This window comes from Streptomyces sp. NPDC047014, from assembly GCF_040644195.1.
Lineage (GTDB): Bacteria > Actinomycetota > Actinomycetes > Streptomycetales > Streptomycetaceae > Streptomyces.
Genome location: NZ_JBEYVX010000022.1, coordinates 1 through 53,486, shown reverse-complemented (window position 1 = coordinate 53,486; position 53,486 = coordinate 1). Strand labels below are relative to the sequence as shown.

Below are 53,486 nucleotides of genomic sequence, written 5' to 3'. Positions count from 1 at the left end.
CTGACGACGGCGGCCACCGCCGCCCCGGGCAACGCACGCCGCAGGGGCGCCCCTTGACGGGACGCCCCTGCGAACTGCTGCTGCTGTCGCGGTCAGTCGGACAGGCGCTGTCCGGTGGAGGTCGAGAAGACGTGGATCTCGCCGGTGCGCGGCACCACGTGCAGGGTGGAGCCCTTCTCCGGCACCTGGCGGCCGCCCACGCGGACCACGAGGTCCTGGGTGCCCTCGGCCTCGGTGGCGGAGGTGGAGCCGTAGACGTAGCCGTCCGCGCCCAGTTCCTCGACCACGTTGACGACGACGGTGAGGCCGCCGCTCTCGGCGAGGTCGAAGTGCTCGGGGCGCACGCCGACGGTGACGGTACGGTCGCCCGCGTCGGCGGCGGCGGACAGCGCCTCGCGGGACACCGGGACGACGCTGTCGCCGAACTTCACGCCGCCGTCGGTGATCGGGACCTCGACCAGGTTCATGGCCGGGGAGCCGATGAAGCCGGCGACGAAGAGGTTGGCGGGGCGGTCGTACATGTTGCGCGGGGTGTCGACCTGCTGGAGCAGACCGTCCTTGAGGACCGCCACGCGGTCGCCCATGGTCATGGCCTCGACCTGGTCGTGGGTGACGTACACGGTGGTGATGCCGAGGCGGCGCTGGAGCGAGGCGATCTGCGTACGGGTGGACACGCGGAGCTTGGCGTCCAGGTTCGACAGCGGCTCGTCCATGAGGAAGACCTGCGGCTGGCGGACGATGGCGCGGCCCATGGCGACGCGCTGGCGCTGGCCGCCGGAGAGGGCCTTGGGCTTGCGGTCGAGGTACGGCTCCAGGTCGAGGATCTGCGCTGCTTCCTCGACCTTCTTGCGGATGGTGGCCTTGTCCACGCCGGCGATCTTGAGCGCGAAGCCCATGTTGTCGGCGACGGTCATGTGGGGGTAGAGCGCGTAGTTCTGGAACACCATGGCGATGTCCCGGTCCTTGGGCGGCAGGTGGGTGACGTCGCGGTCACCGATGCGGATGGCGCCGCCGTTGACGTCCTCCAGGCCGGCGAGCATGCGCAGCGAGGTGGACTTGCCGCAGCCGGAGGGCCCGACGAGGACGAGGAACTCGCCGTCCTCGATCTCCAGCTCCAGCTGGTCGACGGCGGGCTTGTCGCCGCCCGGGTAGAGGCGGGTCGCCTTGTCGAAGGTGACAGAAGCCATGGTGATGAATCCCTTCTACCGGCAGGAACGTGCCGGACGATCCGAGTGGAAGGTCTAGTCCAGAATCGAACTCCGCCCGACGCTACCCTCCGGGCCCGGTCCTGTCAGTACTGCGGGGCGGTGACTTCGGACTCTGTGGGGCTGGGCGGGGGGACGGAACTTCTTCGCGGCCGCACTGGACGGCTGTGTAGAGTGATGACGGCTTCGCTCGCCGTACGCGCGAACGGACCACGCCTCCTTAGCTCAGTCCGGCCAGAGCAACGCACTTGTAATGCGTAGGTCGTCGGTTCGAATCCGACAGGGGGCTCCGGTGGATAGCGGCAGGTCAGAGGCCGCATAGCAATGGGCCCACGGAAGATCATCCCGGGGGCCCATACACATTCCGTACACGCTGCTCTGATCACCCAGAGGGCATGAGCGGCGCATCCCGCAGCGCCAGTGCGACCTTTCGGCCTACGTCGAGCGCGTCAGCCACCTCGTCGAGGCGGTCCGGGAACAGGTGCCCATACACGTTCAGCGTCATGGCCGCGTCCTTATGGCCGAGCATCAGCTGGACGACCTTCACGTCCGCGCCGGCCGCGATGGCCAGCGAGGCGGCCGTGTGCCGCAACTTGTGGGGCGTGATGCCCATGCCCGTCAGGCCGGCCGCCTTCACGGCCGGATCGAAGACGCGGCTCCGGAAGTTGTTGTACCGCAGAGGCCCGCCCTCGGGTGCCGCGAACAGCAGGTCACCCTGCCCTCTGCCACTGGCCAGCGTGCCCAGCTCGTCGGCGAACGACCGGGGGAGCGGCACGGACCGCTTCTCGTGGTTCTTCACCGGCCCCAGGGCCAGCACGCCCTTCACGTCCGTGTAGTTCTGCACGATCCGGATCCGCCGCTTCGGCACCAGCAGCCGGCCCGTCTTGATGGCCGACGCCTCCGCCCAGCGGATCCCGCAGTACCCGAGCGTCAGGATCAGCAGCCGGTACTCGCCTGCCGCCGCGGCCAGGGCCTCGAGCTGGTCATAGGTGAGGTAGACGTGCTCGTCTTCTTCGTCGGGCCGCGGCAGGTCGTGGTCGTGGCAGGGGCTCGTCGAGATCCGCTTCGAGAACACCGCGTGCTTCATCGTCATCGACAGCACCCGGTACGTCTTGATCACGCGCTGGGCGCCGAGGACACGCCCGGACTTCCCCGGCTGCGTACACAGCTCGGTCAGCCACTCAGAGACGTCCTCCCACTGGATGGCCGCGACCTGCCAGTCGCCCCACTTCGGGATCACGTAGTTGTCGAGGATCTCCCGATAGTCATGCTTCGTGGTCCGGCCGATCTTCCGCTTGGACCCGAACCACTCCTCAGCCACGACCTTGACCGCGGCCTTCCCCGACTTCGGGTCCCGGTACGAGCCCTTGTCCAGCCGCGCCGTAATCGCGTGCACCTCGGCCTCGGCCTGCGGCAGCTTCTGGAACGTCAGCGCCTTCGGCTTGCCGTCCGGCCCGTACCAGCGGACCCGCCACCGGCCCGGCGGCTGCCGCTTCGACCCCTCACGCTTCGCGGCCTGCCACTTCTCGAAGGCATCCCGGTAGTCGGCGTGCTTCTCCCGGTCCTCGATCCAGACCCTAGCCATCCGACTCCCCCGGCTCCTTGAGCTGCGCTACCACCTCTCCGAGGTCGCCGGCCGGGAGGAGGGCCTGCACGTCTCGCCATGCCCTGCGATGGCGCGGCGGCCGGGCGTACAGGTCGAAGTCGAGCAAGGCGTCGAGGTTGCCGGGTTCAACGTGAAGGGGTCGCTTGCCGTCGACCCAGTCCCAGGCCGTGTCCGCGCCGACCGCACCCACTCCGGTGATGTCGATGGAGTCGGTCGGACCGTCCACGAGAGGCAGGAGCAGAGCGGAAGGGTTCACCTGCAGGACCGCAGCGAGGGCGACCAGCTCGTCGGTCGTCACGTGGCGCTCGGCCTTCTCCATCCGGATGATGCCGGAGGGTGAGAGGCTCCGACCGCGAGCCTCCAAAGCCGCTGACAGTTGCCGGGTGCTGAGGCCACGCACCTTTCGCAGGCGGGTGAGGTTGTGGGCCACCGTCTCGCCGGTGGGGCCCATCTCGATTGCGCGGCGCCCGTACTGCTGGTCAGTCATGCAGACCACTCTATGCAGCACCGCCGGCCTTGCGTATCGGCTGGTATGGGTTACCATCTCGTTCATGCGTATCAGCTTAGATGCGCATGCGTCAGGATGGCAACACATCAGTCTAAGGAGAATCTGATGGCCTCTATCCGAGGCGTACTGGATGACCTTCTCTCCCCGTCCGAGGTGTGCGCGCAGTACCGCCCGTTCGCCAGCACGCAGGCCCTCGCCGACCTCCGCTACAAGGGCGTCGGGCCGGCCTACATCAAGACCGCCGAGGGCCGCGCCGGGCGGGTTTTCTATCGGCGATCCGCCATCGAGAAGTGGCTGGACGAGCGCACCGTGCAGACCGGGGGCGCCGCAGCATGAGCCAGGACGCAAAGAAGGGCCCGCTGGAGACGGGCCCTTCTCTGAAAGTCCCCGCCGGCAGCGGGTCGACTGCTGCCACGGTACCGCAGGACGGGCCGCGCATCACCCCCGACGAATTCGTCGCCCTGTGGGCCGAAGCCCGCACGGCGTACTTCGCCGACGAGTTCCCGCCCTACGCCTCACATGCCTGGCGGGCCCTCCGGCCCGACGACCCCCGGCGCCTGGCCGCCGCCCTCGACGCCGCCGAGAAGTGGCGCAAGTACGGCGACGAGGAAGCGCTCCTGCAGTGGTTCCGCGCAGCCGCCGGCCGCCCCTTCACCGCCGAGGGCCGGACGGCCGCCGAGCTCGCCGAGCTCCGCAAGGCCAAGCCCCGGCATCAGCTGCAGGCCACCCCCGGCTGGCCGCCCATCCGCATCCCCGGCGGCAACGGCCGCTGCCTCACCTACATCCCCGAGAGGAGGGCAGCGTGAGCGAGCAGACCCTCCCTCAGGCGACCACGCTCAGGGTCATCCCCCGGCCCCGGCCCGAGCGGCACCGCGGACACCTCCGCATGGCCGAACGCTTCGCCGAAGAGCACGCCGACAGCCTCCGGAACGTCCACGGCATCGGCTGGCACTACTGGACCGGATCCCGCTGGTACCTCGACGAGCAGCGCGTCGACATCCAGGCCGCCGTCCGCACCACCAAGCGGGCGCTCTCCGAGTGCATGGAGATGGACAAGGGCGGCGAGCGCGACGACCTGTACGCCGACGTCCGCAAGTCAGAATCCGCGGCCGGCATCGAAGGCATGCTCAAGCTCGCCGGAGCCCTCAAGCCCATCAGCACCGCGGCCCGGCACCTCGACTCCGACCCCTACCTGTTCAACACCCCCGGCCAGACCGTCGACCTCGAGAAGGGCCAGGCATACGAGAACAGCCGGGCCGACCTCATCACCAAGGTCGCTGGCGCCGCCCTCACAGGCGAAGTCAACGACGAGTGGGAAGCGTTCCTCAAGCGCATCCTCCCCGACGAGGACGTCCGCCACTTCGTACAGCGGCTCTTCGGCTACGCCATGCTCGGCAAGCAGACCGAACACGTCATGCCGATCTTCACCGGCACCGGCGCCAACGGCAAAGGCACCATCCGCGACGCCGTCATGGCCGCCTTCGGCGACTACGCCATCGAGGTCGACCCGGCCCTGCTCATGCAGTCCAAGCACGAGCGGCACGGCAGCTTCAAGATGCGGCTCCGGGGCGCGCGGCTGGCGTTCTGCTCCGAGACGGAGAAGGGCCGCAAGTTTGCCGAAGCCACCATGAAGCGGCTCGTCGGCGGCGACCCCATCGAAGCCAACTACATGCACAAGAACCCCATCACCTTCGACCCTTCTCACACCCTGATCATGCTGACCAACCACCTCCCCGAGGTGTCCGGCGACGACCCCGCGGTGTGGCGGCGCATCCTCGTCGTCCCCTTCGACGTCGTCATTCCCGAGGACGAGCGCGACGGCGGCCTACCCGGCCGACTGAAGGCTGCATCCGGCGCCATCCTCTCCTGGGTGTACGAGGGCTGGCAGGCGTACCAGCAGCAGGGCCTGAACCCTCCCCAGGCCGTCCGCGTGCGGACCGAGCAGTACCGCACCGACAGCGACACCCTGGGCCGCTTCCTCGCCGAGCGCACAATGGCCAACTCGCACGGCGTGGTGCGGTCGTCGGAGCTCTTTGAAGCTTGGTCCGGCTGGTGTCACAAAACCGGCATCAAGAGCGACGAGGTGGGCAACGCGGTCACGTTCGCCGCCTCCATGCAGACCCGCGGGTTCGAGAAGAAGGCCCGCAACGTCGGAGCCGTCTGGCTCGGCCTCATGCTCAACGGCGCCGAGGACGACGAAAGCTCCTGACCTGCGGAAGTGGTGGGTTGTGGCGGGTCTCCCGATAACTCCCATGCGCACACGCGTAGGAAGCAGCGGAGAACCCACCACAACCCACCACTCACCACCACCCGGGAGACCACCGAAGCCCCCACCTACCGCCCCTAGGAAGCCCTCATGAACATCAACGACATCGTGGCCGAGCAGATAGAACAGGCGCGCCAGAGAGCGGCAGCAGAGAAGCGCCGCAGGGAAGAACTCGCAGCCGCCCGACGCCGCGGTCTGCGGGCCCGCCACGCCGCCAAGCTCAGCCGCCGGAACAGGAAGCAGCGGTGAGCCGTCCGCGGCGGAAGCCGCCAGGCAACTGCGACGCCTGCGGCGCCATTACCCGCCGCGGCAAGTACCGGCTGTGCGCCGCCGGCTGCGGGGCCCGCCTCCACACCGAACGCTACGGCCCCTGCACCGACGCACACGCCCCCATCTGCCCCCGCTACCAGCCCCACGCCAAAGCCGAGGAGACTCCCGTGACCTACCCCGACCGCCTGCGCGAAGCCAAGTCCGCAGCCCTCCGCGCTGGCGCCGACGCCCTCGCCGCCCAGCAGGACGAGAACCCCTTCGAACCCACCCCTGACGGCCACTACAGCCGCCCCGACGCCCCCTACAGCGAAGTCGAAGCCACCCTGCGCGCCGCAGGCATCCACCTCAACAGCCGCTCCCTCTAACCCCCAGGAGACGACCATGAAGCACCTCGACACCCTCAAGCAGCACGGCGCCCACCAGCTCGTCGCCGCCGCCCGCACAGGCGTCCACACCCTGCCCCAGCAGATCCTCAACGACTACACCACCCTCGAAGCCCACCTCGACGCCCACACCGACAGCCGAGGCGCCCTCGACCGGAGCGCCGTCAAGGAAGCCGACAGGCTCACCGACGCCATCCTCGGCGCCAAGGCATGGGGCAACGCCCCGCAGATCCTCGTCGACCACGTACAGCCCGCCCTCGCCCGCTTCCTCGACGACCTGGCCGCCGACCTCACAACCGCCGGCCGGCACGCCGCACAGCCCGGGGTCACCATCGACATGCTCGACGAGCCCGACCACGTCCGCGCCGCCATCCTCCGCCTGCATGCCTCGTACCCCACCTACGGGCACCTGCGGGCCAGCTGGCGCATCCTCCGCACCGAGGGCGACACCATCGACCCGCTCGGCCTCAACAGCCCCCTCGCCGAAGTCGCCAACATCCCCGACCTCGTCCCCGACTGGGAGCCCGCCTACCACGGCCGGACCCCGTGGCCGTGGCACAGCACCGTCTTCCACGTCCGCATGCAGTGGCTCCTCGACCGCGGCGCCCGCATCTGGCTCCCCACCGCAGCCCAGCAGACCGAGGCATGGCACAAGGCCCACCCCGAAGCCCGCGTCCGCCAGGCCGCCTGAACCCCTCCAAGGAGATCACCATGACCGACCAGCCCGAGCCCGAGACCCCCAGCGGGCCCGAGAGCAACAGCAAGAGGATGAGCCGCCTCATCCGCGAGACACCCCCGCGAGACGGAGCCCAGCTGATGCGCGAGAGCATCGCCCGCTCCATCGCCCGCCGCAAGAACGGAGAGAACAAGTGACCGGACTCCCTCAGCCCGCCATTTTCGACGGCTACGACGCCGGCGCCTACACCCTCCCCGACGAGCTCGTGCACGCCCGCGATACCCACCGCAAGGTCCACGCCCAGCCGTACCCCGAACCGCCCGAGCGGCCCGGAGTCGTCATCGAGCGCCTCATGCAGGAAGTCGTCGCCGCCCTCCACGACGGCACCGACCTCCCCGACCTCAAGCAGATCGAGGCTGCCCGCGTCGTCGAGCAGACCCATCAGGACGCCGTCGACATCATGGCCGGCTGCGAAGTGCTGGCCGCCCAGCGGGTCCGTGCCCAGCTGCAGGAGTGCGGCATGGCCATCATCACCGACCACCTCAAGCCCGCCCACGAGGAGACCTGGACCGGCTTCAAGGCCGCCTGGCGGATCCTGCAGGAGTACGGCAAGACCGAACCCCGCCACCTCCTTGCCGCCCCGCCCAAGGTCCGCAAGGCGTCCGACACCTGCGACCAGCTCGCCGAGCGGTACACCCACATCACCGCCGCCCGGACCGCGCTGACCATCCTCGGCCTCGGCTGCTCCGACGACCCGCGCGGGAAGTACAGCGCCATCCGCAACTACCACGAGCTGTCACCCAGCCGCCTCGCCATGGGCCGACCGCCGTGGCAGGGACTCAGCATCCGCCACTTCCTGGGCTGGCACACGGAGAACGGCGGCCAGCTGTGGATGCCCACACCCGCCGAGCAGAAGGACCAGGTGTGGGCCGAGGCCGAAGCCAACCCGATCAAGCGGGCGGCCGGCTTCTGACCGCCCCACAGACCGGCGTCAAGGTCACCTGCCGGGCCACGTGTTGTAGGCCGCCCGACCAGGAGCCATGGCCAGAGAGCGGGGCTCCTTTCCCCGCAATGACCTGACCAGCGCCACCGCCAGGCCGGCGGTCCGAGTAGCCGACCGCCGGCCTGACTGACACACAGTGACCACGCCCCAGGGGGGAGACCCCTGATGATCATCCCGCCAGGACCGCCGGGGAGGGCTTTCCCTGGGCGCCGTCCCGGATAGGCAAAACCAAGATCACGAAGCATTGCAGTCAGTGAGGAGAGTGGATCATGCCTGGACCCCTACCCAACCCGGCCAAGGGCCGCAGCCGGCACACCCAAGCACGAGCCAGCGAACGCAGCAAGGCCCGGTACGGCGTGATCACGCTGCCGGTCACCTGCGAGGACCCCGTCCCCGACCTTCCGCCGGGCCGCGACTGGAGCCCGGCCGAAGCGGAGATGTGGGAGTCGCTGTGGACGGGCCCGCAGGCCAACGAGTGGGACGACTCGTTCGTCATGGCCGTGGCCATGTACGTCTCGCACACGTTTGCCGTGCTCGGAAGGGAGGCGTCGGCCTGGCACGCCCAGGAGGCGCGGCACTTGGGGGACCGGCTCGGCTTGACTCCGCAGGGCATGGCGGCCTTGGGCTGGCAGCTGCCCCCGGTCGGAGCGGGTGCTCCTGTCGTTCCGCTGCGGGGTGCGTGATGGTGTCGGAGCGGAGGGCGGCCCGGATCGCCGCCTCGCAGCCTCGCCCCGCGGTGTCGGTGGAGCCGAGCGGCGACCTCGATGACTGGATGGACTACGACGAGCGCCCGCCGGACTACTGGGAGCCGGAGCAGGTTCCGTTGTGGCGGGCGATCCGGGCTCGGCGCCGGCGGCGTGAGGCCCGGAAGGTGTGGCTGGCGGAGCAAGGGGCGACCGATGGTGTCTGAGCGGCGCAGGGCCCGGATGCGGGTTCCGGAGAGCGAGGCCGGTGTGCCGGGCTGGCTGTGGGAGTTCGACGGCAGGCAGTGGGGTTGGCACTCCAAGAACCCGCGGTCGTCCGGCGGCCGGGTCGATGGGCACTACGACGCCCGGGTCCGTTGGCACGCCGCGTGCTCGGCCTGGCTCGACGAGCGGGGGCTCGTCACGTGGGAGCACAACGCCGGTTCATGGGAGGACTTCCTCCGGATCGAGCGCGAGGAACCCCACCGGATCCTCCGCAGGCCCCAGCAGGGTGAGACGTGAGCAGTCGCAGCCCGGACGCGCCTCACTCAATCCTGAAGTGCAGGGCGAAGTCCTGCAGGATGTCCTGCGCACTTAGCTCCGGCTGGGTCCGGTCGTGAGCGCGAGCGAGGTGAATGTAGGCAGCGAAAAGAGTGCCTATGGTGGCCGTGAAGCTGGGCGTCACTTCATCCATGGCCGCCTGAGCGACCGCTGCCGGGTGTGCGTTCGCGGGCAGTTCCAGCCGGACGTTGTGCATGCCTTGGAGCAAGTCCGCTATTTGCTCGTCGAAGGCTTCACTGTCGGGGTCCTCGGCCAGAGCCGTGGTCAAGATGGCGATCATCCGGCTTGCAATCTCGCTGCGTTCCATGGCGGCATCCTCCCGGGTGTGATGGCCACATGGAAAGCCTTCGGGGAACCGGGAGACGAATGCGGCCTGGCCGTGCCTGGTGCTGCAGTAAGGACTGCCGCCAACGTAGTGACGGAGCAGCCGAGCGTGGGGCAGGCTCCCGCCATGGACTTTGATGAAGTCGACTTCGCCGCCAACGCTCCGGCAGTGGCCGGAGCGTCCGCCTTTGCCTCAGCCATCTGGGCTGATCAAGACATGCGGGCGGTATGGGCGTACACGGATCCGCTGCTGCGGAAGTGCTGGGTTCAAGCCTGGTTCCACCCGCTTCGCGCTCAGGCCGTAGCGGACGGATACAGGTCCGGCGCGGTCGTGGAGTCGCTGACGTCCGACGAGCCATCGCATCCCCTCTGGGATCCATTCGCTCGTACCCAGATTCGTCAGATGACTGCCTCTTTCGCGGTCGACATGGATACGTGGGGGTTCGGCTCCGCATTCAATCCCGTAGCTCAGGACATGGCCTTGCTGAAGTTCCTGCCCGTCCCGAAGTCGGGGGTAATCGAGGCCGGAGAGCTGCACGCATGCGTGCCGTTCCTGATGCGCTTCGATCCGATTGCGGGTTGGCGTGTTCTGAACTTCGTTAGTGAGCGTGTACCACAGCCGGGCTGGCCTCCCGCCATGCGATGACCGCGCAGCGCTCTCGGGGGCTCTGCGGCTCTGCCGCAGAAGAGTCGCAGAGGCTCCCTGGTATCGGCTTCAGAGCGGAGGCAGGGACACGAGCCGCGTCCAGAGCTGCCAGTGGCCGGCGCTAGTTCTCTGCCAGCCGTCCGGTTCCGGGCCGTGTTCCAGGAAGCGCTCCACCCGCTGCACTGACCACTCGGCGAACATGGCTCGCAGCTCGGCATCCAAATTCGGGCGGATCACGAATCGGGCCTGCACCCCGTCTGCCACTTCAGCAAGAAGGGCGCAGCCGCCGATCTCTGGCTCGTCGTGTCGACCGAAATCTTCCTCCTCGATTGGCCATCCGTAATGCTCAAGCAAGTGCCGTTCCGCAAGTGAGGTCATGGGTAGAAGCTAGACCCCTGACCCCGATCAGCGCCACCTTCTGGTTCCGCCGACCTAGCAACTCACTCGACTCGGTAGCGGAGGGCGAACTCCTGCAAGATCTGCTGCGTCGAGCGCTCTGGGGATCCGGCATCGTGCTCGCGAGCCAGGTCCAGATAGGCAGCCAGGAGGGTACCTACCGTGACCATGAAGCGGGGGTGGAATTCCTGCACCGCGGCTTGTGCCACGTCAGCTGGAGGGGTGTTACTCGGCAGGGTCAGTTCGACGGTGTGCATTCCTTGCAGGAGATCTGAGAGCCGCTCTTCGAAGGCGTCGTCCTCAGGATCTTCGGCTACGCAGACGGTGAGGATTCCGATCATCCGGCTGGCGATTTCGATGAGTTCCATGGCTGCATTCTCCTTCGCGTCAAGACAGCTGGGACGGGGTTCGGGAAACCTGAGAGCCCCGAGTGACTGACCCGGGGCTCTCGGCTGGGCTACTCCGGGCAGTCGACCGGCTCGCCAGGGACGCCGATGTGGCGGGCCGGCTCCGGCTCCGCCATGGCGGGCCGCGGCATCACGGCTACCGGGCGACCACAGCCACACATGGTTACGACACGGGTCAGGCTACGGATCATCTCCGTCCCTTCGTTGGGGATACTGTCATCCCTTAGTCGACCTGACCTGCTCTGAACAGGGCTACTCTCCAAGGTTGTTCGGAGTGTCGCTGCATGGCGCGTAGCTAGCGGGCATGGCGGATCATGAAGTGCCGCTCGCGTCGTTCGGAGCTCACGAGGATCTCATCCCCGATGTGCACCCACGTCTTCCAGTACGCGGCGCCCTTGTGGTTCTCACCCATGCAGGAGCACGTGCAATCGTCGCGCCGGGCCCGCTCGCAGTTGTCGTTGCAGACCTCCTGCTGGGAGAACTGGAGGTAGACGTCCACCTCGCCGAACCTTTCAGCGAGCGCCTCAGTCAAAGGGCGCAGGTGTGCCTGTGCGATCTCCCAGCGCTTGTCGTCCGGGTTCCAGTGAGGCCGAGTCCGGTCGCCCAGAGCGTCCTTCACCCAGTTCCGGATTCCCTGTTTGTAGGGCATCGACATCCAGAGTCGGGTCTCTCCGATGTTCCTGCGAACCCAAGGTCGGCTCACGAAGCGGCACCCTCCCGTTCGAGTCTTGCGGGAGCTGGGCGGCGCAGCCCAGGTCGGGTGGATACCGAGGCGCGACGCGATTGCGACGCCACTTCGGAGTGGTGGGCATCGTAAGCGCGCAGATCGCAAGGAGGGTTGAGCTCTTGGGTTTGGTGCACTCCGGGGACACTCGGTGTGTCGCGGATGTCAGCCTTGGGTGCACATGAGGTCCAGGCCGGCCGTCAGGATCGTCTGCGGGGCCGCTCCGTATGGGGCCCGGGTGAGTCGTTGATCTGATGGGCTAGGAGGTTCGAGCATCGTCGGAAGTTGCTCCTGACACGCCACTGCACGTTACTGCAACCTTCATGTGGCTGAGCTTGTGCCGTCGGGTGGCCGTCGACGTCCCGCCCTCCGAGACACTGACAGGTCCCTCGAGCGGCGCGCCGAGGCGCGTAAACCCGGCAGCGGCCAATTCAACTCGATAGTGCCCAGAGTGTCGATTGCTGTTGTGCCGGCCGGAGCATCCGGCTGAAGCTGATCATCAACGGCTCGGCTAACGTAAAGGAGGCTCGGTGGTGGGGATCGCTGACGCAAGAGTCCTCAATGACTTGAGGCACTTCACTCCCGAGGAAGCTGCTGGATTCCTTCCCGTTTCTTCAAAGACGCTCCGAAAGTGGGTGTACGAGCGTAGAGTGCCGCACCACAAGCTGGGCGGAAACACGTCCTTCAGCGTGGCCGACATCCGCGCGATGTGCGCGCTGGCAGCAGTGGCGCCACTCCCAGCTTTCGCGGAGGCAAGCGAATCCGAAGCGGGCGACGCCGATGAACCTGCGGGACCCCCGGGAACAGTGCCGACATACCTCACCGTGGATGAGGCTGCGGAGATTCTTCGATGCAGCGCCCAGTGGCTGCGTGACGGCGTAAATCACCGGGGGCTTCCTCATGCTCGCTTGGGGCGTCTCATCTTCACCCAGGAGGACATCGCAGAGATCTACAGGATGCATCGAGTGCCGGCACGACCTGCACGTGGACACAGGGCCCGAGGTCGTCGACCGTGAAGTCGAAACGGAAGGTACCCGCTGCAACCGGTCCGCCGCTGATTCCCTCAGGCCCCCTCGGCGAACTTCGACGCTGGTCCCCACAAGAGGTCATTGATCTGCGGGTGGTCCCGTATACCAGCGTCCGCACCCTCAAGGAGAAGTGCTACCTGCGCGAGCTCCACCACCACAACGACGGCGGTCGGATTACCTTTACTCTCGAAGATCTACGGAAGAACGCCGAGCAGGGTTTCGTTCAAACGTACCGCAGACCTTGAGGTGAAGCACCCTTTGCTGAAGCCTCCGGCGGCGATTCCATCGCCGTGTTCCCAGCATCAGGCGTCATGGGTGAGTTCAGGCGCACGAAAAGCCCCGCCGCAGGAGAGTTTCGGCGGGTCTTTTCGTTTCGGGTTTCGTTACACCTGGTGCGTCTTGGCCCAGTCGACGAGCCCGTACCAGGCGGCTGGCGCCAGGGCCACCCGCGGCCCCAGAGGGCGTTTCGAGTCCCGGACGAGGATCCCGTCAACCGGGGTTGCCACCTCGACGCAGTTCCCGGTTTCGGTGTAGCTCGACTTCACCCAGACCAGAGGGTGCTCTCCACCTTTACGCACAGCTCTCTCCTTGCTGTATCGATCGCTTCCAACGACGCGGCAGGGCCGAGGGCGTTGGTTCGCAGGTGATCGTAAGCGGCAGTGAAGACGGCGATGTCGTCCGCGCGCGTGGAAACGACCGACCCGGCCAGCGTCTCCGTGAACACCGCCCGCTGGCTGCCGACCTGGTACATGGTGAAGCCGCCTGCGATGCCTGGGTGCATGGCCACCGCGGCGGGCAGTACCTGCAGCGTGACGGATGGGCGGAGTGCGGCGACGTTCAGCAGGTGCTCCAACTGCTCCAGGAGCACCGCCTCCCCGCCGAGGGGGGATGTGAGCGCGGCTTCTCCGACGATGAACCAGGCCCGCCGGTCCGCCGCGTGTCCGAGGCTGTCGATGCGCCGCATGCGGAGGTCGGCTCGCTCGGCGACTTCCTCTATGGGCAGCGCGGGCGTGGTGGCCTGGATGGCGGAGACGGCGTACTGGTAGGTCTGCAGCATGCCAGGCACCATGAGCGGCTGCCAGGACTGGATGTGCCGTGCGGCGTCCTCCAGGTCGATCAGCCGTTGGATGTGTTCCTCGAGGGAGTCGGCCGGCGCGGCGCGCCACCAGCCGGCCTTTGAGGGGTCTCTGGTGCCGCGGAGAATGTCTGCGGCTTCCTTCCGGGTGGTCATCGGCTCTCTTCCGATGGGCACTTGATGTTCCGTCAACGCTACTCCCGGTGTGTAAGTGATCACAGCTACTCGTTCGGGTTGGGGTGGCCCTGACGCTTCCTGACAGTCAGGGCGGGTGTCAGGCGGCCTGACGCTCATCCCTTAGGCCCGCGGGGTGTCAGGGGGGCTGACACTCGCGTCTGACACCTCCTGACGCCCCCTGACACTCGGCCTGACAGTGTCCGGAATGCCCGGATCGCACCCCTGCTCGCGCTCTGCTCGGGCCGGATCGTGGATCTTCGCGAGCAGGCTCCGAGCAGCCGCCGAGCAGAACCTGACCTGCGGTCGAGCAGGTCGAGCAGAGCGCGAGCAGGGGTGCGATCCGGGCATATCGGGCCGGACAGTGCCCCGGTATGTCCTGGAACGCGGGGTGGACAGCCCCCGGACAGCGCCACCCTCCACCCGGACAGCGGCCGGGGCCTGTCCGGGGTACAGTCCAGGACGTACCGGGGCACTGTCCGGGGGCTGTCCACCCGGCAGGCACCCGGTTTGCACCCGGCGGAACCCCGGCGGGCCGCCGGCTTGAGGCTCTGCCTCCGCCGGGTCTGCGTCGGGGTCTTGCCGGGTGCCTGCCGGGTCGGTGTACACGCGCGAGCGCGCAGGGGCGCGTTGGCCGCGGATGGCTCACGGTCGACGGCTTGAGCCGAGCCGTTGAGCCATCCGCACACCCGCACATGTGCGCACACCGCACACCTCGAATCCCCACGTCGCGGGACGTGTGCGGTACCCGGCACGCTTCGGGGCACACCGAAGCGCCCCGCCTACCGTCCCCGGTGGAGTTCGGGGGCGGGCGCCGGGGCGCCAGGGAGGAACGTCAGCCGGCGGTGATGGCGGCCAGCTGGTCGCGCATCTTCTGCAGGCGGGCCGTGTAGTCGGCCAGCTGCGCGAGCAGGGCATCCGCCTCCGCCACGTCCAGCTCAGCGACGCGGTCTGCCGGGTGGTCGTCGAGCTCGAGGTTGATGACTGCGGCCGCCTCGCCCGGCGTCGGCACTTCGTACTCGACGAGGTGTGCGGTCAGCTGCGGGACGATGGCCTGCTCGTCGGGCGCGGAGCAGTCGGCCGGCGGGACGACCCGGATACGGCCGCTGCGGTGGAAGACGTCCTCGAGAGGGGCGCTGCCGTGGTCAACGGCGCACCAGGCGGGACAGGTGTACGTCTTCATCGGATGTCCTCCGGGTTCACGCGGTGGGCGGCGATCCACTCGTCACGGCGTTCGTTGACGTCGCGAAGCAGGCCGGCGTTCGGGCAGGGCCGGAGGACGGAGCGGCTGTCGCAGTCCTCGCAGCAGAGCGTGCAGTACTGGGGGGCGAACGGGTCGTCGGCGCTGTACGTCCACGCGTGGCCGCGGGAGTCGGCGACGAGGGGGCTGGGGTCGACCCACACGTGCCGCCGGCCGGGAACGTGCGAGCGGACCAGGACGGGCGGGAGGGGCATCACTTGCGATGCCGCCTGCGGAGTCTGCATGCCGGTCATCGCCCGAAGCCCTCGTCGAGGCACGGGCCCGAGCAGAGCGCCCGGAGCTCGTCCAGCTGGAGCGGGTCGGGCGACGGGTTGCCCGCGACGTGCCTCGCCAGGAAGCCGATGCGGTCGAGGGTGGCCGGTCGGGGCATTTGCCATGCGGCCTGCGGTCGAGTCGTCGTCACGCCCGTCACCGACCCTTCGGGTAGGCGCGGTCGATGGCCCGGTACTCGGCCTGTACGCGGTCCCGGCACGGGCCCGGCGGCTCGTACTCAAGGAACTCGACGAGGAGGTTCTCACTCTCCTGCAGCCGCAGAAAGCCGCTCATGGCGAACTGCAGCTCCACGGACTCCCGGATGAACTCGACGGACCAGCTGTCGGGGTGCTCCTCGTATCCGCTGCAGGCGTCATCCAGGGCGACGGCGAGCATGTCTCGGGTCACCGCGACCGGCAGGGTGAGCACAGCCCGGATGTCGTATCCGGGGTCAGTGGCCCCGCTCACCTCCGCTGCGGGCATCGGCTCGGGCATGGGGGGCAGCGGGATCCGGGTTCCGTCGTACAGAGTGTGGATGGACATGGTTCTTCCTCCTGGGGTGGAACCGTGGGGCCGGTCCGGGATGCGACCCCGGGCCGGCCGTTCTCGTCTTGCGGTGATCGCTTTGCGGGTGTCCGCAGAGTGATGGCTCTCAATGCCCCCAAGGGCTTGGGGGGCTTGGGGGTAAAGGCTCGGAGGCCCTGTGAGTATTGGGCGGGCGGCCTACGGGGGATTGGGCTCGGCGGCCTTGGGAGGCTTGGGGGTAGAGGGCTGTCGCCCAATACCCGCACGGGCTGTAGGTCGCTTCCCGTCTGGCCGGGGAGGGGTCGGGTGAGATGTGGAAGACGCTGCGGGAACGTCGCCCCGGAAGCGCCTTGATTTGGATCGCACGCTGGGCGTTGTCACGGTGTGACCCCCGGCGTAACCCGGGCCGTGACACCCCCGGCCGGCAGCCGCCGGACCTGCGTGACCACCGTTACCCCGGCCGTGACCCTTTTGGGATTCGACCTGCCCGTTCTCCCCCTCGAAGGAGAGGGAGGATTTGGGTCGCACGCTGGGCTAACGTGTGGCCTGGTCGCCCACCTGGCCGTCGTGCACGGCACGCTGCAGGAGGCACCGACACAGCCGCGCCCCGTGCCGGTCCCCGGCCCGCTCGGCGGCGGCCAGGCCCTCGAACGCGGCCCGCAGGGACGGAACCTGCGGAACACCCGCCCGACCGATCGCAGCGGCCTCCGTGGGCCGGCGCACTACCGCGGTGCCCATCACGCGCCACCCTCCTGGATCGCCCGCAGCTGCTCCCGCAGCGGCAGGAGCGTGTGCAGGGCGTAGCCCGTGAGGGCCGAGGCCAGGTCCCACAGGCCGGCCGCGTCGAACTCAGGGTGCTCCCCGTCGATCTCGACGACGACCGACACGTCCCGGCTGCCGTGCTCCGCAAACGGGAACTGCTGCAGGTTCGCCTTCAGGAACTCCACCCGGGCGCCCTCCGGGGTGGTCACCGCTGCGGCGTACTCGACGCCGTCGTGGCGGATCCCCGACCGGTGGTTGCCGTCCACGTGGACAGCCACGCACCAGTCCGGCTCGACGAACTCGACGGGACCGTGGTCCAGGGTCTGCACCGTCACGGCGCGGGCGGCGCTCACCGGTGCGAGGAAAGGCGGTTGGCGAGCAGCTGGCGCGTGGACTGCTCGCGCTGGAACTGCGTCAGCCGGCGGTCGAAGTTCAGCGTCATCGACCCGTCCGCGTTCACGACCGCGTTCTCGACGTACACCTCGGGGTCGGGGCTGTCGACCTCGACGACCGTCGCCTCGAAGACCCGCAGCAGGTACCAGACGGGCATCGTCGCGACGTCGTCATGGACCAGGCCGGACCACTTCCCCTCGGGGGCCATTCCGCGGGAGGCGTAGTAGGCCGCGTGCTGCTCCGTGCGCGCCTCCGCCAACCGCTCCGCCAGGCGTCCCAGCTTCACCAGGTGCGAGCGGACCCGCCGGATCTCCGCATGCAGCTCGGCCGCCGTCAGGTAGCCCGTGGACTCCCCGTCGCCCTCCGACGGCACCAGGGCCGCGTGCGGCCGGTCGGAATCCCCGTCGTTCGCGTAGGGCCACTGCTCGATCCGGACGCACAGGAGCTGGATGGTGGTGCCGTCGGCGAGCGTGAAGGGCAGCGACACCTTGTCGCCGTGGTGCTGGAGCTCTCCGGGGAACAGGCCGCGCTCGATGTCGTCGGCGTGGTCGAGGACGCACCAGGACGGGCAGGGGACGGCCATGAAGCCGCCGCCGGCGAGCGGGATGGTGATGGTGCGGTCGTTCGTCTGGGGGGCCGCCGCCGGGGCGTCAGCCTCGGCGGGCTTGACGCGGGCAGCTACGGTGTTGGACATGGTTCGACTCCCTTTGCGGAGGGGTTCGGATCGCAGGCCCCGGACAGGCGTTGACGCGCCTACCGGGGCCGTCCTCGTTTCCGAGGCGATAGTGCCATCTTAGACCCGAGCGTGCCTATCGTGCAACACCCTGCTCGCGTCGCAGTACACATGCGGTACACATCAGGACCCGATATCAATCGATGCCACAAGATTGGGTGCGATGCGAAACCAGCAGGTCAGGGCCCTGCGGTGAGCTGCGGGCAGGTCAAGCGTTCGAGTCTCTTGACCTTGTAATGCGTAGGTCGTCGGTTCGAATCCGACAGGGGGCTCCGGAAAGGCCCAGGACAGATCGCCTCTGACCTGGGCCTTTGTGATTCTACGGCGGCGGCTCGATACGTCCGGCGCGAAGTTTCGGTTATGCGCGGGCCGGCCGCTCCGTCTTCTCTCCATGAGGGCGCCACCGCCTCCTCGACGCCCGGCCGCACGCGACGGTCCGCCGCTGCGCCTGAGCCCGCGTCCCACCGTGTCCCCGGAGAGATCCATGCGCACATCCCGCTCCGCCCGCATCGCGCTCGCCACCACCACCGTCGGAGCCGTCACCGTTGCGGCGATGTCGTTGACGGCCGCTCAGGCCACCGTGGCAGCGAAGCCGTACAAGGGGCTGCCGAGCGGCACCAGCAGGCCACCCGCAGACCGGTGACGTCCACGTCGTCTTCGACGGCGGCGCCCCGCAGCTCGTGAAGTCCTACCGGGCGGACACCAACGGTTTCGAGAGGTTGACCGGTTGAACAGGGGAGCTCCATCAGGCGACGCGACGGCGGCCCCGACGCTGCTGCGCGCCGAACGCCCCACCGGCTGGCCAGGCAGCCGACCAGTGACAAGCCCCGGCCGCCCGCGTTCACCCGCAGCTCGTAGGGGCCCGGAGCGTGGTGTCAGGGCTGCGGGGGAGTGGCGGTGTTGGCGGCCGCGGTGGCGTTGTGTACGCAGTCGCGGAGCAGGGTTCGGCGGCGGGCGTGCACGGCCTCCGGTTCCTGGTTGCTGGCCGCGTAGACGTTGCTGACCGGTGACCAGGCCATGGACATGGCGATGACCACGGCCATGATGTCGAACGGGTCGCCCGCGCGCACCCGGCCGGCCTTCTGGGCCTCGGTGATGGCGCCGAGCTTGTGGTCCTCGTAGTGCTGGTGGGTCTCGACGAGGTGTCCGGCCGGGCGGCGTTCCAGGCGTGTCCAGGTCGCCAGCCGGATGAGGTCGGGGCGGCGCAGGTATTCGTCGTAGAGGCGGACAGCCCAGTCGGCGAGGTCGTCGGCATTGATGGGCACGACGTCGGTGATGCGCTCCAGCGAGCTGAGGAAGATCGCGTCGAAGAGCCGTTCCTTGTCGCCGAAGTAGGCGTAGAGCTGCGCCTTGTTCGTGCGCGCCGCGGCCACGATGCGGTCGATGCGCGCCCCGGCGATGCCGTACCGGGCGAACTCCTCGGTGGCGGCGTCCAGGATGCGCTGGTAGGTCGCGGCGCCTCGCGCGGTCTGGGGTTGTTCCGGCATGCCGGGATGCTACCAAACAGAACAGTTGGTTTGCCTTTGGGGGGTGGTCGCCCTTACGCTCAAACAGACAGAACAGTCTGTTTAAAGGAGTCGCCTCATGCGAACGACCACCGGATGGCAGGCGGCCGGCCCGTCGAGGATGCGCCGCACCTCGCTCCGGCGCCGCGACCTGCGCGCGGACGACATCGCATTGCGGGTGGACTTCTGCGGCGTGTGCCATACCGATCTGCACGCCCTGAGCGATCACGAGCAGCACACGGAAGCGCCCCTGGTTCCCGGCCACGAGTTCACCGGCGTGGTGACCGGGACTGGAAGGGGGGTGACCGCCTTCTCGGTGGGCGACCCGGTCGCGGTCGGCAATATTGTCGACTCCTGCGGTGTGTGCGCCATGTGCGAGGCCGGACAGGAGAACTTCTGTCACTCCTTCCCGACGCTGACCTACGGCGGCACCGACCGGCAGGACGGGTCGACCACCTTGGGCGGGTACTCCCGCGAGTACGTCGTGCGCGAGGCGTTTGCCTATCCGCTTCCCGCCGGCCTCGACCCGGCGGCGGCCGCCCCGCTGATGTGCGCCGGGATCACCGTCTGGGAACCGCTCCGCGCCCTCGGCGTCGGCCCCGGCACCCGTGTCGGGGTCGTCGGACTCGGCGGGCTGGGGCACCTCGCGGTCAAGATGGCCGTCGCCCTCGGCGCCACCACGACCGTCATCAGCCGCACCCGTGACAAGAGCGACGACGCCCGCGAGCTCGGCGCCCATGACCTCATCGCGTCCTCCGACACCCGGCGCATGGGCGCGGCGCGCGACACCTTCGACGTCGTCCTCGACACCGTCTCCGTCCCGCACGATCTCGCCCCCTGTCTGCAACTGGTGGCAATGGACGGCACCCTCAGCCTCCTCGGGTACCTGGGCCCCGTCACGGTCGAGGCCATGCACCTGCTCGTGGGACGCAAGAAGCTCAGCTCCGGGGGCAGTGGAGGCCGCCCGGCGACGGCCGAGATGCTGCGGTTCTGCGCCGACAACGGCATCACGGCCGATGTCGAAGTGCTCCCGTCGTCCCAGGTGGACACGGCTATCGACCGTCTCCGGAGGAACGACGTCCGCTACCGCTTCGTACTGGACCTGTCCGACCTGGACTGACCGGCGGCGGTGAGCGCCGGCCGGCCCCTCCGAAGGGGGATCGTTCACGGGACAGCCCTCAGCGGGGCGGGTGCATGTCCTTCGCAGCATGCAGATGTCCGGCGAAGCCGAGCAGGGGGGCTTCGCGGGCGGGCGCGCCGCCGGTGACCTCGGCGAGCAGGAGGTCGTGGTCGCCGACCCGCCGGCGCTCCAGCACCCGGCAGGACATGTGCGCGAGGGAGCCGTGCAGCAGCGGGGCGCCGCTGAGCGGGTCCCGGGCCCAGGCGATCCCCGCGAACTGGGCGTCTCCTGAGGGGCGCTCGGGGTCCGCGAAGCGCTTCGCGAGGGCGCTCTGGCCCGCGGACAGCACGTTCACGGAGAACGTCCCGGCGCGGAGGACCAGACGGGTGAACACGGACGCGGGGCGCAGGGACACCCCGATGATCAGCGGCTCCCGGGAGACGGCGACGACGGAGCTGGCGGTGGTGCCGTGCCGGGTACCGGGACCGCCGTCGACGGTCAGCACGGTCACCGCGGAGGTGAGGCGGCGCAGCGCCCCGCGGGCCGCGGCCGGGTCCCCGTACCCGTCCGCGGGGGCGGACGGCGGGTCCTTTGGGCCGGTGCGCCGGTGCGGGATGTCTCGGGTGGCCGGCGGCCCGGCCGGGTTCTCGGTGTACATATGCCTTCCAGTGACTGTGTTGCGGCAGGAGAGGAGGCCCCTAGGAAGGGCCGGCCGGAGCTCCCGTACGTCCCCGGAGGGAGGCTGCGACCAGTGCCTGGACGTGCACCTCCACGGTGTCGACGACCGCCGGGGAGAGGTGTTCGGCGGGAGGGAGGAGCAGGCCGAGTTCGGTGCAGGCGAGGATGAGCCCGTCCGCGCCCTCGCCCCGCAGCCGCTTCCGCAGGCCCGCGAAGGCGACCGCCGCCCGGTCGCTGACGGTGCCCCGGCACAGTTCGTCGTAGATGATGTGGTCGATGAGCCGCTGGTCCGCGGCGCCGGGCAGGACCGGCTCGATGCCCCGGGCGGCCAGTGCGCCGTCGAACAGCCCGTCCTGCGCGGTGAACCGGGTGCCGAGGACCGCCGCCCGGGTGATACCGCGCCGGCGGGTGGCCTCGGCCGTGACCTCGACGATGTCGATCAGGGGCAGCTCACAGGCCGTACGGACGGCCCCGGAGACCCGGTGCATGGTGTTGCAGGCTATGGCCACCATGTCCGCGCCGGCCGCCGCCAGCCGCCGGGCGCCCGCGGCGAGCAGCGCGCCGGCTCCTTCCCAGTCCCCGGCCAGCTGGCGACGCTCCACCTCGGCGTAGTCCTGCGACCAGATCACCACGCGGGCCGAGTGCGATCCGCCGAGGGCCTTCCCGATGCCTTCGTTGAGAGCGCGGTAGTAGGTGAGGGTGGAAGGCCAGCTCATCCCTCCGAGCAGGCCGATGACCGCCGGTTCGTCGGCAGGGCTCATGCCGCGGCCCTCCTGAGCCTGGCGAACGCCTCGGGCTCGATCGAGCCGAAGCACCGGTCGTCCCCGCACGGCATGGCATGGCGCCGCAGCTGGTCGCGAAGGTCCTCGACGACGGGCGAGGTGTGGCCGGAGAGATGCCCCGAGCGCAGTTCGAACACGGCGACGGCATCCTGTTGCCGCTGCCGTCCGTCCGGGCGGTCGCCGAGGGAGAGGACTGCCAGCGCCTCGCCGGGCGGCGGGCTCCCCGGCCACGGGGCGTCCGGCGCGAGGAGCACGACCCTGGTGCGGTGCGAGCCGTCCGCGAGGCTGACGGTCAGCGCACCCGGTGCCCCGGGCGGCTCCTCCCAGTCGGCCCGGCAGCCCTTCCAGACGAGCTCGGCGCGCCAGCCGCGCAGGACGCCGAGGACTGCCTCGCGGGCCCGGTCGTCGCCGACGGGCCGCAGATCGAGCTCCTTCTTCACCCGGGCGGGAACTCCGCCCGCGAGCACCCCGCCGGGGAGCGGGGCGGTGACGACGGACCCGGCCGCGACCACGGTCCCCTCCCCGACATGGGCGCCCGGCAGCAGGGTCACGTGGTATCCGAGCCAGACGTCGCGCGCGACGCGGACCGGGGCGTAGGCGGGTTCGGTGCCGTTGAGGGGCCCGTGTCCGAAGTGGTAGCCGTGGGTCCATACCGCCAGGTAGGAGCCCGTGCCGACGCCGTCCCCCAGGGTGATCTCGTGGTTCGCGTTGAGGATGGTGTGCTGGCCGATCGTGACCCGGTCCCCGATGCGCACCCGGGCCGTCGAGGTCGTGGTCCCGCCGTAGCCGACGCGCGCGCCGTCGCCGAAGTAGAAGAGCCGGCCCGCGGTGAACTCCCGGCACAGCACCTGTACATCGGGCGCGATGCGCGAGGCGCCGCCCACGGCGAACCGCTCCGCGACCAGCAGGCGTACGCGGGGGCCGATCTCGGTGCCGGGGCCCAGGTCCAGCGTGTCCGCCCGCAGGTCGCAGCCGGGGCCGATGACTGTGCCGTCGCCGAGTACGACGTCGTCGCCCACGATGGTGGTCCCGGCGCCGATCCGTACGTCCTCACCCACGGTGAGCCGTCCGGCGTGGATGCGTACGCCGGGGCCCGTGCGGCACGAGTCCGGCAGCCGCCCGGGGTCGATGAGCGGCAGGGCGGCGGACTTCTCGGTGGTCGATGTCATGTCAGAGCCAGCTTTCGGGGAGGTCCAGGAGTGCGCGCTGCCGGGCGAAGCGGTCGACGTCGGGGTCGGCACCCGCGCGCCCCGCGCGTGCCGCGGCCACGGTGGTCTCGGGAGGCCGCGCGAGATCGCGCAGGTACGGCCAGCCGTCGGTGAATTCGCGGGCGAACTTCTCGTCGGGCCAGCTGGGGCCGCTGTCGGTCAGGAGCGGGTTGACGCTCAGCGGGCGACCCGGCACGGCACCGGTCAGCCGCCCGGGGGTGGGCGGAGCCTTCGCCGCCCGGCAGACGAAGCCGAGCGCCGCCGTCTCGCGCAGCCGCTCACCGCGGACCGGCGCGGCCGTACGGCCGCGCAGAGCCGCTTCGGTGAGGGCGTCGTCGTCGTAGCAGTGGTCGGGGGAGAGCGCTTCGAGGTATGCCTCGGTGGTCAGGGGGCGGCCCGCGGAGTGGTTGTCGCGCGAGGCGTTGTGGACGTGGCCCAGCAGGACCGGACCGGTTCCGCTCACGCGCAGCAGCTCCGACCGCACGTGCTGCTTGTCGCGGAAGTAGTGGAAGCTGTCGTGGCTCAGGGCCGCCCCGGCGGCGCCGTCCGCGAGGGGGAAGGCCCCGTCGGCGTCGAAGCAGACCAGCCGGGCCGCGGGCGCGCAGAAGGTCCGGGCCAGCCACAGGTGGGAGAAGACCAGGTCGGAGCCGATGGCGGGGCCCGAGCGTTCGGTCCAGGTGCGCAGGAAGTGTCCGGCTCCGCAGCCGATCTCGAAGAGGGTGGCGCCGGTCGGGACGTGCGCATCCAGCAGGGCGAGCCCGCTGAGGTACGTCGGCTGGCACCAGCGGTGCAGGAAATAGGGGGCGAGACCGCCGTAGCCGAGCCCGGCCATGGCCGCGGCGGCTGTCGTGGCACCGGTGGCCACCGCGAGCGCCGCGGCGGGGTCGGCCGGCGGAACGGTGTCGTCCTTGCGGTCGCACAGCAGCAGGGCGAGGGCCCGGTCGAGATGGCCCGCCCGGATGGCGTCGACGGCCTGTGCGCGCAGTGCGTCGCGTCCCGTACGCAGGTACGGGATGCCGTCCGGACAGGGCCACAGCGAGTCGCCGTCGGTGAGGACGTGCGGCTCGGCCCAGCTGAGCGGGCCTCCTGTCGTGGGGCTGCGCAGGAGCGCGCGGAACTGCTCGGCCAGGGGTTCCGGGGGGCGGCGCGTGCTCATACGGAGATCTCCAGCAGGGCGAAGGGGAGCAGCACGCCGGCTCCGTTGGTCAGTACGGGGGCGCCGTCCAGCGTGGCGCGGCGCGTGCTCAGCGGGTCGTGCGGGGCATGCGGGACGCTCGCCGGCGGCTGGTAGTCGTGGAACCGGTGGCGCAGTCCTCGCGCGGTGAGACGGTCCGCGAACGCGGCGCGGGAGTGCACGTTCCAGCCGGGGAGCCAGGTGCCGCCCCCTTCGCCGTCGGCCTGCCGCAGGCGGACCAGCACGTCGACGGGGTGGGGGTTGAACGGGCCGAACAGCAGGGCGCGGCCGCCGGGTTCGACGAGGTCCAGGACGTGGTCCAGCCAGGGATCGGGGGAGTCGAAGTGGCTGTGCAGGGTGAGCAGGGTGACCGCGCTGTACCGCCGGGCGGGCAGGGTCTCGGCCCGGCCCACGTCGCCCACGGCGAAGCCGGCCCCAGGGACGTGGCGTGCCGCGTGCTCCACGAGCGCGGGCAGGGCGTCGATTCCCGCGAGCCGGACGTCCGGATGGCGGTCCGCCAGATGGTGCAGGAAGGCCCCGTTGGCGCAGCCGATGTCGAGCAGGGAGGCTCCGGGACGGTCCAGTACCTCACGCAAGTGGTCGGCGACGAACGGGAAGTAGGGCCGCTGGTGCTCGGCGGGCGGACGCTCCAGGTACCGCAGGTCCAGCGACCGGGTGCCGGTGCCGACGGCCGGCAGGCCGTTGTCGCGCGCGTGCGGGTGGGAGGGAGCGCTCATGCGGCACCGTCCAGCGGTGCGCCGTGTGTACGGTGCGCGCCGGTGGGCGCCGGGTACGTGCGGTGGCCCAGGAGGGCGGAGCCCACCCGCAGATGGGTCGCACCGGCCGCGACGGCTTCCTCCAGGTCGCCGCTCATGCCGGCCGACACGGTCGTGGCCTGCGGATGGTCCGTCCGCAGCCGGTCGGCGAGTGAGGCCAGCCGGGCGAAGGCCGGCCCGGCCGGTCCGGTGAGCGGGGCGACCGCCATGACGCCGGACAGGCGCAGGCCGGGGGCGTCCGCCACCGCTTCGGCGAGGGCTTCGATCCCCTCGGCCGGCACCCCACCGCGGCGCGGGTCCCCGTCGAGGCTCACCTGGAGCAGGCAGGACACCGTGCGACCGGCTTTCTGGGCTCCTCGGGAGAGGGCTGTCACCAGTCCGGGACGGTCCACCGAGTGGACGAGGCCGGCGTAACGGGCCACCGAGGCGGCCTTGTTGCGCTGCAGCGAGCCGACGAAGTGCCATTGCGGCGGCTCGGCGAGATCGGCCAGTTCGGCGGCCTTGGCCGCCGCTTCCCGGTCGTGGTTCTCGCCCATGTGCCCGACGCCGAGCCCGTGCAGGAGGCGGGCGTCCGACGCGGGCCAGGTCTTGGTGACGGCCACCAGGGTGATGTCACGCGGATCGCGGGCGCAGGCGGCCGCCGCTGCCTTGATGCGGGCGGTGACGGCCCTCAGGCCGGCTTCCAGTTCGGCCCGGCGCGGGGCGGCCCGGAGGGCGGTGGGGTGGTCGGCCGTGGTGGTCACGGGTTCGTCCCTTTCGTGCGGAGGGTGGATGCCGGGCGGCTGTGGCGCAGGCGGGAGAGCCTTCGCACCGCTTCGTCGAGCACGGCCTCCTGTTTGCAGAACGTGAACCGGACATAGGGGCGGCCCGCGTCCGGATCGGTGTGGAAGACCTGGTGGGGGATGGCCGCGACGCCGCAGCGGGCGGGCAGGGAGCGGCAGAACTCCAGGCCGTCCCGCTCGCCCAACGGGCGGATGTCGGCGGTCACGAAGTAGGTGCCGCGTGGGGCGTGCGCGAGGAGACCGGCGTCGTTCAGTCCGTCCACGAGCAGGTCGCGGCGGCGCCTGAGCGAGTCGAGCAGCCCGGTGAAGTGCGCGGCGGGCAGCCGCAGGGCGTCCGCGACCGCGTACTGGAAGGGGGTCGCGGAGGCGAACGACAGGTACTGCTTGACCGCGGTGACCGCTTCGACCAGATCGCGGGGGCCGGTGGCCCAGCCGACCTTCCAGCCGGTGAAGGAGAAGGTCTTGCCGGCTGATCCGATGGTCAGGGTTCGCTCCGCCATGCCGGGCAAGGTGGCCAGGGGCTGGTGCGGCGGCCCCTCGTACACCAGGTGTTCGTACACCTCGTCGGAGATGACCAGCAGGTCGTGGGCCACGGCCGTTTCCGCGATCTGCCGCAGGGACGCGGGGGGCAGCACCGACCCGGTCGGATTGTGCGGAGTGTTGACGAGCAGGACCTTCGTCCGCGGGGTCACGGCGCGGCGCAGAGCCGCCGGATCCAGGGTGAAGGCGGGCGCGTCGAGCCGGACGGGCACCAGGGTGGCCCCCGCCAGCGCGACGCAGGCCGCGTAGGCGTCGTAGTACGGCTCCAGGACGACGACTTCGTCCCCGGGGCCGGTCAGCGCCAGCAGGGCGGCCGCCAGCGCCTCGGAGGCGCCGGTGGTCACGACGACCTCCCGGGCGGGGTCCAGGTCGATCCCGTACCAGGTTCGCTGGTGGTCGGCGACGGCGCGCCGCAGCTGCGGCAGTCCGGGAACCGGCGGGTACTGGTGGTGTCCGGCGCGCAGGGCGGCGATCGCGGACTCGACCACGGGCGCGGGCCCCGGGGTGTCCGGAAAGCCCTGGCCGAGGTTGATCGCGCCGTACCGGGCGGCCCGTTCCGACATCTCCGTGAACACGGTGGGGCCGGTGTCCGCGAGCCGGACCCTGCGGGGCCGTACCCGACCCGTCACCGGACGCTCCGGACGGCGTCCGCGACGGCGAGCATCCGGGCTCCCGTGGCGCTGCGGCTCTCATGGGTCTGCGCTTGTACGAGGTGGAAGGCGGCCTCCGCCAGCAGCCGGGCCGGCAGGGAACCGGTAGCGGCGGAGGCGCCGCCGCCGGCCGCGACGCAGGCGGTGGCGGCCCGGCCGGCCAGCTCCAGTGCCGCGGCCCTGACCGCGAGGCGCTCGTCCGCCGCCTCATGGGCCGGTACCTCGTCCATCAGCCGGTAGGCGGTGGCGCGCAGGGCGCCCGCCTCGGCAGCGATGCCCAGGCCCAGTTCGCGGTACTCGGCACCCTGCCCGGAGTCGGTCAGGCAGGCGGTGGCGGCGGCGAGGGTGCCGAACACGCCGGGATTGACGTTCGGACGGCGCTCGGCGTCGAGGCGGCGCCAGTCGGCTCCCGGGTGCAGGGCGATCAGCCGGCCGGGCCCGACGCGGGCGCCGTCCAGCCGCGCCGACACCGTGCCGGTCGCCGTCATGCTCCACAGCCGGTGCGGGCGCACGGCGGTGAGCCCGGCCCGTTCGTCGCAGTCCAGCAGGGCGAACAGGACATCGTCGTCGGCGGTGACCGCGCCCACGAGGACCACGTCGGCGATGGCCCAGCCGGTCAGCCAGGCGAGGCGGCCGTGCAGCCGCCACCCCTGCCCGTCGCGGACGGCGGTGACGGCCGGCGGGCCGGGCCTGCGCAGGTGCGAGGTCGCGACGGCGGCGAGGACCCGGCCGTCCGTCATGGGTGCGAGCCAGCGGTCACGGACCCCGGCGTCGGCGCAGCCCGCCACCTCCCGCAGCGGGTGGTGGTGCTGGGCGAAGACGCACCAGGTCGCGCCGTCCGCCGCGGCGATCGACTCCGAGACCTCACGCTGTACCTGCGCCGCTGTGTGGGGTCCGGCGGGCCGGTACACCGCGGTGCCCAGGGCGCCCGCCGAGCCCAGGGCGCTGAGATGGGAGCGCGGCACGCGTCCCGCGGCGGTCGTGGCGGCGGCGGGGGCCAGCAGCGACCGGGCCAGCTCCCGGGTGCGGACGACCACCGGGTCGGCGGGCGCGTGAGGGGACTGCGGCGCGCTGTGCGGCGCCGTGGGAGCCGCGAGTGCGGAGTCGGTCATCGGGGGTCCGCCGGCCCGGTCGCGGAGGCGTCCAGCCAGGAGATCCCGCCGGCCCTGCGGTAGGCGACGTGGGCGGGCCACTCCCGGTCGTCGTCCCAGACCCCGTGGTTGTCCAGGACCAACAGCGGCTGCTCGCGCGGCTCGTCGAGGAGGGAGAGGTACGGCTCGCCGCGGAACTCCGGGTGGTCGGGCACGACGAGGACGGTGGACGCCTCCCGGAAGGCGCGGGCCAGATCGGTGGCGGCCGTGCCGGGGCCGAGCAGGGCCTCGATCTCCTCGGCGCTGTACATCGGGTCGTGGACGCTGAACTCCGTTCCCAGCCGCCGCAGTTCCTCGGTGATCCGCACGGTGGGGCTGAGCGTGGCCACCTTGATCCCTCCCTTGTAGGCGAGCCCGAGGACCAGCACCGGGCCCCTGGGCGCGATCGCCTCGGCGACCAGGCCGCGCATCCGCATGTCGGTGTCCACCGCCTCGCTGAGCAGGGACAGCCGCGAGGCGTCGGCCGCGCCGCGCAGCAGGTACCGGCTGGACAGCGGGATGCAGTAGCCGCCGGTGCCGAAACTCGGGTGGAAGGTTCCGATGTTCCACTTGGTGCCGGCCAGCCGCAGCACCTCCACCATGTCCACGTGGGAGTAGGCGAGGCTGAGCTGGTTGGCGAGGGTGATCTCCACATGGCGGTAGGCATTCTCCACGCACTTCACGAGCTCGCCTTCTATGTGGCTGGGAGCGCGGTGCAGCGTGTCGCACATCAGCCCGAGGACGTCCCGGGCGGCGTCGGCGGAGCGCGCCGCCACGCCGCAGTAGATCCGGTCGAGGTCGCGCAGCCCGTACCCCTCGGCCAGGAACCAGTCACGCCGCGGGGCGAGGGCGAGCAGCAGGTCGGTGTCGGGTGCGAGGCCGGCGGAGGCGATGATCGGGAGCAGCAGCTCCTCGACCGTGCCGGGGGTCAGCGTCGACTCGACGATCACCAGCGGCGGACGGTCCGGCCGCCGGGCGGCGGTGTCGGCGACGATGGCGGAGAACACCTCGACCAACGCCCCGGAGAAAGGTTCCGCCTCGCGTTCGGTGGGCACGGCGACGAAGTGCACGGCGACGTTCTCGGCCAGGGCGAGGGCCTGGTCCGAGGTCACCCGGGCGGCGGGTCCGGCCGGTCCGGACGCGACGGCGCGGCGCTGCTCGGCCCGGGCGGGATCGATGTCGTACCCGACGACGGCGACGCCCTCGGCACGGAGCGCTTCGACCGTGGACCATCCGATGTGGCCGAGGCCCCAGACGCAGGCCGTGGTGCGTCCGGCCACCAGGTCGGCCCGGTAGTCGGGGTGGGGCGCGGGGACGGCCGGGGCGGCCGGGACGGTGGCCGGTGCGGGCGGGGCCCAAGAGGTCTCGGTGGTCAGTGATGTCACGGCGGTGACTCCCTCGGTGTGAAGGCCGGGTGCTCAGAGGAGCGGGCGGCCGGGGGTGAAGCGATGGCGTACGAGGCGCAGCCCTTCGGCCGCGTCCAGCCCCACAGCGGCCCCCCGCGCCCGGTCGAACAGCTCGACCGCGTCGGTGTCCAGGGCGCGGAACCCCTGCCCGGGGTAGCGGTGGCAGGCCAGGGCCCGCGCCTTGTGCGCGAGGTGACCGGCGGTGGGGACGTAGAGGTTGGGGACGAACTCCGCATGACGCACGGTGCGGTGTTCGTTGGGGCCGAACTGCGCCAGTGCGGCGTGCGGCCAGCGCCGGGACGAGGCGATGACCGCGCGGGCGACGCGGACGTGGTCGCCGTGCGAATCGCCGTCCCAGTGGCTGATGACGGTGTCGGGGTCGGTGTGTGCCACCAGCTCGTCGACGAGCCCGACCGCCCGGTACTCGGGGATGTCCTCGACCTGGTCGTAGCGGCCGTCGCCGAGCCAGTGCAGGCGGTGCCCGAGGACCCCGGCGGCGGCCTCGGCGGCAGCGACGCGCCGGGCGCGGCGTCCGCGGTCCTCGGCGCCGGCCGTCTCGGAGACGGTGAACAGGGCGACCGTCACCTCGGTGCCGTCCTCGGTGAGCCGGGCGATGGTCCCGCCGAGGGCCAGTTCGGCATCGTCGGGGTGGGCGGCGACGATCAGGACGCGGGTCACGTGGAGCCCTTGCGGCCGGTGGCGAGGGCGGCCTCGAAGCTCTCCAGGAAGGCGGTGAACTCCGCGGCGGCCGGGCCTCCCGCCCGGTCCAGCGCTCCGCGCAGGCCCGGGCACCTGTCGGTGAACACCGGGGCGCGCACCCCGGTGAGGTCGGCGCCGTGGACCGGGACCTTGATCCAGGTGGACTGGTACATGCTCGCGCCGTTCAGGCGGGCCCCGCTGAGGTCCGACTGGCTGAAACGGCTGTAGGCGCAGTTGGCGCCCCGCAGGTCGGCCTCTCGCAAGTCGGCGGCGATGTACGCCTGGACCAGGGTGGCGTTCTCCAGTACGGCGCCCCGCAGGCTCATGGCGCGGGGCGGGTCGCCGGTGAGCATGGCCCGGTAGAGGTTGGCGCCGCGCAGGTTGGCTCCGGTGAACCGGACGTCACGGGCCGTCAGGCAGCGGCCGGTGAAACCGGCCAGGTCGGCGCCGGTCAGGTCGCTCTCCACGAGGTGCAGGTTCTCGCCGTGGCCGCCGCGCAGCACGGCGCCGCGCAGGCTGCTGGAGGCCACCGATCCGCCGGTCAGGTGCGCGTCGGTGAGCCGTGCGCCGGGCAGGTCGCAGTGGCTGATCCGGGTGCCGCTGAGGTCTGCGCGGGTCAGGTCGGCACCCGTCAGTACGGTCTCGGCGAGGTCGGCGTCGCGGGCGGAGAGCCCCGCGGCGTCGAGCCGGTCGGCCCGGACTTCGGACAGCCGCAGACCGGGCAGGGCGGCGCCGGCGAGGACCAGCCCGTCCGCGGCGGTGAGGCGCTGCAGGACCAGCCCCTTGCCGCTCGCGCCCCGCAGCGAGGTCTCGTGCAACGAGGACTTGGTGACGGTGAGCTGGTCGACCAGCGCACCGTCGAGGACGGCGCCGTCCAGGAGGCATTCGTTGACGAGTGCGCCCTGGAGGTTCGCGGCCTGTGCGGAGCCGTCCGACAGGTCGCACTGGTAGAAGAAGGAACCCGCCAGGTGGGCGCCGTCCAGGTGGGCGCCGCGCATGCTGCATCCGTGGAACAGGGTGCCGGTGGCGTCCCGCAGCCCGGAGAGGTCGGCGCCGTCGAAGGTGCAGGTCTGCGCGGCCAGTGCGTGCACGTACGCCGAGCGCAGGCTGGCGCCCTGGAGGTTGGTGCGTTCCATCCCGGGGCAGACCATGGAGACCTCCGAGAGGTCGGCCGAGACCAGCCGGGTGCTGTGCAGCACGGCCCGGTTCAAGGTGGCGCGGCGCAGGTCGGCGTCGCTGAGGTCGAAGCCGGTGAGGTCGGCCTCGGTGAGGTCGAGGCCGCGGCCCGTGGTGTCGATCAGGTGCTGGGTGGTCTCCGACAGTTCCTTCAGCAGGGTGGTGCGGTCCGGGCCCGCGGTTTCGGCGAGGCGGGTCACCAGGCCCAGATGCGTGCTGTTGCTCATACGATCGCTCCTGTGTCGTCGTGGTGGTGGATCAGTTCTCTGAGCCAGTCGGCGACGGCCGGCTCCGTGCCGGGTGCGACCGGCTCGTGCTCCATGACCAGTGCCGCGGGTCGGGTGCGGCGCAGGAGGTCGGGGAGCAGGTCCCGAAGGCCCATGAAGCCCTCGGCCCGGGTGCCGCCCCGGTTCGCGGGCTCGTGCCCGTACCGCGGGTAGCGCTCGGCGGTGGTCTCGTAGACGTGCATGCTGCGTACGCGGGACCCGAAGAGGGCGGCGAAGCCGTCGGGTGCCGCGCTGTCCGCGCCGAGGAGGTGTGCGTGCCCGAGGTCCAGGCACAGGCCCAGCTCGCGGTGGGCGGCCAGCGCCCGGTGGTACTGCTCGGGGGTCCGCAGCAGCGGATGGGCCGAGAGGTTCTCGACGAGCACGGCGACTGCGTGCTCACGGGCGAGGGCGGCCACGGCGGAGAGGAACTCCTGGGCCGCCTCCTCGAACCCCGCTCCCTGGTAGGGCGGATAGGGGCTGGGAAAGTGCACGACCACGTGGAGCGCGCCCAGGTCGGCCGCGCAGCGCACGGTGGCCTCGGTCAGCCGCAGGGCCGCGGACGCCTCCCGAGGGTCCGGGCCGGTGGGCGCGAAACGCCGGGGCGGGTCGGCGCCGTCGTACGGGACGGGGGTGTGCAGGGCGGGGCGGATGCCGTGCTCGGCGCAGAACCGCGCGATGCGGGGCAGCGCCTTCGCGGGGTACCCGTAGAACTCGATCACGTCGGGCCGGTAGGCGAGCAGCGCACCGAAGTCGTCCCGGTCGGTGAGGGCGGCGGTGGAGACACCGAGCAGGGTCACCGGCGGCCCTCCGTCCCGGCCGGGGCGGCCGCGGCGAGCCGGGCCGCGGCCGCGCGGTCGGTCTTGCCGGTGCGGCCCAGCGGGAGTTCCGCGACGAAGTGGACGCGCTCGGGAACCTGGTACGGCTGCAGGTGGCGGCGGCCGTGGGCACGCAGTTCCTCCTCGGTGGGGCTGGTGCCCGGGGCGGCGACGAACACCAGATGGACGCGCTCGCCGAGCATCGGGTCCGGGACGCCGACGGCCAGGCAGCCGGCGGTGGCCGGGTGGAGCGCGTACGGGCGCTCCACCTCCAGCGGCGCGAATTTGATGCCGCCGCGGCAGAGAAGCTGCTTCTTGCGGCCGACCAGTTCCACCATGCCGTCGGCGGGGCGGACGACGGCGAGATCGCCGGTGCGCAGCCAGTCGCCGTCCATCGCGGCCCGGGTGGCCGCCGGATCGTCGAGGTAGCCGGTCATCAGAAAGGGTGTACGCAGGCACAGTTCGCCCGTGGAGCCGGGTACGGCCGGCAACGGCGGGCCGTCGCCGGTGGCGATGCGGAACTCCACGCCCGGGCTCGGCCGGCCGATGGTGCCCGCGGCGGCGTCGTACCGGTCGGGGGTGAGGATGAAGTCGGAGGTGGAGGTCTCGCTGAGTCCGTACACGTCGGCGATGCCCGAGCCGGGCAGCGCGGCCCGCAGCCGGTGGCCGAGCCCGGAGGGCAGCGGTTCCCCGCCGGTGATCCAGGTGCCGGGCCCGCCGGATGCCCGCAGCGCCTCGCGGAGCTCCGGCCCCGTGCCGGGGGTGTTCAGCTCGCGGTCGACCATACGCAGCATGCTGGGCACCACCGCGATCCGGTCGGCCCGCTCGGCGGCGAGACGCCGCAGTACGGCCGGTGCGTCGAACCGGGGCAGCAGGTGCAGGGTGCCGCCCGTGGCCAGGGTCAGCAGCGAGGTCCACTGCCCGAAGGTGAAGTGGAGCTGGAGGACCTGCAGGGCCTCCTCGCCGGGCCGGAACGGCAGCACCCGGTCGATGGCGCGCAGCTTGCCGGTCAGGGCCCGGTGGGACAGGACGACCCCCTTGGGCCTTCCGGTGGTTCCGGAGGTGAACGCCACCAGCGCCTGCTCCGACCCGAGTTCCCGGGGGGTGCGGGCGGGCGCCGGGACGATGTCCCGGACACGGACGCCCAAGGGGCCGTCGGCGTCCAGTACGAGGCGGGCGCCGGTGCGTCCGGCGCTCTCCCGCATCATCGTGTCCGGGGTGCCGAGATGGACCGGGACGACGGTGCCCCGGGCCCGCCACACGGCCAGCTGGGCGGCGAGGTCACCGCCGCGGTTGCCCACCCGGACCAGCACGGGCTCGCCCGGGTGGTGCCCGGCCGATGCCAGTTCGGTGCGCAGGGTGTCCGCCTCGGCCGCCAGTTCGGCGTAGGTGAGGGTGCGGGTGGCGTCGGTGAGCGCGGGCCGATGGGCGAAGCGGGCACAGGCGCTCGTCAGAAGGGTGTCGAGCCGTTCGTGGTCAGTGGTCATCGTGGTTCTCCTTCCTGGACCGGTGCCGACAGGTGGGTACGGGTGGACGCGGAGGGACCGGGGCGGGGTACGGGGCCCGGCTCCGGCCGGGCGATGGGATGGCACTGGTGGTCGCGGAGGCGTCCGGTGCCGCGCAGCGCGGTGATCAGCCGGTCCACCCCCAGGACGAGACCTCCCAGCGGCGGCAGCCCGTGTTCCAGGGCGGCCAGGAAGCCCTCGTCGAGAACGGTGGCGCCGAGGCCCCGCTCCGCCCGAGCGGCGGCCTGGGCGCAGAAGCGGCGGCGCTGCTCCACCGGGTCGGTCAGCTCGCTGCACCCCTGGCCGACGTCGAGTCCGCCGATCACCAGGCTCCAGCTCTCGACGAGCGCGGGGTCCCGGCGGTGGGGGCGGGCGAGTATCGCGCCCTCGGCCGGGAAGTCGAAGACGAACGTCGGCCGCTCAAGCAGGGGTTCGGCCAGCTTGCGGTAGAGCAGCAGGGCCAGGGCGCCGGCGCCCGCGCCCTCCGGCGCCTCGATGCCGTACTGCGCGGCGTGGTCGGCCAGTTCCCGGCGTGAGGTCGAGCCGTTCACCACCGTGCCCAGGGCCGCGCCGAGCAGATCGTGGAATCGGTGGCGGGCGAACGACAGCGGCACGGCGTGCGATGCGTCCAGGGCGCTCACCACGGCGGCGACCAGTCGCTCGGCGAGCGCGGCCGCGTCCAGGTAGTCCGTGTGGACGGCGTATGCCTCGCAGACGGTGAACTCCGGGAAGTGCAGGGCGTCGACACCCTCGTTCCGGAAGACCCGGCCGATCTCGAAGACCCGGTCCATTCCGCCGACGATGAGCCGCTTGAGGTACATCTCGGCCGTGGCACGCAGATGCAGCGGCAGACCCCAGGCGTTCATGTGGGCCGAGAACGGGCGGGCCGTCCCGCTGGGCAGCGGGTGCAGCAGCGGGGTATCGGCCTCGGAGAAGCCCCGCTCGTAAAGCCCCTCCCGCAGCGCCCGGAGCGCCGATCCCCGGGCGTGCGCGCGGGCGGTCTCACCGGGATCCAGCAGCATCTGCCGGTAGCGGTGCCGGGGCGTCGCGCCGCGGCGCTCCGCCACCGCGGGGTCCGCCACCGTCCCGGTGGCGGACCTGCCCGGCAGCGGCCGCAGGGCCGTGGCCGCGAGCGTGAACTCCCGCACCACCACCGCCAGGGCGCCGCTGCCGGTGGTGACCAGCTCGCCGTCGACCACCACCAGGTCTCCCAGGTCCGTCGTCCTGCGCCACGCGGCCCGCGGTCCTTCGGTGCCGCGGTCGCCGGCGAGCAGGACCTGGATCTCCTCGGCCCCGTCGCGCAGGGTTGCGAACTCGACGTCCCGGTGGTCACGGCGGCTGATGATCCGGCCGCCCACGGTCACCGCGACGCCGGTCCGGGTGTGCGGCGGCAGCGCCCCGTAGCGCTGCCGCAGCCCGGCGACGCGCGCGCCGACCGGCCGGGCCGGCGGGTAGGGGTCGACCCCGGCGGCCAGCAGCGCGGCGCGTTTGGCCTGCCGGGCGGCGAGCTGGTCGCTCATGCCGCCGGCACCGTGGCGGTGTCCGGCAGCCCGCTCGTGCGGATCTGCTCCTCGCGGCGCAACGCGTCCTGGGCGAGCGTACGGATGGGGGTGTTGAGGCCCTGCGCCATGAGCGCGTCCCGGTAGCGCTCGCACTCGGCCGAGGTGCCCACCGCCAGGGTGAAGTCCTGGTGGTGCAGTGCGGAGACGATCAGTTCGAGGGCGTGGGCGAACCCGATCCCGGGCAGTGCCGTCAGCAGGGCCCCCACCAGGTTGTCGAAGGACAGCTGATGCGGGGAGGCGGCGATGTACAGCGCCCGGTCCTGTGGGCCCTGGGGGTTGTCGGCCCGGTAGGGCTCCGGGTAGGTCGGGCGCCAGAAGCAGGACGCCGGGTCGTCCCACAGAGGCTGTGCCAGCTCCCGCAGTCGTTCGATGTCACGCCAGGCGGCGGGGAGCAGCGTGCCGGGCGGGTACGCCTGCGGTACGTCGGCGTAGTCGCCGAAATCGGTGGACACCGTCCCGGCACAGGTCGGGCAGTCCCTGGCGAATACGGACAGCTGGAGGTCGAACTCCCCGGTGTGATCCGGGGTGTGCACCACGTTGGCGAAGGGGCCCAGCCGGTATCCGGCCCGCACCGTGGACTTGACCCGGTTCGCGCGGGCGAGGGCGTCGGTGCCGCTCACGAGCAGTACCTCCATCGGACGCCCGCCGTACCAGAAGTCCAGGGACAGGTGCTCCAGAGGGTGATCCGAGCGGCGGGTGTCCGCCCAGGCCCGGACGATGTCCTCCTCGCCCAGCAGCAGCCGGTGCCGGCAGACGACCGTGAGGCCGGCTTCCTCGGCGGCCTCGACGACCGCCTGCTGGAGCTGCCGCTCCACCCCGTCCGGTTTGATCAGGAACAGGGAGTGGTTGCTCGACACTTGACTCTCCTTCGGTAGGTACACGTACGGGGAAGCCTGAACCGGCCGACCACAGGAATGGCGAATAGCGATTCCGATAATGCCGCCGAAATTCCGGCCCGTATATCGGCGAATGGGCGTGGCCCGTTCAGGCGTGGGCGCGGACCGGTGAACTCGAATTCGGTGACGTCATCGCGTGACCCGTTTATTCGTGATGGCCTTTTGTGCCGGGAATTGTTGACAGCCGGGCGGCCTGCCGGTCAAATAGTGAATGTGCCGCCGAGGGAAACTCCTCGCCGGGACGTTCATAACAAGCATTCCAATCAAGGGAGTTACATCATGACCCGCAACCACGCCGTTTCCATGCGTCCGCGTCTCGACAAGGTCAACGTCCGTACGGGCAAGTAATTCGCATGACCTGAGGGGGTGCCGCCGGACGAAAGTCCGGCGGCACCCCCGCCTGTCTCCCCGCCCTTTCGTACGACGGGAAAAATCATGACCCCCTCACCGACGTTCGATGTTCCCGTGGTGGTGCACCACGACAGCTCCCTGCGAACCACCAGCCTGTGTATCGCGCTCGGATTCGGTGCCCGGCACGATCCCCCGGGCAGCGCCGGTGCCGCCCACATGCTCGAACACCTGCTGATGTCCGCGCCCCTCGGGGACGGGCCGTCACTGAGTGAGCGCATCGAGGACCGGGGCGGCGACTGCAACGCCAGGACCGGCCCCGAGTCACTGGTCATCCACGCCCAGGTGCTCACCGAGGACGCGGCCGACGTCGCCGTGTGGATGTGCCGGGCACTGCTGGAGCCCCAGTGGGACCAGGCGCAGTTCGAGGCCGAGCGGGACGTGGTGCTCCAGGAGCTCGCGGCCGCCGACTCCGACGACGCCGACACCGTGCAGGACGCCTTCTTCTCACGGCTGTTCGCCGGGCACCCGCTGGGCTCGCCCGTCGGCGGACGTCCTGAGACCGTCTCCGGGCTCACCCTGGACTCCCTGCGCGGCGCGCACGCCCTCGCGCTGCGCACCTCCCCGATCGCCGTGTCCGTGGCCGGCGGCCTGCCCGAGGACGCCCTGCGCGAGGCACTGCGGCGCGGCGGCCTCGGCCACGCGGTGTGGAACGAGACCCCCGATCCGCGGCTCGGCTCCCTCGGCGGCATCCCCGGACCTCCCGTGCCCCAGGCCGTGGAGCAGTGGCCGGACTCCTTCTGCTGGCTGCTCGCCGGCGGGCGCGCGCCGCGCGCGGGCGATCCGCGCCGGCACGCCTACACCGTCCTCGCGCACCTCCTGGGCGGCAGCCCGGCCTCCCCGCTCTACGCCAGGCTGCGCAACCAGGAGGCACTGGCCTACGACTTCCGCTCCTGGTCACGCAACTACAGCGACTCCGGCGCCTGGCGGATGCTCGCCGGATGCGAGCCGGACAACGCGCCCCGGCTGCTCGAAGTGTTCCGGGAGGTGTTGAGCGACGTGGCCGAGGACGGGCCGTGCGAGCGGGACTTCGCGGCGGCCGTCCGCCGGGCGACCGTCGAGGTGGTCCGGGAGGCCGAGGCGCCACTGGACCGGGCCATCGCCGTCGCCACCCAGCGGATCCTGGAGGACCGGGTCTGGGAAGCGGAGCAGGAGATCGAAGCCCTCGCGGGCGTGACGGCGGGCGACGTCGCCCGGGCGGCACGTGAGCTGGGCGATTCGCTGATCACGGTCGTCCGCCCGGAGCGGGTGTGAGCCCGGCCCCGGGCGGGCCGCCGCCCTCGCCGTTCGACATCGGTGACCGCTACCTGCGCGCCGCGCGGGAGGCCGGGATGCTCAGCCGCATCGACGGCCTGCCGGTGGTGGCGGGCGAGTACCGGGAGCCGGCCAGCGGCGAGGTGCAGTGCCTGGTGGAGCACGCCGACCCGGCGCTCCTCGCCCGGGCGCCCGAGCTGCTTGCCACACTCTTCCGGCGCCACCCCGGCTGCTCCTCGGCCGTGGTGCGCGTCCCGGCGCACCTCCCCACGCCCCCCGGCCTCCAGCCCCTGCTGAGCTATCTGCGCCACACCCTGGCCGCGCCCGCACCCGCCTCCGACGCCCTCCGGCTCACCGAGGCGGCGGAGGCGGACGACGAGGCGGTCGGGCGGTGGCTTTCGCGGGCGATCCGTGACGCGTCGGCCGACCGCGGCCACACCGAGACCCGTGAAGGTGCCGCGGAGTCCGTCCGCCGCCTGCTCGAAGCTCCCGACCGGCGTTCCTACCTGGTGCGGGTGCCCGGAAGGACCGCGCCGGTCGGTCACGCCACGATCCTGACGGACGCGTACGACGACGTCAGCGAGAACGAGTTCGTCGAACTGGTGGACATCCTCATTGAGGACGCGGCGCTGCGCCGGGCCGCCACCACCCGCCTCGTCGCGGCCTGCGCCGACACCGCCGCCGCGCTGGGCAGGCCACTGATCGGCAACGTCACCCACCCCGCGGACCCCGAGGGCCAGGACCGGGCCGCCCGGGTCGTGGAGGCTCTGCTCCGGCAGGGCTGGACGCCGACACACGGCTACATGTACGCCTCCCGCCCCTGACCGCCCCCTCGGGGGCGACCGTCCCCTGGCTCCGAGGAGTCCTCGTATGACATCGGATCACCGCTCCGACTTCCCCCTCACCCTCGACCTGCTCCACGAACTCCTCGAGGTGGACACCGAGCTGCCCGCCCGCCGCCTGCTCACGGCCGCCCGGCAGGTGCGGGGCGTGCTCTCACCGCTCGTCCTGTCACTGGCCGAGCGGGAGGGCACCGCGATGGGCACCGGCGCCCGCGACGAACTCGTCCGGATGCGCAGGCGGGCGGAGACCTACCGGCGACTGGCCGAGGACCTTGCGGGGGTGCCCGGCGCCCGCGTGGTCAAGGGCCCGTCGCTGGCCCGCCATTACCCCGAAGGGACCCTGCGGGCACTGGGCGACCTCGATGTCGTCGTGCCCTCCGAGGCCGCTCTGTGGCGGGTACTGGCCCTCGCACTGGACCACCACGGCAGCGACGAGGCGGAACTGACCGTACTCGACACCCCGCAACGGCACCTGTTCGCCGCCGTCTGGTGGCCCGGCGACGACCCCCTGCTCGATCCGGACCACGGCATCGAGGTCACTACCTTCGGGTTCGCCGGAAAGCCCGGACTGGTACCGCTGCGTGCGTCACTGCCCGAGGACCAGGTCCTCGCGGATGTGCTCTCCCTCGCGGAGGAGCGCTTCCAGCGTCCCTTCACCGTCAAGGACGTCATCGACCTCGTCTGTGTCCTGACCTCCCCCGCCGCCCCCGCGCCCCGGCCGCTGATCGCCGCCGCCGAGGAGTTCGCACTCGCCCCCGAGCTGCTTGAACTGTGCGAGCGTGTGCGTGCCTGCCCCCGCCTGGCCGCCACCGTCCCCGAAGAGCTGGTCGAGGGGCTGCGCGCCCCGGCGGACGCACAGCTCCGCCACCGCGTCCAGGCGCCGGCGGGCCGCCACGAGCAGCACTACGGGATGCAGCTGACCGCTCCGCTGCGGCGCGGCGCGGGCCATCAGCGCACCGAACACCGCTGGAGCGAGGGCGTCATCACCCGCACTCCGGTCGCGGACTTCCTGATGGTCACCGGCGAGCTGGTCGATCCGGCACTGCACGCGTCCGCCCTGGAACAACTGGCAGGGCTCGCGCCGTGGCCGTTGCGGGCCGCCCCCGGCTCGGCGCACACCGGCGGGGAGGTCTGAGGGGCATGGCCGTCATCGAGGTCAACGATCTGACCCGGACCTTCCGGACCCGGCGGGGTCGCGAGGTCACCGCGCTCGACCACGTCAGCTTCGACGTCGGGCAGGGCGAGGTGCTCGGCCTGCTCGGACCCAACGGAGCGGGCAAGACGACCCTTTCCCGTATCCTCACCACCCTGCTCGTCCCCACCTCCGGCACCGCCCGGGTCTCCGGTTTCGACGTTGTGGGCCGGCCGCGCGAGGTGCGGCGCCGCATCGGCCTGGTGCTCGGCGGAGACCGGGGTCTCTACGGCCGGCTGACGGCGCGCCAGAACCTGCGCTACTGGGCCGCCCTGCAGGGCCTGGACCCGCGCGCCGTCCGCCGGCGGACCGAGGAGGTCCTGGAACTCCTCGGTCTCGGAGCCCGTGGCGACGACCGGGTCGAGACCTTCTCCCGAGGCATGGTGCAGCGGGTTCACCTGGCCCGTGCCCTGCTCGGCGAGCCGGACGTACTGGTCATGGACGAGCCGACCAACGGGATGGATCCGCATGCCGGGGCCGGGTTCCGGGAACTGGTCCGGACCCTTCGCGGCAGCGGGACGACCATCGTCCTGACCACGCACGACATGCAGGAGGCGCAGGCCCTGTGCTCCCGGGTCGCCCTCATCGACCACGGCCGCATCCTGCGGATCGGCTCCTCGACGGAACTGCTCGCCGAGCTCCGTGTCCCCCGCACCCTCACCGCCGTGGGTGTACTGCCCGGCACCGCCGCGCGGATCGCCGCGCTGCCGGGCAGCTCCACGACCGACGCTGGGGGCAACCTCACGGCCCGGCCCGCCGACGACGAGAGCCTTGCCCAGGCCCTGCTGCTGCTGGCGCAGTCCCGGGCCGAGTCCATCGCGGTCGCCGCTCCCGGCCTGACCGAGGTCTACCGGACCGTCATCGAGGACCGGGAGTTCACCCTGTGATAGCCGCCTCCGCACGGGCGCAGGGCCTCATCCTGGCCCGGTCCCCGGGGATGCTCGCCACTCTGGCCGTGATCCCGCTGTACTCGCTCGTCTTCTTCCACTTCCTGCTGAGCCACCATCGCGAAGAACTGGCCACCACCGTGGCGCTCACCGCGTTCGTCATGAGCCTCTGGGCACACGCGGTGTTCGTCGCGGCCGAGGTCGTCGACGACGACCGGTCGGACGGCACGCTGGAGCTGTCGCTGCTCACCCCGGAGCGCTATCTCCTCGCCCTGGCGGTGCGCACCTTCACCACCACCCTGCTCGCCCTGCCTGTGCTGTTCGAGGTCGTGCTCGTCGGCCGGGTCCTGTTCGGCCTGGACGTGGCGCTGCGCAGCCCCGCGGTGGCTCTTCTCGTGGTGGTCCTGCTGATCGCGGGATGCGCGAGCGCCGCCCTGCTGGTCAGCGGACTGATGATCAAGGCGCGTGGGGCTCGTACGCTCCAGAACTCCCTGACCTATCCCTTCTATCTGCTCGGTGGCCTCATCCTCCCGGTCGACCGGCTGCCGGCCCCCTTCGACTGGCTGGCGGAGGGGTTCTTCCTCTCCTGGGGCACCGACCTGCTCAGGGACGCGGCCGAGGGGGCCGTCCCCCACCTGCCGCAGCGTCTGGGCGTGCTGTGCGGCCTGGTCCTGATCCAGACCCTGCTGGGCGTGCTCCTGCTGCGCGGGATCCTCACCTCCGTCCGCAGCGGAAAGGTGATGCTCCATGACTAGCCGCCCCGGTACCGCTCCGGCGGCCAGGCGCTCGGCGGGGTCTCTGCTCCAGCTGGTCGGCTACGGCGCCCTCGCCGCCTACCAGGACTACCGGGCCATGTTCACCTGGCGCTCCTGGCTCGGTGGCTGGCTGGTCAGGCTGCTGTGCCAGGTGCTCTTCTTCGCCAATCTGGGCCAGCTCCTCGGCTCGCCCGAGCAGCAGGGCTACCTCGCCCTGGGCAACGCCGTCGTGCTCGGCCCGCTCGGCGCACTGGGCGTGGTCACCTCCACGGTGGGTGAACTCCGCTCGGGAACCCTGCAGTTCCTGCTGATCAGCCGCACGCCGCCGTTCCTCGCGCTGGTCTCGCGCGGGCTGCACTGGGTCACCGACGGCCTGCTGACCTCGACTGTCGCGCTGCTCACCGTGCATCTGCTGCTGCCCGTCCCGCTGCGCTGGGCGGCACTGCCGGCCATCCTGTGCGTGAACGTCCTGATGACCCTCGGCGTCTACTGCCTGGCGCTGTGCCTGTCCGGGATCGCCCTGCGCATACCCGAGTCCCGGATGTACCTGACGGTGGCCACCACCATCACGCTGCTGCTGGTGGCCGGGGTGAACACCCCCGTACCGCGGAGCGGTGTTCTCGCGGGGATCGCCATGGTGCTTCCGGTGAGCCACGGGCTGGAAGCCGTACGGCAGTTGGCCGCGGGCGGCGCACTGCCGACGGCGCTGGTGTTCCAGGAGGTGTTGGTCCTCGCCGGGTGGGCCGCGGCCGGCTTCCTGCTGCTCACCCGCGGTCTGCGGCACACGGTTCGGTCCGGCGCCCTCAGCCTGCGCTGAGGGCGCGGTCGGATCAGGGCCGGTAGCCCAGCTGGGCAGCCAGTACGGCCAGTTGGGTGCGGTTGGTGGTGCCGGTCTTCTTCCGCAGGTGGCGCAGGTAGGTGTCCACGGTGTGCCGGCTGATGCCCAGCCGCTTCGCTATGGAGCAGTAGGTGTCACCTCCGGAGAGGAGGACGAGTACCTGCTGTTCGCGGGGGGTGAAGCTGGGCGGTGCTTCGGTGCTGTGGGCCATGGGGAACTCCTGGTCTCGGATCGCGCGGACGTACGGCGGGCTGGCTGGGGCGCGGTCAGCCGCCCCAGGAGGTGTCGTCGACGCACTTCTCGTGAGGCAGGCAGGGTTTCGGCTCCGCCGCCGCCACGGTGCGCGTCGCGTCGGCCGCGTGCGAGGGCGGGTGCACGACGGCCGTCACGGCCGCGGTGGCGGAACAAATGGCGGTGAGTACGGTCGCCAGAACGAGTCGTACGGGCAGGGAAGAACGCTTCACGGGGGGTGGCTCCAGCTCTCCCGGCTTCGCGGGCCGGGACGTCGTGTTACTGACAGGCACCAGAGTGTCCTGCCGGGGGCCGGGCTCACGACTGTTCCTCCCCTCAGCAAAGTACGTGGCAGCAAGGCGACGGGCGGCATAAGGGACTTTCCGCTCATCGCGGGCGTGGAATGCCCGTCCGGGGCCGGGGACCCCGCCGGCCCGCGGCGGCGCGGGCACGGTGCCGGCGGGGCGGCTCGCGCGGTTTCTCCCGGCGTGTCGGTGTGCAACCCGTGCTCCTATTCTGTTCGTCTTGACCACAGGGCTCGTTCGAGGGCCTGGCAGATGGGGTGGGGGCGCAGGCTGTGGGGCTGGACGACACGGTGGTGGACGCCAAGGAACTGCGGGACTCCGACATAGCCGTGTACGCGTGGGTGCTCGAACACGGGAGCCCTCATGCCGACGCCATCGCCGCGGCCACCGGGATGAGCCGCGAGGACACCGCCGCCGGTGTCCGGCGCCTGTTGCGCCTGCGCCTGCTGCAGGCGAATCCGGAAGAACCCACCGCGGTCTTCGCCGTGGCGCCCGAGACCGCGGCCGCCCAGCTCGCCGCTTCCGTCGAGGCCGATATCCTTCAGCAGCGGCACAGGCTCGCCCGTGTCCGGGAGGAACTGCTGCGCGCCGCACCCTCCTACGACCGCCGTTGCTCGGGCTCCGGAGCACTGGAGGTCCTGGAAAACCTCCACATCGTGCGTGACGCCCTCAGACGGGCCTCCGAAGGGTGCCGTGACGAGATCATCGCCAGCCAGCCCGGCGGTGGCGCCCGCGTCTCTGAGGCGATGGAGGAGGCCCTGGTGCGCGACCGGGCCATCTTGGCACGCGGTGTCCGGATGCGCACTCTCTACCACCACACGGCGCGCTTCAACGGGCCCAGCCAGGCATACGTCGCGACGGCCTCGGCCCTCGGCGGGGAGTACCGGACGGCGCACGAACTGTTCGGCCGTCTGATCGTTTTCGACCGCGAGACCGCGTTCATCCCCGTCCAGGACGGCAGTTGGGGGGCTGTGGTGATCCGGGAGCCGTCCACCGTGGCATACCTGTGTGAGATCTTCGAGCAGACCTGGGACCGCGCCACCCCGTTCACCGCCGCGGTCGGCCAGCAGCTCGAATCGGTCTCCCGGGAGATCCACGAGACGATCGTGCGACTGCTGGCCGCCGGCCTGAAGGACGAAGCCATCGCCCGCCGTCTGGGTATGTCGTTGCGCACGGCCCGCCGGCACATCGCCGACATCATGGGTGAGCTGGGAGCCGAGAGCCGTTTCCAGGCGGGAGTGCGCGCCGCGGCCCAGGGCCTGCTGGACCCCGAGGAGCCGACCGAACCGCTCACCGTCTCCTGATGTCGCGGCCGGGGCTGCGGTCCTCGTGGAGGACGGGGTGAGGGAGCGTGGGTTCGTGACTGGACCGGCGGCCCGTGGTGGGGAATCCTCTGTATGACGGCGACGCCCGGGTTCCCTGACGTGGACAGCGCGTACGGACACCACACCACAGGAGCCCCATGCACACCGCGCCTTCGACGGACGGGGCGGCACCCTCGCCCCACGTACGGGAACTGGCGCAGTTCCTCGCACTGTGCCGCAGCCAGGGGCCCGGCATCCTGTGGCCGGAGCAGGAACGCGCGGCGTACGCGGCGCGGGACGCCGCGGCCGCCCTGGCGGCAGAAGCACGTGAACTCGCACGGCTGACGGGTCTTCGCACGGTCATCGAGCGGCACCACGCGGACGAGGACGGCGCCCGGCCGCTGTCCGCCGGCACCTTCGGGCACCTCTTGGTGCACCAGGAGTGCGGGGCGGGGACCTGGCGCCTGCACGCGGGGCCGGGTCCCGAGGAGTCCTTCTCCTGCCGCCTCAGGTCCGGCGAAGTGCTCTACATCCCCCCGCGTCGGAGCTGGCGCGCCGATCTCACCCCCGGCGCCCGCCTCCTTCTGACCCGCCTGGGGCCGACGTCCACCGACGAGCCGTCGGAAGCCTGAGGGCTGTCCCCGCCGGGCAGTCGCGGTGCGGCCCGTTCGTCCCCGGGCGGAGGACTCACCGTGGTGCGGCGGCGGTCTCACGTCCGGAGATCTGGCAGTGTCCGTGGCGGTCGGTAGCCTGCACCGATGAGTGAGTGGGTGTGGGATGCGCTGGTGGGGACCTCGCTGGATGAGGTGCGGTGGCGGGCGGGGGTGGTTGAGGAGCTGGTCGGGGCCGAGCCCGTGGTGGTCGGTGGGGCGCGGCGGTTCGGCTGGAATGATCAGGGCGGGCAGTCCGCCGTGTGGTACTTCGCGGACGACGGGCGGGTGCTGCTGCTGACCTTCGATCACGAGGCCGAGCTGAATCTCTTCGCCCAGGAGGACTTCGGGCCCCAGGAGGCGTTCTACCGGGGCGTGCCGGAGGCGCTGGTGGCGCTGGTGCGGGACCGGCCCGAGAACTATGAGTCGCTGAACCTCAAGGACCCCGCGACCGGGCGCACGATCCACTACGCCGGCGGGGTGTTCTGGTACGACGGCACCGCCTGGCATGTCGCCGACGGGGTGGCGGAGTACTGCCGGCGGGAGGGGGTGGATCTCTTCGGGGAGTCCGGCTTCGACTACTGCCTGCGCGACTACCGCTTCGGCCAGGACCTCACCCCCGAGAGCGTCGTCGCCGCCCGGGACGAGGGCGGCTGGTATGCGGCGGAGGGGGAGAGGGAGGCCGATCTTGCTGCCGTGCGTGAGGTTTTCGGGCGGCATCGGGCGGGGCGGCGCGGCCGGGCTGTTTGAGTGGTGGTGATCGGCCGGAAGAGGGGTCGCCGCCGCGCGCCGCGATCCGTGGGGCCCGCTTCGGGAACTCTGCGTCGACTGGTTCCGCCGCCCCGGCGGACCGTTGGCGAAGACGGAAGAAGTGAGGAGCCTTCATGGCGCGTTACGGGCAGAAGAGCCTGCGGCGGGTACTGACGGGAGCGGCGGTCGGCCTCGTGCTGGCCGTCACCAGCGGTGCGGGACTCGCGCAGGCGCACACCGGGACGGCGACGGCCGCCGCCGGTGCCGCCGCGTCCAAGGCGCGTGCGGTGTGCCCGCCGACCCCGCTGTGGGCGAACACCGGAGGAAGCGACCGGCGGCTCATCCAGTACGACGCCACGGGCACCGCCCTCAGCGACGTCCCGCTGGTCCGCGACTACGGTGACATCGCGTTCAGCCCCGACGGATCCACCCTGTACGGGGTGAACTTCCCCGGCTCCGCCGGCTCGGTCACGCTCTACACCATCGACCCCGTCACCGGCGCCGAGACGGCCAGCCGGCCGATCACCGGGCCGCTCGCGGCGGTCACCCCGACGCCCGCCGTCAACGGGCTGACCGCCCGCGCGGACGGCATGCTGATCGCCGGCTCCTTCTTTTCGAGCCAGATCTTCCTGATCGACCCCGCCACCGGCGCCTCCACGCTGTTCCCCGCCTCCTTCCCGGCGGGCATCGTCTCCGCGGGTGACTTCATCACCCTGGACGACGGCGACGTCCTGGCCTTCGGCACCCCGGACGCCGTGAGCCCGTCCCCGGTGTTCCGGATCCGCCCCGACAACACGGTCGTCCAGATCGGTACGGTCCCCCAGACCTTCGGCGCCGCCAAGTCCGCGGGCAGCGTCTACGCCTTCGCCTCCAACGGCGACATCAACCTGCTGACCAGCCTGCCGACCACGGCGTCGACCTCGCCGCTGCCGGTGACGACGGTCGAGGCGACGGGCCGCGGCTTCTTCGGGGCCACCTCCTCGCAGGACAGCGGCAGCTGCGCCGCGCCCGCCTACACGGTGGCGAAGTCCGCGACGCCGCGCGGGCCGGTGACCGAGGGCACCACCGTCACCTACCGCGTCACCGTCACCAACACCGGCACCGTCGCCGGGAACGGCGACTTCACCGACGACCTGAGCGACGTCCTGGACGACGCCACCTTCGTGGCCGGCTCGCTCAGCTCCACCAGCGGCACCGCGAACCTCACCGGCAACACCCTGACCTGGACGGGCACGCTGGCCCCCGGCGGCACCGCGACCGTCACCTACCAGGTGCGGGTGGACACCCCCGACACCGGTGACCGCATGCTGGTCAACTACGCCGCGCCCACCGCGCCCGGCGGCTCCTGCGCGACGGCGCGCTCCTGCTCCGTGACGATCCACGTCAAGAAGAAGCACGGGCACGACGACTGCGACGAGCCGGGCCACGGCGGCAAGCCGGGCCACCACGACCACGACCACGGCGGCCGCGGCGACCACGGCGATGACGACGAACACGACGAGGACAGGACCGTCTAGCGGTACGGACACCCCCCGGCGGTGAGACGGCGGGCCCGGCACGTGTGCACGCGTGCCGGGCCCGCCGCTGTCGCTGACGGGCGCGGGCGCGCGCCCGTCAGTGGCGCCCCGAGATCCGGTCGGCCAGGTGCGCCAGCGGGGTCGTCGTCGGCCGGTGGGTGGCCGTCTCGTGGCGGTCGGCCGTGCGGTAGGCGGCGTAGAGGGCCTGGACGCCGAGCCAGCGGAAGGGCTCCGGCTCCCAGCGCCGCACGCGGTGGTTCACCCAGGGGAGGCCGGTCAGCTCCGTCGGCTCGCCCAGGACCAGGTCGCGCAGGGTGCGGGCGGCGAGGTTGGAGGTGGCGACGCCGGAGCCGACGTAGCCGCCGGCCCAGCCCAGGCCCGAGGCGCGGTCCAGGGTGACGGAGGCGCACCAGTCGCGGGGGACGCCGAGCACGCCCGACCAGGCGTGCGTGATCTCCGTACCGGTGAGGACGGGGAAGAAGGAGAAGAGCAGGTCGCGCAGAGCGTCGACGGTGGCCGGCTGGGTGCGGCCGTCGTGGTCGGTGCGGGAGCCGAAGCGGTACGGGACCCCGCGGCCGCCGATCGCGATGCGGTCGTCGGCGGTGCGCTGGGCGTACATGTACGCGTGGGCCATGTCGCCCAGGAGCGTGCTGTCCGACCAGCCCAGGCGCTCCCAGGTGGCGGCCGGCAGCGGGGCGGTGACGATCATCGAGGAGTTCATCGGGAGCCAGGAGCGCCTCTGGCCCTTGAGCGCGGCGGTGAAGCCCTCGGTGCAGCGCAGGACGTACGGGGCGCGGACCGTGCCGTAGGGGGTGACGGCCCGGCGCGGGGCGATCTCGGTGACGGGGGTGGACTCGTGGATGACCACGCCGAGCGCTTCGACGGCGGCGGCCAGGCCCCGGACCAGTTTCAGCGGGTGGACGCGGGCGCCGTGCGGGCTCCAGCTGGAGCCGACGGCGTCGGCGATGTCGATACGGGCGCGGGTGGCGGCGGCGTCGTACAGCTCGCGGTCGTCCTCGCCGAAGGACAGCTCGGCGGCGTGGAACTCCTTGAGGCGGGCCAGCTGGGCGGGGGTGCGGGCGACTTCGAGGACGCCGCCGCGGTGGATGCCGGCGTCGATGCCCTCGCGGGCGGCGGTGTCGATGACCTCGGTGACGGTGGCGTTCATGGCGCGCTGGAGGCGCTGGGCGGCCGGGCGGCCGTGGCGGGCGGCGTAGCGGTCGCGGCCGGCGATGCCGTTGTAGAGCCAGCCGCCGTTGCGGCCGGAGGCGCCGTAGCCGCAGAACTTCTGCTCCAGGATGGTGATGCGGAGGCCGGGGTCGGCGCGCTTGAGGTAGTAGGCGGTCCACAGGCCGGTGTAGCCGCCGCCGACGATGACGACGTCGGCGGTGGCGTGGGCGGTGAGGGGGGTGCGCGGTGGTGTGCCGGGGGTGGGCGCGGGGGTGCGGTCGGTCGCGTACCAGAAGGAGATGCCGCCGTTGATCGTCATGGGGAGTTGCTACAGGGCGGCGCGCGGGGGTGTCCAGGGACGGAATGTCGTGTTCCGGAGGGGGAGGGGCGGCGGGATGGGGGGTGCGCCGCGGGGCGATACCTTCGGGGCATGGTGGAGATCGGGGAGATTCCGGACGAGTTGGTCCGGGCGCAGATCGGGTTCAACGGGGCCGAGGGGCGGGCGTTCATCGACGGGCTGCCCGCGCGGGCGGCGGCGTTCCTGGAGCGGTGGCGGCTGCGGCGCACGGGGCCGGTGATGCACGGGATGACGGCGCTGGTGCTTCCGGTGGAGCGGGCGGACGGCAGTGCGGCCGTGCTCAAGCTGGTGGCGGTGGACGAGGAGAGCGCGGGGGAGCCGGTCGCGCTGCGCGCGTGGGGCGGCGGGGGCAGCGTCCTGCTGCTGGAGCACGACGCGGAGACGGGGACGCTGCTGCTGGAGCGGCTGGACGCGGGCCGGGACCTGGCGGGACTCGCGCGGCGGGACGCGCGGGCGGCGGTCGCGGTGATCGGGGAACTGCTGGCACGGCTGACCCCGGTGGCGGCGCCGGCCGGGCTGCGGGGGCTCGGGGAGGTGGCCGCGGGGCTGCTGGCCGGCGTACCGAAGGCGCTGGCGCGGCTGGCGGACGAGCGGGACCGGAGGCTGCTGCGGTACTGCGCGGCGGCGGTGGCGGAGGTGGCCGGCGAGCCGGGGGACCGGCTGCTGCACTGGGACCTGCACTACGGGAACGTGCTCGCGGGCGGGCGGGAACCGTGGCTGGCGATCGACCCGAAGCCGCTGGCGGGCGACCCGGGCTTCGAGCTGCTGCCGGCGATGGTGAACAACTTCCGGGTGGAGGACGTGCTGTGGCGCTTCGACCTCCTGACGGAGGCGGCGGCCCTGGACCGGGGCCGGGCGCGGGCGTGGACCCTGGGGCGGGTGCTGCAGAACTGCCTGTGGGACGTGGAGTCCGGCGAGCGGCGGCTGGACGGGTCACAGCTGGCGGTGGCGGAGCTGCTGATCAAGGGGTGAGGGGTGAGGGGTGGGTGGTTCGGGGTGAGGGGGTTCGGGGTGAGAGGGGGTTCGGGGTGAGGGGGCGCCGTTGTCTGTGGGGTGGGTGACGATGGGGGGATGGTGCGGAATGGGCAGAGGGTGAAGGCGGCGCGGCGGGCTGAGGTGCGGTTGCCGGAGTTGGTGCCGTGGGCCGGTGGGGAGCTGGAGCCCGACGGGGATTATGACGGGCTGGAGTTCGCGGACCTGGATCTCGGCGGGCAAGAGGGGGTCGGGGCGCGGTTCATGGACTGCGCGCTGCGGCGGTGTGCGCTGGACGAGGCAGGGCTGGCGAAGGCGCGCTTCCTGGATTCCGTACTGGAGGGGGTCCGCGGGGTGGGGACCGACCTGTCGGGGGCGGCGTTGCGGGATGTGGAGCTGGTGGATGCGCGGCTGGGTGGGGTGCAGCTGCACGGGGCGGTGCTGGAGCGGGTGGTGGTGCGGGGCGGGAAGATCGACTACCTGAACCTGCGGCGGGCGCGGCTCAAGGACGTGGTCTTCGAGGGGTGCGTGCTGGTGGAGCCGGACTTCGCGGGGGCGGGGCTGGAGCGGGTGGAGTTCCGGGACGGGTGTGTGCTGCGGGGGGCGGATTTCAGTGGGGTGCGGATGGTGGACGTGGATCTGAGGGGGGTGGCGGATCTGGGGGGTGGGATTGCCCGGGGGGTGGGGGCGTTGGCCGGGGCCGTGATCAGTCCGGGGCAGGTGGTGGAGTTGGCGCCGGCGTTTGCGGTTGAGGTGGGCGTGAGGGTGGTGGGGTAGGCGGGGGTTTGTGCCGCTGGGCGCGGCCGCCGTTGCGGGGGTGCCGCCGCTTGGGCCCGGGCCCCCGCGCCTCAAGCGCCGGCGGGGCTGAATTTGGGGCTTCGCCCCCGGCCCCGTGCCTCAAGCGCCGGCGGGGCTGCGGTTAGGACGGGACTCGGGGGAAGCGGGACTGGAGGGTCCAGATGGTGGGGTTGTCCGCCAGGGGCTCGTGCATGTCTGTTAGGTCGGCGATTACGTCGTGCAGGAAGTCGCGGGCTTCGCGGCGTAGGAGGCGGTGGCTGAAGGTGAGGGGGGATTCCTCGGCGGGCATCCAGTCGGCCTCGATGTCCACCCAGCCGAAGCGGCGCTCGAAGAGCATGCGGTCCGTGGATTCCGTGAAGTCGATCTCCGCGTACTGGCGGTTCGACGAGCGGCTGCCGCGCGGGTCGCGGTCCAGTTGCTCGACGATGTCGCACAGCGCCCACGCGAAGTCGAGTACCGGCACCCATCCCCAGGCTGTGGACACCTCCCGGTCCGCGTGCGTGTCCGCGAGGTAGACGTCGCCGCAGAACAGGTCGTGGCGCAGGGTGTGGACGTCCGCCGAGCGGTAGTCGGTCTGCGGGGGGTCCGGGAAGCGCCGGGAGAGGGAGTAGCCGATGTCGAGCACCTGCTGATGGTGTCATGGGTTGTGCGGATGACCCCGATCGGTGCGGGGGCAGGGGCAGGGGCAGGGGCAGGGGGTCAGGACGGGAGGAGGCGTTGTTCTTTGGCTACCGCTACCGCGCCTGACCTCGTGTCGACGCCCAGCTTGTCGTAGATGCGGCCCAGGTGCGTCTTGACCGTGGCCTCGCTGATGAACAGCGCGCGGGCGATCTCGCGGTTGCCGAGGCCGCGGGCCAGCTGGCCGAGGATGTCCAGTTCGCGGTCGGTGAGGGTGGGGCGGGTGCCGCGCATGTGGGCCATCACGCGGCTGGCGACCGGCGCGGAGAGCGTGGTGCGGCCCTGGGCCGCCGAGTGGATGGCGGCGAAGAGCTCCTCGGGGCGTTCCGCCTTGAGGAGGTAGCCGGTGGCGCCCGCGCCGATCGCGCGGGTGATGTCGGCGTCGGTGTCGTACGTGGTGAGGACCAGGACGTGCGGCGGCTCCGGGAGGGCCGTGATGCGGCGGGTGGCCTCGACTCCGTCGATGCCCTCGCCCAGCTGGAGGTCCATGAGGACCACCTCGGGGTGGAGCCGGGCGGCCAGGGCCACCGCCTCCTCGCCGCTGCCGGCCTCGCCGACCACCTCGATGTCCGGCTCGCTGCCGAGCAGGGCCAGCAGGCCGGCGCGTACCACCACGTGGTCGTCGCACAGCAGGATCGTCGTCATGGGGCCGGCTCCAGGGGGATGGCCGCGGAGAGGACGGTGCCCTCGCCCGGCGTGGATTCGATCGTCAGGTCGCCGCCGAGCTGGCGGACGCGGGCCCGCATGGCCGGGAGGCCGTGACCGCGGCCGTGGACGCGTTCGGCGGCGTCGGTGCGGGGGGCGGTGAAGCCGTGGCCGTCGTCGGCGATGTCCAGGACGACCTGGTCGCCGAGGAAGCTGAGGGTGAGGGCGGCGGTACGGGCCCCCGAGTGCTCGCGGACATTGGCGAGCGCGCCCTGCGCGATGCGCAGCAGGGCGGACTGGACGCGGTCCGGGAGCGGGGCGGGCGTGCCTTCGAGGTGGAAGCGGACGGCGATGCCGGGACCGGCGTCCAGGGCGCGCAGGGCCTCGGGGAGGCCGGCGCCGCCGGCGAGCTCCGAGGGTGCGAGGTCGTGCACGAGGCGGCGGGCCTCGGCGAGGCCGTGGGCGGCGATGCCGGTGGCGGTACGGACGTGCGCGCGTGCGGTGGCCGGGTCGGCGTCCCAGGTCCGGGCGGCGGCCTGGAGCAGCATCTGCTGGCTGGAGAGGTTCTGCGCGAGGGTGTCGTGGATCTCCATGGAGAGGCGCTGCCGTTCCGCGAGGGTGCCTTCGCGACGCTCCGTCGCGGCCAGTTCGCGGCGGGTGCGGATGAGGTCGTCGATGAGGGTGCGCTGGGCCTGGGCCTGGCGCTCCATGTGTACGAAGACGGCGGTGGCGAGGGCGGCGACGGCGGGCGGGGCGAGGAGGAGGTTCGGGTCGAAGGAGGCGGAGAGCTGGAGCTGGGCGGTGACGACGAAGGCGGTGAGGAGGGCGACGAGGACGACGGCGGGGCGTGGGGGGAGGGTGCGGAGGGCGGTGAAGAAGAGGGGGACGGCGCACCAGGCGAAGCTGGGCGCCAGGAGGACGAGGATCAGCCAGGTGGTGACGACGAGGGTGAGCCAGAGGAGGCGGCGGGGGGTGGGGGTGGTTGTGGGGGTGCCGGTGCTTGTGGGGGCGGGGGTGGTTGTGGGGGTGCCGCTGCCTGCGGGGGTGCCGCTGCTTGCCGGGGTGGTGCCCGTGGCGCCGAGGGCGGGGCCCAGGACGTAGAGGAGGGCGAGGGTGATGCTGAGGGCGAGGACCCAGGGGGTGCGGGGTTCGCCGGGGTGGCGGAGCAGGAAGCGGGCTACGGAGGCGCCGAGGAGGAGGAAGAAGGCGGTGTGGGCGACGGTGGTGAGCGTGCGGGTGTCGTCGCGCGGCGGGGGTGGGTTCATGGGGGTGCGGCGCCTCTGTCGGGGCATGGGGCCATTGTCCCGTGCGGGTGGGTGTGCCGGGTGCGGCGCCGTTGCGGGGGCGCTGCCCCCGGGCCCCCGCGCCTCAATCGCCGGCGGGGCTGGATGTGGGGCTCCG

63 protein-coding genes and 1 tRNA gene are annotated in these 53,486 nt (G+C 71.7%); 27 read left to right on the top strand and 37 right to left on the bottom strand.

The annotated features are described in order from the left end of the window. Positions 1–92: 92 nt before the first annotated feature. On the bottom strand, positions 93–1,187 hold the full coding sequence (gene ugpC, locus ABZ873_RS15680) for a sn-glycerol-3-phosphate ABC transporter ATP-binding protein UgpC (RefSeq protein WP_360871117.1): 1,095 nt from the start codon (positions 1,185–1,187) through the stop codon (positions 93–95). A gap of 232 nt (positions 1,188–1,419) precedes the next feature. Between ugpC and ABZ873_RS15675 the strand changes: the two genes are divergently transcribed. Next, a tRNA-Thr gene (locus ABZ873_RS15675) sits at positions 1,420–1,494 on the top strand. Positions 1,495–1,587: 93 nt separating this feature from the next. Here the strand turns inward: ABZ873_RS15675 and ABZ873_RS15670 are convergent. Then, positions 1,588–2,790 (bottom strand): tyrosine-type recombinase/integrase, encoded by a 1,203-nt coding sequence (locus ABZ873_RS15670; protein ID WP_360871114.1) that lies wholly within the window; start codon positions 2,788–2,790, stop codon positions 1,588–1,590. After that, positions 2,783–3,298, bottom strand: coding sequence for a helix-turn-helix transcriptional regulator (locus ABZ873_RS15665; protein WP_360871112.1), 516 nt, complete (start codon positions 3,296–3,298; stop codon positions 2,783–2,785). The genes ABZ873_RS15670 and ABZ873_RS15665 overlap by 8 nt, the downstream gene beginning before the upstream one ends. Positions 3,299–3,424: 126 nt before the next feature. On the opposite strand from ABZ873_RS15665, the gene ABZ873_RS15660 reads away from it, so the two are divergent. From ABZ873_RS15660 to ABZ873_RS15615, 10 genes are all read left to right on the top strand, one after another. Next, on the top strand, positions 3,425–3,655 hold the full coding sequence (locus ABZ873_RS15660) for a DNA-binding protein (protein WP_360871110.1): 231 nt from the start codon (positions 3,425–3,427) through the stop codon (positions 3,653–3,655). Continuing rightward, on the top strand, positions 3,652–4,125 hold the full coding sequence (locus tag ABZ873_RS15655) for a hypothetical protein (RefSeq protein ID WP_360871107.1): 474 nt from the start codon (positions 3,652–3,654) through the stop codon (positions 4,123–4,125). Before ABZ873_RS15660 ends, ABZ873_RS15655 begins: the two co-directional genes overlap by 4 nt. Further along, the gene (locus ABZ873_RS15650; protein WP_360871104.1) at positions 4,122–5,528 is read left to right on the top strand and encodes a phage/plasmid primase, P4 family; all 1,407 of its coding nucleotides are present in this window, start codon (positions 4,122–4,124) and stop codon (positions 5,526–5,528) included. The genes ABZ873_RS15655 and ABZ873_RS15650 overlap by 4 nt, the downstream gene beginning before the upstream one ends. Before the next feature lie 147 nt (positions 5,529–5,675). Continuing rightward, positions 5,676–5,834, top strand: coding sequence for a hypothetical protein (locus tag ABZ873_RS15645; protein ID WP_360871101.1), 159 nt, complete (start codon positions 5,676–5,678; stop codon positions 5,832–5,834). After that, positions 5,831–6,220: a hypothetical protein gene (locus tag ABZ873_RS15640; RefSeq protein ID WP_360871098.1), complete on the top strand. Its 390-nt coding sequence runs from the start codon at positions 5,831–5,833 to the stop codon at positions 6,218–6,220. Before ABZ873_RS15645 ends, ABZ873_RS15640 begins: the two co-directional genes overlap by 4 nt. 16 nt (positions 6,221–6,236) lie before the next feature. Then, positions 6,237–6,929, top strand: a complete 693-nt coding sequence (locus ABZ873_RS15635; RefSeq protein ID WP_360871095.1) for a hypothetical protein — start codon at positions 6,237–6,239, stop codon at positions 6,927–6,929. Between the two features lie 20 nt (positions 6,930–6,949). Continuing rightward, positions 6,950–7,111, top strand: a complete 162-nt coding sequence (locus ABZ873_RS15630; protein ID WP_360871092.1) for a hypothetical protein — start codon at positions 6,950–6,952, stop codon at positions 7,109–7,111. Next, positions 7,108–7,887, top strand: coding sequence for a hypothetical protein (locus ABZ873_RS15625; protein ID WP_360871089.1), 780 nt, complete (start codon positions 7,108–7,110; stop codon positions 7,885–7,887). The genes ABZ873_RS15630 and ABZ873_RS15625 overlap by 4 nt, the downstream gene beginning before the upstream one ends. Positions 7,888–8,186: 299 nt before the next feature. Then, the gene (locus tag ABZ873_RS15620; RefSeq protein ID WP_360871087.1) at positions 8,187–8,600 is read left to right on the top strand and encodes a hypothetical protein; all 414 of its coding nucleotides are present in this window, start codon (positions 8,187–8,189) and stop codon (positions 8,598–8,600) included. Between the two features lie 216 nt (positions 8,601–8,816). Beyond that, entirely contained in the window at positions 8,817–9,122 is a 306-nt protein-coding gene (locus ABZ873_RS15615) for a hypothetical protein (protein WP_360871084.1), read from the top strand. Between the two features lie 22 nt (positions 9,123–9,144). On the opposite strand, the gene ABZ873_RS15610 is transcribed toward ABZ873_RS15615, so the two are convergent. Then, the gene (locus ABZ873_RS15610; RefSeq protein WP_360871082.1) at positions 9,145–9,468 is read right to left on the bottom strand and encodes a hypothetical protein; all 324 of its coding nucleotides are present in this window, start codon (positions 9,466–9,468) and stop codon (positions 9,145–9,147) included. A 144-nt stretch (positions 9,469–9,612) separates the two neighbouring features. On the opposite strand from ABZ873_RS15610, the gene ABZ873_RS15605 reads away from it, so the two are divergent. Continuing rightward, positions 9,613–10,131 carry a hypothetical protein gene (locus tag ABZ873_RS15605; protein WP_360871079.1) on the top strand — a complete coding sequence of 173 codons (519 nt, stop codon included), beginning with the start codon at positions 9,613–9,615 and terminating at the stop codon, positions 10,129–10,131. Between the two features lie 69 nt (positions 10,132–10,200). On the opposite strand, the gene ABZ873_RS15600 is transcribed toward ABZ873_RS15605, so the two are convergent. The 3 genes from ABZ873_RS15600 to ABZ873_RS15590 form a co-directional block, all read right to left on the bottom strand. Beyond that, positions 10,201–10,509, bottom strand: a complete 309-nt coding sequence (locus ABZ873_RS15600) for a hypothetical protein (RefSeq protein WP_360871076.1) — start codon at positions 10,507–10,509, stop codon at positions 10,201–10,203. Between the two features lie 62 nt (positions 10,510–10,571). Beyond that, the gene (locus ABZ873_RS15595; protein WP_360871073.1) at positions 10,572–10,895 is read right to left on the bottom strand and encodes a hypothetical protein; all 324 of its coding nucleotides are present in this window, start codon (positions 10,893–10,895) and stop codon (positions 10,572–10,574) included. A 334-nt stretch (positions 10,896–11,229) separates the two neighbouring features. After that, positions 11,230–11,433, bottom strand: a complete 204-nt coding sequence (locus tag ABZ873_RS15590; RefSeq protein ID WP_360871070.1) for a hypothetical protein — start codon at positions 11,431–11,433, stop codon at positions 11,230–11,232. Positions 11,434–12,188: 755 nt separating this feature from the next. Between ABZ873_RS15590 and ABZ873_RS15585 the strand changes: the two genes are divergently transcribed. Beyond that, on the top strand, positions 12,189–12,674 hold the full coding sequence (locus ABZ873_RS15585; protein WP_360871067.1) for a helix-turn-helix domain-containing protein: 486 nt from the start codon (positions 12,189–12,191) through the stop codon (positions 12,672–12,674). A gap of 395 nt (positions 12,675–13,069) precedes the next feature. On the opposite strand, the gene ABZ873_RS15580 is transcribed toward ABZ873_RS15585, so the two are convergent. The 8 genes from ABZ873_RS15580 to ABZ873_RS15545 form a co-directional block, all read right to left on the bottom strand. Beyond that, complete coding sequence (locus ABZ873_RS15580) at positions 13,070–13,192, bottom strand: DUF397 domain-containing protein (protein ID WP_360871217.1); 123 nt, start codon at positions 13,190–13,192, stop codon at positions 13,070–13,072. A 35-nt stretch (positions 13,193–13,227) separates the two neighbouring features. Next, positions 13,228–13,917 carry a DUF5753 domain-containing protein gene (locus ABZ873_RS15575; RefSeq protein WP_360871064.1) on the bottom strand — a complete coding sequence of 230 codons (690 nt, stop codon included), beginning with the start codon at positions 13,915–13,917 and terminating at the stop codon, positions 13,228–13,230. Between the two features lie 853 nt (positions 13,918–14,770). After that, the gene (locus ABZ873_RS15570) at positions 14,771–15,118 is read right to left on the bottom strand and encodes a hypothetical protein (RefSeq protein ID WP_360871061.1); all 348 of its coding nucleotides are present in this window, start codon (positions 15,116–15,118) and stop codon (positions 14,771–14,773) included. Further along, positions 15,115–15,390 (bottom strand): hypothetical protein, encoded by a 276-nt coding sequence (locus tag ABZ873_RS15565; RefSeq protein WP_360871058.1) that lies wholly within the window; start codon positions 15,388–15,390, stop codon positions 15,115–15,117. The genes ABZ873_RS15570 and ABZ873_RS15565 overlap by 4 nt, the downstream gene beginning before the upstream one ends. Before the next feature lie 35 nt (positions 15,391–15,425). Then, positions 15,426–15,599, bottom strand: a complete 174-nt coding sequence (locus ABZ873_RS15560) for a hypothetical protein (RefSeq protein ID WP_360871055.1) — start codon at positions 15,597–15,599, stop codon at positions 15,426–15,428. A 5-nt stretch (positions 15,600–15,604) separates the two neighbouring features. Further along, a complete protein-coding gene (locus tag ABZ873_RS15555; RefSeq protein WP_360871052.1) occupies positions 15,605–15,991 on the bottom strand; it encodes a hypothetical protein in 387 nt (128 codons plus the stop codon). 719 nt (positions 15,992–16,710) lie between these two features. Then, complete coding sequence (locus ABZ873_RS15550; RefSeq protein ID WP_360871049.1) at positions 16,711–17,088, bottom strand: hypothetical protein; 378 nt, start codon at positions 17,086–17,088, stop codon at positions 16,711–16,713. Further along, on the bottom strand, positions 17,085–17,822 hold the full coding sequence (locus ABZ873_RS15545; RefSeq protein WP_360871046.1) for a hypothetical protein: 738 nt from the start codon (positions 17,820–17,822) through the stop codon (positions 17,085–17,087). Before ABZ873_RS15545 ends, ABZ873_RS15550 begins: the two co-directional genes overlap by 4 nt. A gap of 523 nt (positions 17,823–18,345) precedes the next feature. Between ABZ873_RS15545 and ABZ873_RS15540 the strand changes: the two genes are divergently transcribed. Further along, positions 18,346–18,504, top strand: a complete 159-nt coding sequence (locus ABZ873_RS15540) for a hypothetical protein (RefSeq protein WP_360871044.1) — start codon at positions 18,346–18,348, stop codon at positions 18,502–18,504. Between the two features lie 232 nt (positions 18,505–18,736). Here the strand turns inward: ABZ873_RS15540 and ABZ873_RS15535 are convergent, their stop codons facing one another. Then, the gene (locus ABZ873_RS15535; RefSeq protein WP_360871041.1) at positions 18,737–19,348 is read right to left on the bottom strand and encodes a TetR family transcriptional regulator; all 612 of its coding nucleotides are present in this window, start codon (positions 19,346–19,348) and stop codon (positions 18,737–18,739) included. Between the two features lie 97 nt (positions 19,349–19,445). Here ABZ873_RS15535 and ABZ873_RS15530 point away from each other — a divergent pair, with 97 nt between their 5' ends. Then, on the top strand, positions 19,446–20,486 hold the full coding sequence (locus ABZ873_RS15530; RefSeq protein WP_360871038.1) for an NAD(P)-dependent alcohol dehydrogenase: 1,041 nt from the start codon (positions 19,446–19,448) through the stop codon (positions 20,484–20,486). A gap of 58 nt (positions 20,487–20,544) precedes the next feature. Here the strand turns inward: ABZ873_RS15530 and ABZ873_RS15525 are convergent, their stop codons facing one another. Genes ABZ873_RS15525 through ABZ873_RS15455 form a run of 15 tightly spaced genes read right to left on the bottom strand, consistent with a single transcriptional unit; the run spans position 20,545 to position 36,492 of the window. Continuing rightward, positions 20,545–21,144, bottom strand: coding sequence for a flavin reductase family protein (locus ABZ873_RS15525; protein ID WP_360871035.1), 600 nt, complete (start codon positions 21,142–21,144; stop codon positions 20,545–20,547). A 40-nt stretch (positions 21,145–21,184) separates the two neighbouring features. Beyond that, positions 21,185–21,925: an amino acid racemase gene (locus tag ABZ873_RS15520; protein ID WP_360871032.1), complete on the bottom strand. Its 741-nt coding sequence runs from the start codon at positions 21,923–21,925 to the stop codon at positions 21,185–21,187. After that, on the bottom strand, positions 21,922–23,115 hold the full coding sequence (locus ABZ873_RS15515) for a DapH/DapD/GlmU-related protein (RefSeq protein WP_360871029.1): 1,194 nt from the start codon (positions 23,113–23,115) through the stop codon (positions 21,922–21,924). The genes ABZ873_RS15520 and ABZ873_RS15515 overlap by 4 nt, the downstream gene beginning before the upstream one ends. 1 nt (position 23,116) lies before the next feature. Further along, positions 23,117–24,310 (bottom strand): methyltransferase domain-containing protein, encoded by a 1,194-nt coding sequence (locus ABZ873_RS15510; protein ID WP_360871027.1) that lies wholly within the window; start codon positions 24,308–24,310, stop codon positions 23,117–23,119. Beyond that, on the bottom strand, positions 24,307–25,065 hold the full coding sequence (locus ABZ873_RS15505; protein ID WP_360871024.1) for a class I SAM-dependent methyltransferase: 759 nt from the start codon (positions 25,063–25,065) through the stop codon (positions 24,307–24,309). Before ABZ873_RS15505 ends, ABZ873_RS15510 begins: the two co-directional genes overlap by 4 nt. Continuing rightward, entirely contained in the window at positions 25,062–25,847 is a 786-nt protein-coding gene (locus ABZ873_RS15500; RefSeq protein WP_360871021.1) for a YggS family pyridoxal phosphate-dependent enzyme, read from the bottom strand. The genes ABZ873_RS15505 and ABZ873_RS15500 overlap by 4 nt, the downstream gene beginning before the upstream one ends. Further along, on the bottom strand, positions 25,844–27,055 hold the full coding sequence (locus tag ABZ873_RS15495) for a pyridoxal phosphate-dependent aminotransferase (protein WP_360871018.1): 1,212 nt from the start codon (positions 27,053–27,055) through the stop codon (positions 25,844–25,846). Before ABZ873_RS15495 ends, ABZ873_RS15500 begins: the two co-directional genes overlap by 4 nt. Next, on the bottom strand, positions 27,052–28,188 hold the full coding sequence (locus ABZ873_RS15490) for an acyl-CoA dehydrogenase family protein (RefSeq protein ID WP_360871015.1): 1,137 nt from the start codon (positions 28,186–28,188) through the stop codon (positions 27,052–27,054). The genes ABZ873_RS15495 and ABZ873_RS15490 overlap by 4 nt, the downstream gene beginning before the upstream one ends. Then, positions 28,185–29,591 (bottom strand): UDP binding domain-containing protein, encoded by a 1,407-nt coding sequence (locus tag ABZ873_RS15485; RefSeq protein WP_360871012.1) that lies wholly within the window; start codon positions 29,589–29,591, stop codon positions 28,185–28,187. The genes ABZ873_RS15490 and ABZ873_RS15485 overlap by 4 nt, the downstream gene beginning before the upstream one ends. 33 nt (positions 29,592–29,624) lie before the next feature. Then, positions 29,625–30,290, bottom strand: a complete 666-nt coding sequence (locus ABZ873_RS15480; RefSeq protein WP_360871009.1) for a PIG-L family deacetylase — start codon at positions 30,288–30,290, stop codon at positions 29,625–29,627. Beyond that, positions 30,287–31,714: a pentapeptide repeat-containing protein gene (locus tag ABZ873_RS15475; RefSeq protein WP_360871006.1), complete on the bottom strand. Its 1,428-nt coding sequence runs from the start codon at positions 31,712–31,714 to the stop codon at positions 30,287–30,289. Before ABZ873_RS15475 ends, ABZ873_RS15480 begins: the two co-directional genes overlap by 4 nt. Next, the gene (locus ABZ873_RS15470; RefSeq protein WP_360871003.1) at positions 31,711–32,550 is read right to left on the bottom strand and encodes a TIM barrel protein; all 840 of its coding nucleotides are present in this window, start codon (positions 32,548–32,550) and stop codon (positions 31,711–31,713) included. Before ABZ873_RS15470 ends, ABZ873_RS15475 begins: the two co-directional genes overlap by 4 nt. Beyond that, positions 32,547–34,055 (bottom strand): fatty acid--CoA ligase family protein, encoded by a 1,509-nt coding sequence (locus ABZ873_RS15465; RefSeq protein ID WP_360871000.1) that lies wholly within the window; start codon positions 34,053–34,055, stop codon positions 32,547–32,549. The genes ABZ873_RS15470 and ABZ873_RS15465 overlap by 4 nt, the downstream gene beginning before the upstream one ends. Then, on the bottom strand, positions 34,052–35,593 hold the full coding sequence (locus ABZ873_RS15460) for an amino acid--tRNA ligase-related protein (RefSeq protein ID WP_360870997.1): 1,542 nt from the start codon (positions 35,591–35,593) through the stop codon (positions 34,052–34,054). Before ABZ873_RS15460 ends, ABZ873_RS15465 begins: the two co-directional genes overlap by 4 nt. Next, a complete protein-coding gene (locus ABZ873_RS15455; protein ID WP_360870994.1) occupies positions 35,590–36,492 on the bottom strand; it encodes a nucleoside-diphosphate kinase in 903 nt (300 codons plus the stop codon). Before ABZ873_RS15455 ends, ABZ873_RS15460 begins: the two co-directional genes overlap by 4 nt. A gap of 474 nt (positions 36,493–36,966) precedes the next feature. Between ABZ873_RS15455 and ABZ873_RS15450 the strand changes: the two genes are divergently transcribed. From ABZ873_RS15450 to ABZ873_RS15425, 6 genes are read left to right on the top strand one after another with little or no spacing between them, the layout of a single operon-like run. Next, positions 36,967–38,193, top strand: coding sequence for a pitrilysin family protein (locus ABZ873_RS15450; RefSeq protein WP_360870991.1), 1,227 nt, complete (start codon positions 36,967–36,969; stop codon positions 38,191–38,193). Continuing rightward, positions 38,190–39,017 (top strand): hypothetical protein, encoded by an 828-nt coding sequence (locus ABZ873_RS15445; protein WP_360870988.1) that lies wholly within the window; start codon positions 38,190–38,192, stop codon positions 39,015–39,017. The genes ABZ873_RS15450 and ABZ873_RS15445 overlap by 4 nt, the downstream gene beginning before the upstream one ends. A 46-nt stretch (positions 39,018–39,063) precedes the next feature. Continuing rightward, on the top strand, positions 39,064–40,170 hold the full coding sequence (locus tag ABZ873_RS15440) for a hypothetical protein (RefSeq protein WP_360870985.1): 1,107 nt from the start codon (positions 39,064–39,066) through the stop codon (positions 40,168–40,170). Between the two features lie 5 nt (positions 40,171–40,175). Then, positions 40,176–41,114: an ABC transporter ATP-binding protein gene (locus tag ABZ873_RS15435; protein ID WP_360870982.1), complete on the top strand. Its 939-nt coding sequence runs from the start codon at positions 40,176–40,178 to the stop codon at positions 41,112–41,114. Then, entirely contained in the window at positions 41,111–41,869 is a 759-nt protein-coding gene (locus tag ABZ873_RS15430; protein WP_360870979.1) for an ABC transporter permease, read from the top strand. The genes ABZ873_RS15435 and ABZ873_RS15430 overlap by 4 nt, the downstream gene beginning before the upstream one ends. After that, on the top strand, positions 41,862–42,686 hold the full coding sequence (locus ABZ873_RS15425) for a hypothetical protein (RefSeq protein WP_360870976.1): 825 nt from the start codon (positions 41,862–41,864) through the stop codon (positions 42,684–42,686). The genes ABZ873_RS15430 and ABZ873_RS15425 overlap by 8 nt, the downstream gene beginning before the upstream one ends. A 13-nt stretch (positions 42,687–42,699) precedes the next feature. Here the strand turns inward: ABZ873_RS15425 and ABZ873_RS15420 are convergent, their stop codons facing one another. Together ABZ873_RS15420 and ABZ873_RS15415 are read right to left on the bottom strand one after the other, a co-directional pair. Continuing rightward, positions 42,700–42,918, bottom strand: a complete 219-nt coding sequence (locus ABZ873_RS15420) for a helix-turn-helix transcriptional regulator (RefSeq protein WP_360870972.1) — start codon at positions 42,916–42,918, stop codon at positions 42,700–42,702. Positions 42,919–42,973: 55 nt separating this feature from the next. Then, positions 42,974–43,171: a hypothetical protein gene (locus tag ABZ873_RS15415; protein WP_360870969.1), complete on the bottom strand. Its 198-nt coding sequence runs from the start codon at positions 43,169–43,171 to the stop codon at positions 42,974–42,976. A 365-nt stretch (positions 43,172–43,536) separates the two neighbouring features. On the opposite strand from ABZ873_RS15415, the gene ABZ873_RS15410 reads away from it, so the two are divergent. From ABZ873_RS15410 to ABZ873_RS15395, 4 genes are all read left to right on the top strand, one after another. Continuing rightward, positions 43,537–44,547, top strand: a complete 1,011-nt coding sequence (locus ABZ873_RS15410) for a helix-turn-helix transcriptional regulator (RefSeq protein WP_360870966.1) — start codon at positions 43,537–43,539, stop codon at positions 44,545–44,547. A gap of 158 nt (positions 44,548–44,705) precedes the next feature. Then, positions 44,706–45,179 (top strand): hypothetical protein, encoded by a 474-nt coding sequence (locus ABZ873_RS15405; protein ID WP_360870963.1) that lies wholly within the window; start codon positions 44,706–44,708, stop codon positions 45,177–45,179. Positions 45,180–45,305: 126 nt separating this feature from the next. Next, a complete protein-coding gene (locus ABZ873_RS15400) occupies positions 45,306–45,947 on the top strand; it encodes a hypothetical protein (protein ID WP_360870960.1) in 642 nt (213 codons plus the stop codon). 134 nt (positions 45,948–46,081) lie between these two features. Next, positions 46,082–47,464: a hypothetical protein gene (locus ABZ873_RS15395; RefSeq protein ID WP_360870957.1), complete on the top strand. Its 1,383-nt coding sequence runs from the start codon at positions 46,082–46,084 to the stop codon at positions 47,462–47,464. A gap of 97 nt (positions 47,465–47,561) precedes the next feature. On the opposite strand, the gene ABZ873_RS15390 is transcribed toward ABZ873_RS15395, so the two are convergent. Next, entirely contained in the window at positions 47,562–48,953 is a 1,392-nt protein-coding gene (locus ABZ873_RS15390; RefSeq protein WP_360870954.1) for an FAD-dependent oxidoreductase, read from the bottom strand. Positions 48,954–49,064: 111 nt separating this feature from the next. Between ABZ873_RS15390 and ABZ873_RS15385 the strand changes: the two genes are divergently transcribed. Both ABZ873_RS15385 and ABZ873_RS15380 read left to right on the top strand, forming a co-directional pair. Further along, positions 49,065–49,964 carry an aminoglycoside phosphotransferase family protein gene (locus ABZ873_RS15385; RefSeq protein WP_360870951.1) on the top strand — a complete coding sequence of 300 codons (900 nt, stop codon included), beginning with the start codon at positions 49,065–49,067 and terminating at the stop codon, positions 49,962–49,964. A gap of 99 nt (positions 49,965–50,063) precedes the next feature. Continuing rightward, positions 50,064–50,741, top strand: a complete 678-nt coding sequence (locus ABZ873_RS15380; protein ID WP_360870948.1) for a pentapeptide repeat-containing protein — start codon at positions 50,064–50,066, stop codon at positions 50,739–50,741. 142 nt (positions 50,742–50,883) lie between these two features. Here the strand turns inward: ABZ873_RS15380 and ABZ873_RS15375 are convergent, their stop codons facing one another. The 3 genes from ABZ873_RS15375 to ABZ873_RS15365 all read right to left on the bottom strand — a co-directional run bounded on the left by ABZ873_RS15375 (position 50,884) and on the right by ABZ873_RS15365 (position 53,350). Continuing rightward, entirely contained in the window at positions 50,884–51,387 is a 504-nt protein-coding gene (locus tag ABZ873_RS15375) for a hypothetical protein (protein ID WP_360870945.1), read from the bottom strand. Positions 51,388–51,461: 74 nt separating this feature from the next. Then, positions 51,462–52,085: a response regulator transcription factor gene (locus tag ABZ873_RS15370; RefSeq protein WP_360870942.1), complete on the bottom strand. Its 624-nt coding sequence runs from the start codon at positions 52,083–52,085 to the stop codon at positions 51,462–51,464. Beyond that, positions 52,082–53,350 (bottom strand): sensor histidine kinase, encoded by a 1,269-nt coding sequence (locus ABZ873_RS15365; RefSeq protein WP_360871215.1) that lies wholly within the window; start codon positions 53,348–53,350, stop codon positions 52,082–52,084. The genes ABZ873_RS15370 and ABZ873_RS15365 overlap by 4 nt, the downstream gene beginning before the upstream one ends. Positions 53,351–53,486 lie beyond the last annotated feature (136 nt).

Coding starts and splice junctions, on each gene's coding strand:
- ABZ873_RS15425 (WP_360870976.1), top strand. CDS start 41,862: ATGACTAGCCGCCCCGGTACCGCTCCGGCGGCCAGGCGCTCGGCGGGG.
- ABZ873_RS15465 (WP_360871000.1), bottom strand. CDS start 34,055: ATGACCACTGACCACGAACGGCTCGACACCCTTCTGACGAGCGCCTGT.
- ABZ873_RS15460 (WP_360870997.1), bottom strand. CDS start 35,593: ATGAGCGACCAGCTCGCCGCCCGGCAGGCCAAACGCGCCGCGCTGCTG.
- ABZ873_RS15370 (WP_360870942.1), bottom strand. CDS start 52,085: ATGACGACGATCCTGCTGTGCGACGACCACGTGGTGGTACGCGCCGGC.
- ABZ873_RS15390 (WP_360870954.1), bottom strand. CDS start 48,953: ATGACGATCAACGGCGGCATCTCCTTCTGGTACGCGACCGACCGCACC.
- ABZ873_RS15630 (WP_360871092.1), top strand. CDS start 6,950: ATGACCGACCAGCCCGAGCCCGAGACCCCCAGCGGGCCCGAGAGCAAC.
- ABZ873_RS15570 (WP_360871061.1), bottom strand. CDS start 15,118: ATGAAGACGTACACCTGTCCCGCCTGGTGCGCCGTTGACCACGGCAGC.
- ABZ873_RS15665 (WP_360871112.1), bottom strand. CDS start 3,298: ATGACTGACCAGCAGTACGGGCGCCGCGCAATCGAGATGGGCCCCACC.
- ABZ873_RS15555 (WP_360871052.1), bottom strand. CDS start 15,991: ATGTCCATCCACACTCTGTACGACGGAACCCGGATCCCGCTGCCCCCC.
- ABZ873_RS15510 (WP_360871027.1), bottom strand. CDS start 24,310: ATGAGCACGCGCCGCCCCCCGGAACCCCTGGCCGAGCAGTTCCGCGCG.
- ABZ873_RS15365 (WP_360871215.1), bottom strand. CDS start 53,350: ATGAACCCACCCCCGCCGCGCGACGACACCCGCACGCTCACCACCGTC.
- ABZ873_RS15395 (WP_360870957.1), top strand. CDS start 46,082: ATGGCGCGTTACGGGCAGAAGAGCCTGCGGCGGGTACTGACGGGAGCG.
- ABZ873_RS15475 (WP_360871006.1), bottom strand. CDS start 31,714: ATGAGCAACAGCACGCATCTGGGCCTGGTGACCCGCCTCGCCGAAACC.
- ABZ873_RS15610 (WP_360871082.1), bottom strand. CDS start 9,468: ATGGAACGCAGCGAGATTGCAAGCCGGATGATCGCCATCTTGACCACG.
- ABZ873_RS15655 (WP_360871107.1), top strand. CDS start 3,652: ATGAGCCAGGACGCAAAGAAGGGCCCGCTGGAGACGGGCCCTTCTCTG.
- ABZ873_RS15605 (WP_360871079.1), top strand. CDS start 9,613: ATGGACTTTGATGAAGTCGACTTCGCCGCCAACGCTCCGGCAGTGGCC.
- ABZ873_RS15565 (WP_360871058.1), bottom strand. CDS start 15,390: ATGCCCCTCCCGCCCGTCCTGGTCCGCTCGCACGTTCCCGGCCGGCGG.
- ABZ873_RS15385 (WP_360870951.1), top strand. CDS start 49,065: ATGGTGGAGATCGGGGAGATTCCGGACGAGTTGGTCCGGGCGCAGATC.
- ABZ873_RS15380 (WP_360870948.1), top strand. CDS start 50,064: ATGGTGCGGAATGGGCAGAGGGTGAAGGCGGCGCGGCGGGCTGAGGTG.
- ABZ873_RS15420 (WP_360870972.1), bottom strand. CDS start 42,918: ATGGCCCACAGCACCGAAGCACCGCCCAGCTTCACCCCCCGCGAACAG.
- ABZ873_RS15635 (WP_360871095.1), top strand. CDS start 6,237: ATGAAGCACCTCGACACCCTCAAGCAGCACGGCGCCCACCAGCTCGTC.
- ABZ873_RS15450 (WP_360870991.1), top strand. CDS start 36,967: ATGACCCCCTCACCGACGTTCGATGTTCCCGTGGTGGTGCACCACGAC.
- ABZ873_RS15405 (WP_360870963.1), top strand. CDS start 44,706: ATGCACACCGCGCCTTCGACGGACGGGGCGGCACCCTCGCCCCACGTA.
- ABZ873_RS15505 (WP_360871024.1), bottom strand. CDS start 25,065: ATGAGCGCTCCCTCCCACCCGCACGCGCGCGACAACGGCCTGCCGGCC.
- ABZ873_RS15620 (WP_360871087.1), top strand. CDS start 8,187: ATGCCTGGACCCCTACCCAACCCGGCCAAGGGCCGCAGCCGGCACACC.
- ABZ873_RS15400 (WP_360870960.1), top strand. CDS start 45,306: ATGAGTGAGTGGGTGTGGGATGCGCTGGTGGGGACCTCGCTGGATGAG.
- ABZ873_RS15670 (WP_360871114.1), bottom strand. CDS start 2,790: ATGGCTAGGGTCTGGATCGAGGACCGGGAGAAGCACGCCGACTACCGG.
- ABZ873_RS15595 (WP_360871073.1), bottom strand. CDS start 10,895: ATGGAACTCATCGAAATCGCCAGCCGGATGATCGGAATCCTCACCGTC.
- ABZ873_RS15540 (WP_360871044.1), top strand. CDS start 18,346: ATGCGCACATCCCGCTCCGCCCGCATCGCGCTCGCCACCACCACCGTC.
- ABZ873_RS15660 (WP_360871110.1), top strand. CDS start 3,425: ATGGCCTCTATCCGAGGCGTACTGGATGACCTTCTCTCCCCGTCCGAG.
- ABZ873_RS15535 (WP_360871041.1), bottom strand. CDS start 19,348: ATGCCGGAACAACCCCAGACCGCGCGAGGCGCCGCGACCTACCAGCGC.
- ABZ873_RS15490 (WP_360871015.1), bottom strand. CDS start 28,188: ATGACCGACTCCGCACTCGCGGCTCCCACGGCGCCGCACAGCGCGCCG.
- ugpC (WP_360871117.1), bottom strand. CDS start 1,187: ATGGCTTCTGTCACCTTCGACAAGGCGACCCGCCTCTACCCGGGCGGC.
- ABZ873_RS15440 (WP_360870985.1), top strand. CDS start 39,064: ATGACATCGGATCACCGCTCCGACTTCCCCCTCACCCTCGACCTGCTC.
- ABZ873_RS15645 (WP_360871101.1), top strand. CDS start 5,676: ATGAACATCAACGACATCGTGGCCGAGCAGATAGAACAGGCGCGCCAG.
- ABZ873_RS15525 (WP_360871035.1), bottom strand. CDS start 21,144: ATGTACACCGAGAACCCGGCCGGGCCGCCGGCCACCCGAGACATCCCG.
- ABZ873_RS15545 (WP_360871046.1), bottom strand. CDS start 17,822: ATGTCCAACACCGTAGCTGCCCGCGTCAAGCCCGCCGAGGCTGACGCC.
- ABZ873_RS15520 (WP_360871032.1), bottom strand. CDS start 21,925: ATGAGCCCTGCCGACGAACCGGCGGTCATCGGCCTGCTCGGAGGGATG.
- ABZ873_RS15515 (WP_360871029.1), bottom strand. CDS start 23,115: ATGACATCGACCACCGAGAAGTCCGCCGCCCTGCCGCTCATCGACCCC.
- ABZ873_RS15435 (WP_360870982.1), top strand. CDS start 40,176: ATGGCCGTCATCGAGGTCAACGATCTGACCCGGACCTTCCGGACCCGG.
- ABZ873_RS15575 (WP_360871064.1), bottom strand. CDS start 13,917: ATGACCACCCGGAAGGAAGCCGCAGACATTCTCCGCGGCACCAGAGAC.
- ABZ873_RS15600 (WP_360871076.1), bottom strand. CDS start 10,509: ATGACCTCACTTGCGGAACGGCACTTGCTTGAGCATTACGGATGGCCA.
- ABZ873_RS15615 (WP_360871084.1), top strand. CDS start 8,817: ATGGTGTCTGAGCGGCGCAGGGCCCGGATGCGGGTTCCGGAGAGCGAG.
- ABZ873_RS15530 (WP_360871038.1), top strand. CDS start 19,446: ATGCGAACGACCACCGGATGGCAGGCGGCCGGCCCGTCGAGGATGCGC.